This window comes from Streptomyces mutabilis, assembly GCF_014649815.1.
Classification (GTDB): domain Bacteria; phylum Actinomycetota; class Actinomycetes; order Streptomycetales; family Streptomycetaceae; genus Streptomyces; species Streptomyces mutabilis.
On the sequence record NZ_BMTT01000018.1, the window covers coordinates 1 to 55,555 of the forward strand.

A 55,555-nucleotide genomic window follows, 5' to 3' on the forward strand; every position below is an offset into this window, starting at 1 on the left:
CAACATCCTCGCGTCTCCAGAACCTTGACAACCCGCCCCAACCCCCAAACTTCACGGCCTTGGGGCTAGTCCAACGGGCAGGGAATGTCGGCCGGTTCGGCTCTTCACACAGCGTTCGACGCACCGTACGAGTGTGCGTCGAACGCTGCTACAGTTCCGGATTCCGGCCCGGCGCACGGCTGTTCGACGCCGGGGAAGCCGCTGCGAGGAGAGTCCGCCCGTGGGGACAGTCGTCGACGACGCCGCCTCCGTGGAGTTCCACGCCTTCTTCGAGCGCCACTACGCGGAACTCGCCCGGCTGGCCCACCTGCTGACGGGCGAGCCGGACGCCGCCGACGACCTCGCGGCGGACGCCCTGCTGGCCCTGTGGCACCGCTGGGACCGGGTCCGCGCGGCCGACCATCCGGCCGCCTACGCGCGCGGGGTCATCGCCAACCTCGCCCGCACCCGGGTCCGCACCGCCGTGCGCGAGCGCAGGCGGATCGCCCTGTTCTGGTCGCAGCGCGAGGAGCGGACGGAGAACCCGGACGTCGCGGGCGTGGTGGACGTGCGGGAGGCGCTGCGCCGGCTGCCGTTCCGCAAGCGGGCGTGCGTGGTGCTGCGGCACGCGTTCGACCTCTCGGAGAGGGACACGGCGCTCGCCCTGGGCGTCTCGGTGGGTACGGTGAAGAGCCAGACGTCGAAGGGAATGGCCGAACTGCAGCGGTTGCTCGGCACGCAGACGGCCGCGCGGCAGGTGCACGCGGCGGTCGCGCGCAGCGGTGAGGCCGCGGGAAGGAACCGATGACCGGCCGGCGGGACGTGGACGAGGAGCTGCGGGTCCGGCTGCACGAGGCGGCCGGTGCGCACCAGCCCGACCGGGCGCGCATCCTGGCCCGGGTGGAGCGCGGCATGGCGGGCGAGGAGCGCCCGCATCAGCACCGGGCGACGCGTCCGCCCGTGCTCGGCTGGGCGCGGGTGGCCGGGGCGACGGCCGCGGTGGCGGGGGTTCTCGCGGTCGGCGGGTACGCGGTCGCGTCCGCGGTCAAGGACGACGCTCCCCCGCAGCGTTCGGTGGCCACCTCGCCGACCCCCGCACCGTCGCCGCGGGACACGACGAGCCGGGCGCCGGCCCCTCCGGCCGACGCGACCCCGGGCACCACCGCGCCCGGGTCGAAGGCCCCGGACTCCCCCGCGTCCCCCCGGCCGCCGGCGGCGACCTCGACGGCGACCGGAACCGCCCGTCCGCCCGCGTCCGCCGCCGTGGAGGACGGTCCACTCTGGTCCGACGGTTCGGTGGACCCGTACAGCAACGACTTCTGGGCGCAGAGCAACGTCACCCTCAAGACCGGTGAGCCCCTCACCGCGCTCACCGTCGAACTGCGGGTGGCGCAGACCGGCGGGGTCGCCTCGACCGGCGCCTGGCGCTCGCTGCCCGAAGGGGACTTCACCTTCACCGTCGACGAGCGGGACGGCTTCCTGGTGTACCGGTGGACGCTGAAGGAGGGCCGCACGGTACCGGCGGGCGAGTGGATGTTCGCCGGCCAGTACGACCACGAGAGCGGCGGCCGGGACGCGCACGGCGACCGCTACACCGCGACGGCCACCGCCGGGTCCGGAAAGCTTTCGGTGGGGGGCGGCTTCGCACCCCGCGACGGCGGTTCGTGACGGCGGCCCGTCGGCGGTCGTGAAGAATCCCTGAAGTCACGGCAACCCTTTCTCCACCGGTGGCGACCAGGAAGCGCAAAGTTCCTCTCCCCACGCAAGGAAATGGGCATGACTGCACGAGCTGAACAGCGCGTCCGCCACCGCCGCCGGGTCACCAAGCGCCGGGCGGTGATCGCCGGGACCGCTGCCTTCGGCCTCACCGGGGCCGCGATCGTCACCACGACGATGCTGTCCACCGCGGGTGCCGCGTCGTCCTGGCCCGAGGGCACCGGCAGCAAGCCCGTCTCGTCGACGATCCCGGTCAAGGGGACCTACGACGGCGGGATGAAGAAGTTCTACGGCACCGGCGAGCTGGGCGGCGACGGCCAGGACGAGGGCCAGGACCCGGTCTTCGAGCTGGCGGACGGCGCCACGCTGAAGAACGTCATCATCGGCACCCCGGCCGCCGACGGCGTCCACTGCAAGGGCTCCTGCACGCTGCAGAACGTGTGGTGGCTGGACGTCGGCGAGGACGCCGCCAGCTTCAAGGGCACCTCGGCCTCCGCGGTCTACACGGTGCACGGCGGCGGCGCGAGGAACGCCGACGACAAGGTGCTCCAGTTCAACGGCGCGGGCAAGCTCGTCGTCTCGAAGTTCCAGGTCGAGAACTTCGGCAAGCTGGTGCGCTCCTGCGGCAACTGCAAGAAGCAGTACAAGCGCACCATCATCATCAACGACGTGGACATCACCGCACCCGGCAAGTCGATCGTCGGCGTCAACCAGAACTACGGCGACACGGCGGCCCTGCGCAACGTCCGCATCCACGGTGACGGCAAGAAGAAGATCGAGACCTGCGCCCGCTACGAGGGCAACAGCAGCGGCAAGGAGCCGAAGAAGCTGTCCCCGGTCGGCCCGTACGGCAAGACCTGCGACTTCACCGCTTCGGACATCGCCTACAAGTAGCCCGACCTACCGGTAGCCCGTCCGAGCCTTCAGGACCACCGGCCCACCCCCCGGGCCGGTGCGCGCCGCCCGAGCCCCCACTCGGCCGGCCCTTCGAACGCCCCCGCCCGGTGACGACCGGCGGGGGCGTTCCCCTGTGCGGAACCGAAACTTTCGAGCTCTGCCGTCCCGTTGACGCCCCACTCCCCACTGGTGACACTCCGAGAGCACGCCACCCAACAGAATCCCCCAGACTCCCACAGGAAGTGTCATGCGCCGTCCCACCGCCCGTCGCACGCTCCTGGTCCCGTTCCTCGCCCTCCTCCTCGCCCTGCTCGCCGCCCCGCCGGGCACCGCACACCCGGGAGCACCGCCCGTGCCGAAGTCCCCGTACGCCGGATACCTCTTCGCCTACTTCACCGGCGAGGGCACCGCCGACGGCGAACAGATCCGCTACGCCCTCAGCCGCGGCAATGACGCCCTGCACTGGCGCGAACTCAACGCGGGCAAGCCGGTCCTGACGTCCACGATCGGCGAGCAGGGCCTGCGCGACCCGTTCGTGATCCGCTCCCCCGAGGGCGACAGGTTCTACATGATCGCCACCGACCTGCGCATGTACCGGAACAGCAGCGGCAGCTGGGACGAGGTCCAGCGGCACGGCAGCAAGTCGATCATGGTGTGGGAGTCCACCGACCTGGTCCACTGGACCGACCAGCGCCTGGTGAAGGTCTCCCCGGACAACGCGGGCAACACCTGGGCGCCCGAGGCCTACTGGGACGACGAGCTCGACGCGTACGTGGTCTTCTGGGCGTCGAAGCTCTACGCCGACGACGACCCGGACCACACCGGCTCGACGTACAACAAGATGCTGTACGCGACCACGAAGGACTTCCGCACCTTCAGCGAGCCGAAGGTCTGGAACGACCCGGGCTACTCGGTCATCGACTCCACGGTCGTCGAGCACGAGGGCACGTACTACCGCTACACCAAGGACGAGCGCGACCCGTCCTCCGGCTCGCCGTGCTCGAAGTTCATCACCGGCGAGAAGGCGGCTTCGCTGACCGACACCTCGTACGACTTCGTCTCCGACTGCATCGGCCGGGGCGCGATGGAGCGCGGCGAGGGGCCGACGGTCTTCAAGTCCAACACCGAGGAGAAGTGGTACCTGTTCGTCGACGAGTACGGCGGCCGGGGCTACCTCCCCTTCGAGACCGCCGACCTCGACTCCGGCAAGTGGACGCCGTCGACCGACTACCAGCTGCCCGCCAGCCCCCGGCACGGCACGGTGATCCCGGTGACGCAGGCGGAGTACGACCGGCTGCTGGCCGCCTACCCCGCGAGCCCCGCCTCGATCGTGGACGCCACGGCACGCGGGCAGAAGGGGTACGCGGTCGTCAGCGAGGAGACCGGCAAGGTCGTCCTGCCGATGGAGCCGCGCACGAACCTGCGCAACCTCGCCCCGAAGCTGTGGGTCGGCGCGGAGGCGACGCTCAGCCCGAGGTCGGGCACGCGCCGCGACTTCCGCAGGCCGCAGACGTACACGGTGACGGCCGCCGACGGCACGAAGCGCACCTGGACGGTGGAGGCGGTACCCACCCGCAGCCCGGTCCTGCCCGGCCTGTACGCGGACCCGGACGTGCGGTACATGGACGGCCGGTACTGGATCTACCCGACGACGGACGGCTTCCCCGGCTGGAGCGGCACGCGGTTCAAGGCGTTCTCCTCCAAGGACCTGGTCCACTGGAAGGATCACGGCGTCGTCCTCGACCTGGGGCCGGACGTGAGCTGGGCCGACAAGAACGCCTGGGCGCCGGCGATCGCAGAGCGCGACGGAAAGTACTACTTCTACTTCAGCGCGGAGCAGCAGATCGGCGTCGCGGTGGCCGACTCCCCGGCCGGCCCCTTCGAGGACGCGCTCGGCGAACCGCTGGTCCCGAAGGGGCGGTTCGAAGGCCAGATGATCGACCCGGCCGTCTTCACGGACGACGACGGCACGTCGTACCTGTACTGGGGCAACGGGCACGGCTACGTCGCCCCGCTCGACGACGACATGGTGTCGTTCGACGCGTCGCGGGTGAAGGACATCACCCCGGAGAACTTCCGTGAGGGCTCGTTCGTGGTGAAGCGCGACGGGACCTACTACTTCATGTGGTCCGAGGACGACACCCGCAGCGAGAACTACCACGTGGCCTACGCGACCGGTCCGAGCCCGCTCGGCCCGTGGACGAAGCGGGGCACGATCCTGTCCAAGCGCCCGGAGTACGGCATCCTCGGCACCGGCCACCACTCCGTGGTCAACGCCCCCGGCACCGACGACTGGTACATCGTCTACCACCGGTTCGCCCTGAACGGCCCGGGCAGGCCCGGCGGGGACGGCACGCACCGGGAGACCACGATCGACCGGCTGCGCTTCGCGGCGGACGGCACGGTCGAGCCGGTGGTGCCGACCCTCGGGTCGGTCAGGCCGGTGCGGCGGTGACCGACTCCAGCCAGGCGAAGGCCTCGTCCTGCATGTGCCGCCCGAAGGCGTGCCCCACGTCCGGCCAGGTCTCGGTGCGCAGCCGGTCGGCGGCGCCGCGGGATTGCCAGACGGCGCGCAGCCGGGCGTAGGCGGTGCGGACGCCCTCGGCAGTGAACAGGGGGTCCTGTGCACCGCCGAGGAACAGCATCGGCTTGGGTGCGGCGATGCTCGCCACGTCGGGCAGGTCGAGGTGGCGGGCGAGCCCGGGGTGCAGCATGTGGAACGCGGACTGTCCCCGCAGGGTGTTGTTGCCGGGCACCAGCATGCCCTTCAGGCCGGTCATCCAGCACACGCTCACCGCGGCGGCGACGTCGTCACTGAGGGCGGCGGTCTGCCAGGCGCGGTAGCCGCCCATGGAGAAGCCGGCCGCCGCGACCCGGCGGGCGTCCACGCGGTCGAGGCCGGCCAGGAAGCCGGCGGCGCGCTGGTCCTCGCGGGCCAGCAGCCCGGCCAGCGAACTGCCGAGGTGGAGGAGGTTGCTCGCGAGGGCCTGCTGCCGCTCGTAGGTGAGCGGTTCGCGGTCGCCCCAGCCCAGCGCGTCGGCGCAGAACACCACGTAGCCGCGCCGGGCCAGCTCGTCTCCGGGGAAGCGCCCGCCGAAGTGCCGGTCCGCCCAGTCGACGGCGGCGGCGAGCCGGGTGTCGTCGTACCAGGGCCGGACCAGTTTCTCCTTGCCGATGTCGAAGCGGGAGCCGTGGTCGTGCAGGAGCAGCACGGCCGGGAAGGGCCCGGCGCCGTGCGGGGTGAGCAGGGCGCCGCGGACCCGTCCGTAGCGGGTGAGGGAGAGGGTGACCAGCTCCCGCGTGTACTCCTCGCCGTCGTCGCGGTCGGTGAACTCGGGGGCGTAGTGGGTGTCGTCCTGGCCGTCGACGAGGAGATGTGCCTCCACGGTGGCGCGGGCGGTGCGCCGCCACGCCTCGAAGTCCCGGACCGGCGAGGTGCCCCAGGCGAGCGGGAAGGTCAGCTCGTCCTTGAGCGCCGGGTGGAAGCCGGGCAGGGCGTCGGGTGGGTCACCGGCGGCGGGCATACGGCCGCCAGTCGCCGAGGTACGACTCCCGGGTGTGCGCGGCGGCCTCCGCGCGGGTGAGCTGCGGCCGGTTCTCCGGCACGGTGACCGCCGCGCCGGGACCGGTGTTGCGGTACTCGCGGAACCGCTGGTCCTGCCACGGGTGGGCGTCGCGCATGTTGGCGTACGGCGCGACGGCGTCGACGCCCGCGCCGAGGTGGGCCTCGCGCACGGTGAGCATGGGGCGGGCGGTGGTGTCGGAGCTGGGCACCCAGGGCCGGGCCAGCTTGTAGTAGCCGTCGGGGGCCTCGCTGGTGATCCGGCCGCGCGTCACCAGGTAGCCGCGCGGGTTGGCGCCCGCGGTGGACGGCGCGAAGACGAAGCCGTAGGGGGCGCCGGCCAGGTCGGTGCGGACCAGGGTGCGGAAGTGGCAGTCCTCGTACACGGCGGTGGCCCGGCCGAAGACGAAGTCGACGTCGCCCTCGACGTAGCAGTGCGCGTAGTACTGGCGGGCGAAGTGGCCGAGGTCGCGGGTGTCGGCGTAGAGGGTGTCCTGGTGGCCGAGGAACCGGCAGTGGTGGAAGGCGCTGCGGTCGCCCTGGACCTTGATGGCGACGGCCTGGGTGCCGGTCCAGCCGGGGTGGTCGGCGCGCAGCCAGTCGTTGGCGAAGGTGATCCGGTGGGCGGTGAAGCCGTCGGCCCGCACGGTGGTGGTGGCCGACCCGCTGGTGCCGTAGTTGCCGGAGCCGTCCGGTTTGGGGGTGCCGGCCGCGTTGTCGTACACGATGACGACGTCGCGGGGGTCCCGGGAGGCGCCGATCCAGGTGGCGTCGGTGCGGTCGGCGTCCACGGACACCGTCTCTCGGTAGGTGCCGGGGGCGAGGACCAGCGTCCAGCCACTGCCCTCGGCGGCGGTCGCGGCGGCCTGGACGGAGGTGAAGTCACCGCGGCCGTGGGGGTCGACGTACAGGGTCTTCGGGGTGCGGCGGTCGGCGGGTGAGCCGTACGGGCCGAAGGGACGGGGGCGGGGGCGGGTGCCGGCGGTGGCGGGGCCGGCCGCCAGGCCGAGGGCGGCACCCGCGCCGGCGGTGGTCAGGAGGAAACCTCTGCGGGACAGGGCGGGTCGGTGCATGCCGGTGCTCTCCTTCGGGGGCCGGGAGGGAGGGCCGGGGCGGTGCGGGCGCCCCGGCCCGGTTCTTGGACGGGCGTCAGCGCAGGCGGCCGGCGCCCGCGCCGTGGTCGACGACGAAGGGGACGGCCCAGGCGGGGAGGACCTTGGTGCGCAGGGTGGGCGTCCAGCCCGCGCCCGACCGGAGGGTCTCGTCCGGGATCTCGGCGTTGTGCACGGCGATCAGGTCGACCAAGCGGCCGTTGACCCGGTTGTGCGCGGCGGTGACCGGCGCCTCGCTCCACTTCTTGAGGACCTTCGCGGGGCTGACGCCGTCCGGCAGGGTGAAGGCGTTGTGCTCGGCGACGAGCTGGGACTCCTTGCCCACGCCGAAGCTGTAGGCGTAGTCCTCGCCGGCCGCGAAATGGTTGTTGTAGACGTCGACCTGGCCGAACCGCACCCGGGGCGCGCGCTCCACGAGGTCCTTGAACAGGTTGTGGTGGAAGGTCGTCTTCAAGTGGCCGCGGTCGATGACGGCCGTCGACTCGCTGTCGCTGTTGCCGATCAGGATCGTCTTGTCGTGCTCGGTGAAGACGTTCCAGGATGCGGTGACGTAGTCGGCGCCCTTGACGATGTCGAGCTGGCCGTCGTGCTGCTGGTACAGCATGCCGAAGTAGGCGGGCGCCTCGCTGTCGGGGTGCTCGCCGTCGGTGAAGGTGTTGTGGTCCAGCCACACGTGGGTGGAGCCGTGTACGACGGCGCTGTCGTACTCGGAGTTCCAGTTGCCCTTGTCGCCGTCGGTGGGGTCCCACTGCGGGAAGCAGTCCACGGGGCTCTCGAAGGTCAGGTTGCGGACGATGACGTTGTCCACGCCCTTGATCTGGAGGCTGGCGCCCTTGAGCCCGGCGTTCCGGCCGACGCCGATGATGGTGGTGTTGGCGGGGACGTTCGCCTTGATCGCCTCGTCCTGCTGTGCGGCGGAGGCGCGGCGCAGGCCCTCGGGGCTGTCGTCGGGCTCGTCGCTCAGGTCGGTCTCGGTGCCCCAGCTCTCCGGGGAGTACTTCTCCAGGTACGCGTCGAAGTCGTAGCCGGGCACGGCGAAGGCTTCGCAGCCCTCGGAGACGGCGTCGATCGTGCCCCGCACCTTGACGATCCTCGGCGCGGTGCCCTCCACCGCGAGGGCGGCCTTGAACTCGTCCCAGGTGGAGACGGTGAACACGCGCTCCTTGCCGGCGTCCGCCCCGCCGGTGGTGCCGGTGCCGTGGGAGGCCCAGCCGTCGCCGGCCGGCAGGGTCTGCCGGGCGGTGTCGCGGGGATGGTGGTGGCCGGGGCGGGCCTGCGCGGTGGCGGCGGTGAGACTCAGTACGAGGACGGTGCAGCCGACGAGCGCGGCGGTTCTCTTGGTGGCATGGCCATGCCATCTCGATGTGCTCATGGTGCGGCTCTCCTTTTCCGGAAGTGTCGAGGTGCTACGCGGTGGCCGGCGCGGGCCACTCGATCCAGGACTCGGGGATCTCCTCGTCCAGCCGGCGCACGTCCCGGTGCGCCAGCACCCGCGTGCGCAGCAGTTCCCGCGCGACGAGCCGGGCGACCGCGATCGCGCCGGGCGGGTTGAAGTGGGTGTTGTCCTGCTCGGTGGCGGTCCAGTTGAAGTACGCCTTGGTGCCCTCGACGCCGAGCCGCTGCCACAGCGCGAGCGACAGCGTCTGCACGTCGAGCAGCGCCACGCCCTCCTGCCGCGCGAGCGCCCGCATCGCCGCCGGGTACTCCCCGTGGCTCGGCCGCGCGTCGCCCGCCGCGTCGAACCGCCGCCGCTCGACGGGCGTGGCCAGCACCGGCCGCGCCCCGCGGGCCCGGGCCCCGTCGACGTACAGCCGCAGATGGTCCTGGTACGTCGTCCAGGGCTCGGTGTAGCGGGTGGGGTCCTCCTCCTTCTCGTCGTTGTGCGCGAACTGGACGAGCAGGAAGTCGCCGGGCCGGATCGCGTCGAGGACGACGTCCAGCCGTCCCTCGTCGACGAAGCTCTTGGAACTCCGCCCGTTCACGGCGTGGTTGGCGACCCGGAGGTCCTTGCGGAGGAAGAAGGGCAACGCCATGCCCCACCCGGTCTCGGGCGCGGCGTCGGCGTACTTCTGCGCGGCGGTGGAATCACCGGCGATGTAGAGGGTGCGAGGGCGGTGCCCTCCGGCACGGGCGGTACCGGCACCGGCGACCGCCAGAGGAACGGCCGAGACGGCGGCTGCGGTGACTTGTCTTCGACTGAGAACCACGCTGGGTACCTTTCACAAGGGGGAAGTGACTCACCTGAGGGGCGCGGGGAACTGCGCGCCCGGCCCGGGACGGCCCGCAGCCCGAGAAGCACGGACCGCCCCACGGCGAAACCCGGTGGGAACTAACCCATCTGCTCGGTCCACTCGGCCTGCGCCTCGTTCAGCTTCTCGGCCAGCCCGTCCAGGAAGTCCTTCGCGCTCATCTCACCGAGCAGCACCTTCTGGAACCCCGACTCGCTCTCCGACTTGGACAGCGTGTTCCAGTCCGGCAGGTAGTACGGCAGCTGGACGATGGTCGTGGACCCGTCGTTCAGCGCCTCCGCCGCCAGCTTCGTCGGCTCGGCCTTCTGGATCCACGCGTCCTCGGCGGCCTCCGTGTTCGACGGCACCTGCCCGGCCGACTCGTTGAACTTCGAGTTCTGCTCGTGCGACGTGGCGAACTCGATGAACTTCCAGGCGGCCTCCTTGTTCTTGGAGCTCTTGAAGATGCCGAGCCCGTCGACCGGGTTGGACACCTGGACCCGCTTGCCGGTGGCGCCGACCGGCTGCGGGATGCCGCGGAACTTGTCGACGCCGAGCGCCTTCACGTGGTCCTGGAAGGAGCCCAGGTTGTGGTTGAGCATGCCGATGGTTCCCGAGTCGTACTGGGCGACCATCTTGGCGAAGTCGTTGTTGACGTCCGCGGCCGGCGTGACCTTCTTGTAGAGGGCCGCGTACTTCTCCAGCGCCTCGACGTTCTTCGGGTCGTTGACGGTCGTCGTCTTCTTGTCCTCGCTCCAGAACGAGGTGATGCCGGACTGCCCGTACATGGCGTCGAGCGCCTGCGCGATCGATCCCGACCCGCCGCGAATGGTGTAGCCGAACTCGTTCTTGTCCTCGTCGGTCAGCTTCTCGGCGGCTTCGTAGAACTTGTCCCACGTCGTCGGCGCGTCCAGCCCCGCCTTGTCGAACAGGTCGGTGCGGTAGTAGAGGACGCCGTTGTTGGCGGAGGTCGGCACCGAGTACAGCGTGCCGTCGCCACCGCCGGCCGCCTTCAGGGACTCGACCATGTCCTCGTTGAGCTTGCCGCTCAGGGAGGACTCGGTGAGCCGGTCGTCCAGCGGCTCCAGGGCGCCCTGGGCCGAGAAGCCGGCCAGCATCGCCGCGCCGACACCGCCGACGTCCGGCAGGCCGCCGCCCTGGATGGCGGTGTCGACCTTGGACTGGTACTCGGTGGCGGCGATCCCGACGTACTCCACGTCGATTTCCGGGTTCGCCTTCTCGAAGTCGGTGATGATCTCCTTCCAGACAGCCGTACGGATACCGCCGTTGTTGTCCCAGAAGACGATCTTGCCCTTGCCGCTGCCTTCGGCGCCCTTGTCGCCACCCGCTCCGCTGCCGTCGTCACCGCAGGCGGTGGCGGTCAGCGCGAGCACGGCCCCCAGAGCGACGGCGGCGGAGGTCCGGCGCCTGCCTGTGCTTCTGCTGCTGCGATTGCTGATCTTCATTGGTCGGCTCTCTTCTTCTGGATCCAACAAGCGGTGGAACGGAGCGGTGAACGGGCTGAACACGTGGGGGATCAATGGGTGGTTCATCGGGTGCAGTGGGTGGTTCAGTACCGGCTTCAGTGGGCGCCGAGTCGCTTCTGCGGCCCGGCGAATCGCTTGACCAGTGCCGGGACGGCGGCCGCCGGGTCGAGCCGGTAGTCGTAGAACTCGTCCGGCTCGAAGGCGTCGCCCCACGCGTCGTGCCGGCCGGTCGTGCCCTTCAGGATCGATCCGCGCTGCACCAGCTCCGCGGTGGCGTCCGCCTGGTAGGGGTGCTGGACGCCGTCGTAGTAGCTGTTCTCGATGACCATCCGCGTCGCGCCGCGCGCCCAGTTCCCGTACGTCCACCGCGGGTCGCCGGCGTCGACCTGGGCGGAGAGGTAGTTGTTGTACAGGTGGGCGTAGGCGCAGTTGTCGGCGGACGGGTTGCGCTGCTTGGTGCCGGTGAACCAGTTGTGGTCGATGGTGATCTGGGTGCGGACGTTGTCCGTCCAGCCGATGCCGAGGGCCTTGTTGTGGTTCTCGAACCGGTTGTAGGAGACGGTGATGTACTCGCTGTCCTTGCGGATGTCGAGCAGGCCGTCGCCCATGTGCGTGAGGCGGTTGTGGTCGATCCAGACGTGGTGGACGGAGTCCATCTGGATGGCGTCGAAGTCGCTGGTCTTGCCGTCCCAGTCACCCTCGACGTAGCTGTCGCGGATGGTCAGGTTGCGGATGATCACGTTGTGCGTGCCGGGGTTCAGGTGCAGCTCGCCGTGGACGATCTCGCCGGTGTCGCCGACGCCGATGATCGTCTTGTCGGAGGCGACCACGATGTCCGAACCGAAGGGTGCCACGGCGATCGAGCCCGCCACCCGGATGACGTACGGCTCCTTCGCCGCCGCGTACTTCGCCAGCGCCGCCTGGTCGGTGACGGTGACGACCCGGCCGCCCGCGCCGCCGGTGGTTCCGCCGGCGAGGGAGGCGAAGCCGTGGGCCCGGTCGCTGTGTCGGGGCGGCGGTCCCGTCTCCTCGGCCGGGGCGGCCTGGGCCTCCCCGACCGTCCCGAGGGCCAGGGCGGCCACCAGGCCGAGTACGGCGGCCAACGCCCTGCCGGTCCTCGGCGAGCGCTTGCTACGGAGGTGCGTCATTGCGGCTCTCCCAACAGGCGTACGGATGAGGTCGGTGGTTACCGGGGTCCGTTCCGGAACCGGGTGAACGTGGCGGCGCCGGCGTGTCCCTCGCCGGCGGGCGCGAGCGCGAACAGGCCGAGCAGGGCGCCGACCCAGCGCCAGGGGGTGGCGGCGAAGACCTGGCCGGTGGGGCGGGGGCCGTCGCCGAGGTCGTAGGAGAACCGGCAGCGGGCGCCGGGCGCGGTCTCGATCCGCAGCCGTACCCGTCCCCCGGGTGCGACGCGCGGGTGGTCCGCGTCCCGCTCGGTCTCGGCCACCGTCTCGGCGAACCGGTGCACCAGGTGCACGGTCCCGTCCGCTCCCCGCTGGAGCCCGATCCAGCGGTAGGCGTCGCCGAGCACCGCCAGCCCGGCCCGCGCGCCCGGCTCCTCGCTGTCCAGGCGCAGGTCGACCTCGACGACGGAGGGGATGCCGGGCAGCCGCTGGGTGAGCACGTTCGGCAGCCTGCGCAGGTCGTGCGCGTCGGCCGAGCGGACGCATGCGAGGCGCAGTCCGTCCCCGGAGTGCTGGGTGGCCCAGCCGTCGCGGGGGTTGGCCGTCCAGGACCACTGGCGGCCGAACCGTCCGCCGGGGAAGTCGTCGTCGGTCGCGGGCGCGGCCGGCGGCTGCGGGGGCAGGGCGGGACGCGCGTGCTCGGTGACCGGGGCGCCGTCGTCGCCCAGGACCGGCCAGCCGTCCGTCCCCCACCTCATCGGCTGGAGGTGGACCACCCTGCCGTACGCGCCGCGCTGCTGGAAGTGCAGGAACCAGTCCTCGCCGGACGGCGTGCGCACCCAGCCGCCCTGGTGGGGGCCGTTGACGTCGGTGTCCTTCTGCTCCAGGACGACCCTCTCCTCGTACGGTCCGAAGAAGTCGCGGGAGCGGAAGGCACCCTGCCAGCCGGTCTCCACTCCCCCGGCGGGCGCCAGGATCCAGAACCAGCCGTCGTGCCGGTAGAGCTTGGGGCCCTCCAGGGTGAACCAGCCGGGGATGCGGTCGGCGTCGACGATCACCTTGCCCTCGTCGAGGAGGCCGGTGCCGTCGGGGTGCATGCGGTGACCGGTGAGGCGGTTCTTGATGCCCGAACGGGAGCGTGCCCAGGCGTGCACCAGGTAGGCGTCCCCGGTCTCCTCGTCCCACAGGGGGCAGGCGTCGATCAGGCCCTTGCCCGCCTTCACCAAGTGCGGCGCGGTCCACGGGCCGCGGATCTCGGGGGCGTTGACCTGGAAGATCCCGTGGTCGGGGTCGCCCCAGAAGATCCAGAAGCGGCCCGCGTGGTGACGCAGGGACGGGGCCCAGACGCCGCAGTCGTGGCGGGGCGCGGCGAACCGGTCGGCGGGCTCCAGGCGGGGCAGGGCGTGCCCGACCAGCGACCAGTTGACCAGGTCGCGGGAGTGCAGGAGCGGCAGGCCGGGGACGCGGCCGAAGCTGGAGGCGGTCAGGTAGAAGTCGTCGCCGACGCGGACGACGTCCGGGTCGGACCAGTCGGCGTTCAGGACGGGGTTGGTGTACGTGTCCGCGGTTTCGGGGGTCACGGACTCACCGCCTTCCGTACGAGGGTCGCGGCGTCGTCGGGGCCGAGGCGGCCGTCGGCGACGACGGTGACGATCCGGCGGACGAGGGTGTCACCGGGGGCGATCGCCGGCCGTTCGTCGTACGCGAGGGACGAGCCGACGCCCGGGTACTCCTCGGTACGCACGAACCACGGGTCGCGCCGGGTCCGGTCCGTGGCCCCGGCGAAGACCAGCGACCAGGTGTCGCCGGTCAGGGCGAGCCAGTCGGCGCGAGCGCCGTGCACCTCCCGCTCGCCCTCGCGGTCGGCGGTGAAGACCCTGGGTGCCGCGCTCTCCTTGCGGGCGCGCCAGAAGAAGCCGCCGTAGGCCGCGCCGGGGCGCCCGTTGGTGGCGGGGCTGCCGATGGTGAGGGGGTCCGGGGTGACGTTGGTGAGGGAGAAGGTGAAGTCCAGCGCCCAGGCGGCCTCGGTGAGTCCGGTGGCGGCGACGGTGCGGCGCTCGCGCAGCAGCTCGGTGCCGGCCGCGACCCAGCGCAGCTCCTCGACGAAGCCGTCCGGGTCACGGAGCTGAAAGGCGGTGTGCCGCTGGGCGCCGTGGTTGTCGAGCTCGGTCGGTCCCCGGTCGCGTACGTAGGTGCGCCCGCCCCAGAAGTTGTGCCCCTCGACGTCGGGAACGGCGACACCGACGCCGAGGTGATGGTGGTGGTCGGCGGGACTGAACTCGGTCACGGCCGTGCCGGCCAGGGTGGTGACGGGGTGCAGGCAGGGGCGCGGGGAGAGCCGGACGGGCAGCTCGGGCCGGATGACGTAGCGGCCGACGGGGCGGCCCGCCACGCGCAGCACCAGGGAGTCGTGGCCGGTCATCGGGTGCTCACCTCGCTCAGCGGGTGCTCCGTGCGCGGCGCCCAGGGGGCGCCCAGCTCGGAGTAGAGGGAGAGGGTGTCGGCGGCGGCGGCCACGAGTCCGTCGATGCCCGGGACCACCCGGCGGTTCTCGCCGTGGACGCGGCGCCAGGCGGCGTCGGGCAGCGGCTCCGGGTCGGGGGCCCGGCGGATCGCCTCCACGACCCGCATGAAGGCGCCCGTCTCGTCCGGCGGCACCAGGAGGGCGGCGCCGGTGGTCAGGTGGTCGACCAGGTTCTCCAGCAGGTCGGTGCGGCCGTACTCGAACTCCTCGGGGCCGTGGCCGCCGCGCTGGAGCAGGACGCGGTCCTGCTTGTACCAGAAGGTGACGCGGCCGCCGCTGCCGTGCACCAGCACGTACGGCTCGTGCGCCCGCTCCGCGCACAGGGTCGCGGCTACGGTGACGCGGTGGCCGCGCGCGGTGCCGACCCGTACGCAGGAGGTGTCGTCGGCCTCGATGTCGTTGGCGTGGCACAGCTCGGTCTCGATGCCGGTGACGTCCTCGGCGCGGGAACTGTCGCCCAGGGCGAGCGCGGTGGCGACGGCGTGCGCGAGCGGGTTGGTCAGCGCCCCGTCGATCACGTCGGCGCCGTCCATCCGCCGCCGGCCCGCCCAGGGCGACCGGCGGAAGTAGGATTCGTCGCGCACCCACGCCCCGCCCCCGCCGATGCCGACCACCTCGCCGATCGCGCCCTCGGCGAGGAGCGCGCGGATCGCCGGCACGGCGTGCGAGCCCAGCGACTGGAACCCGACCTGGCAGGCGACGCCGGCCTCGGCGACCCCGTCCGCCATGCGCCGGAATTCCGCGTACGACGGTGCCGGGGGCTTCTCCAGCAGGAGGTGCACGCCCTTGCGGGCGGCGGTCAGCGCGAGGTCGGTGTGGGTGGGGATCGGCGTGCAGATCACGGCGATCCGGGCGCCGGTGGAGTCGAGCAGGGCGCCGAAGTCGGCGGACTGCTCGGGGACCTCCCCACCGGCCTCTTCCTCGGTCAGCGGGGTCAGCTCGCAGACGCCGGCCAGCCTGACCAGCCCTGCCCGTTCCAGGCGGCGGATGTTGGCGACGTGCCAGCGGCCGTGACCGCGGGCGCCGGCGAGGACGACGGGAACCGGGCTCATCCCTTCACCGCCCCCGCGCTGAAGCCGGTGATCAGCCACTTCTGGATGAAGGCGAAGACGAGGACGACGGGCACGGCGGCGATGATGCCGCCGGCGGCGAGTGCGCCGAGGTCGACGCTGTCCGCGCTCATCAGGGTGTTGAGGCCGACCGGGATGGTCTGCTTGTCCTGGTTGTTGAGGAACATCAGGGCGAACAGGAAGTGGTTCCAGGAGTGCACGAAGGCGAAGGAGCCGACGGCGATCAGGCCGGGCCGCAGCAGCGGCAGGACGACGACCAGGAAGGCCCGCATCCGTCCGCAGCCGTCGACCCAGGCGGCTTCCTCCAGGGAGTACGGCACGTTCTTGATGAAGTTGCTGATCAGGATCATCGACAGCGGCAGCTGGAAGACCGTCTCGGCGATGATGACGCTGCCCAGCGAGTTGATCATCTGGAGTTCGGCGAAGATCTCGAAGAGCGGGACCAGCAGCAGGGCGCCGGGCACGAACTGGGAGCAGAGCAGGGCCAGCATGAAGGCCCGCTTGATCTTGAAGTCGAACCGGGCGAGGGCATACCCGCCGGCCAGGGCGACGAGGGTGGTCATCACCAGTGTCGCGAGGCCGACGTACACGCTGTTCTCGAAGAAGGTGCCGAAGCTACGGTCCGTCCAGACCTTCTCGAAGTGGTCGAAGGTCATCGGCCAGGGCACGAGCGAGGTCGAGCCGGACGGGCGGAGCGCGAAGAGCAGGATCCAGTAGAACGGGACCAGGGTGAAGACGAGGTAGACGCCGAGCGGCAGGTAGATCTGCCAGCGCGGGACCTCGTCCCAGGCCGGGTGGCGCTTCTTCGCCGGCCGCGGCGGTTCGTGGTCGGCCCGCGCGGGCGCGGGGGCGGGCGCGGCGGCCTCCTTGGTGATCACTTGTTCTCGCCTCCGAACTTGCTCAGCCGCAGGTAGACGATCGAGCAGAAGAGCAGGATCACGAACGCGACCGTGGTGAGGGCCGACGCGTAGCCGAAGTCGTGGGCGTCGACGCTGGTGTTGGCGATGTAGAGGGGCAGGGTCGTGGTGACCCCCGCGGGTCCGCCGCCGGTCAGGGTGTAGAGCAGGTCCACGTTGTTGAACTCCCACACGGCGCGCAGCAGCGTGGACAGGATGATGGCGTCCTTCAGGTGCGGCAGCGTGATGTGCCAGAACTGCTTGAAGCGGCTCGCTCCGTCGACCTCGGCCGCCTCGTACAGGTCCTTCGAGACGGATTGGAGGTCGGCGAGGATGAGGATCGCGAAGAAGGGCACGCCGCGCCACAGGTCCGCGACGACGGCCGCGGAGAACACGGTCGAGGTGTCCGACAGCCAACTGGTGCCGTAGTCGCCGATGCCCAGGTCGGCGAGGTAACGGGTGATGCCGGTCTGGGAGTTGTAGAGCAGCACCCAGATCGCGGAGGTCAGTACGCCGGAGACGGCCCAGGGGGAGAAGACCAGGGCGCGCCCGATGCCCCGGCCGACGAAGGTCTGGTTGACGATGAGTGCCAGTGCCAGGCCGAAGAGCAACTGCAGGCCGACCTCGACGAAGACCCACTTGGCGCTGAAGACGAGGGTGTCCCAGAAGATGGGGTCGTCGGTGAAGATCCTGACGAAGTTGTCGAAGCCCGCGAAGCCGTTCCGCCACGGCTTGGTGGGGTTGTAGTCCTGCAGGCTGTAGTAGAAGACACTGATCACCGGGTAGGCGATGAAGCCCAGCATCAGCAGGGCGGCCGGTGCGATCAGCAGGTAGGGGAGCCTGCGCGGTGTGGCGGAGGCACGGCGCCGCCGGGGTGGCGCGGGCGGTTTCGCCACGGCTGCGGCTTGGGCCATGACAGTTCTCCGTTCTGGTACGTCGTGCGTGGGTCGTGCAGGAAGCGCTTTCTCGGCGTGCAGGGGTGTGCGGGGGTGTTCGTGTCGTACGGGGTTCAGCCGGCGTACGGGTCCTGCACCTTGCCGGGGCGGGCCAGGAACTCGAAGTCGCAGCCGGTGTCGGCCTGGGTGATCTGTTCGTTGTAGAGGGCGCCGTAGCCGCGTTCGTAGCGGGCGGGCGGCGGCGTCCAGGCGGCCCTGCGGCGCTCCAGCTCCTCGTCGTCCACGTTGAGCTGGAGGGAGCGCGCCTCCACGTCCAGGGTGATCGAGTCGCCGGTGCGGACGAGGGCGAGCGGTCCGCCGACGTACGATTCGGGCGCCACGTGCAGCACGCACGCGCCGTAACTCGTGCCGCTCATACGGGCGTCGGAGATCCGGAGCATGTCGCGCACGCCCTGCTTGAGCAGGTGGTCGGGGATGGGCAGCATGCCGTACTCGGGCATGCCCGGTCCGCCCTTGGGTCCGGAGTTGCGAAGGACGAGCACACTGTCGGCGGTGATGCCGAGGGCCGGGTCGTTGATGGTGCGCTGCATGGTCCGGTAGTCGTCGAAGACGACCGCGGGACCGGTGTGCTTGAGCAGGTGCGGCTCGGCGGCGATGTGCTTGATGACGGCGCCGTCGGGGCAGAGGTTGCCGCGCAGGACGGCGACCCCGCCCTCGGCCGCGACCGGGTTGCCGCGGGGCCGGATGACGTCGTCGTGGTGCACCTGGGCACCCGCGATCTGCTCCCGCATCGTGTCGTGCGCGACGGTGGGCCGGTCCAGGTGGAGCAGGTCGGGGATGCGGGAGAGGAAACCGGGCAGGCCGCCGGCGAAGTGGAAGTCCTCCATCAGGTAGGTCTGTCCGCCGGGGCGGACGTTGGCCAGTACCGGGACGGTGCGGGCGATGCGGTCGAAGTCGTCGAGGGTGAGGGTGACGCCCGCGCGGCCCGCCATGGCGATCAGGTGGATCACGGCGTTGGTGGAGCCGCCGAGGCCGAGCACGGTGGTGACGGCGTCCTCGAAGGCGTCGGCCGTGAGGATGTCGCTCAGTCTGCGGTCCCGGTGGACGAGTTCGACGACGCGCAGTCCGGCGGAGGCGGCCATCCGGTCGTGGCCGGAGTCGACGGCCGGGATGCTGGAGGCGCCCGGGACGGTGACGCCCAGGGCTTCGGCGGCGGCGGTCAGCGTGGAGGCGGTGCCCATCGTCATGCAGTGTCCGGGTGAGCGGGCCAGCCCGCTCTCCAGTTCCTGCATCTCGCAGTCGCCGATGAGGCCGGCCCGCTTGTCGTCCCAGTACTTCCACATGTCGGTGCCGGAGCCGAGGGTCTCGCCGCGCCAGTGGCCGGGGAGCATGGGGCCGGCGGGCACGAAGACGGCGGGCAGGTCGACGCTGGCGGCGCCCATGAGCAGGGCGGGGGTGGACTTGTCGCAGCCGCCCATCAGCACCGCGCCGTCCACCGGGTAGGAGCGCAGCAGTTCCTCGGTCTCCATGGCGAGCAGGTTGCGGTAGAGCATCGGGGTCGGCTTCTGGAAGGTCTCGCTGAGCGTGGAGACCGGGAATTCGAGGGGGAAGCCGCCCGCCTGCCAGACGCCCCGCTTGACGGCCTGGGCGCGGTCGCGCAGGTGGACGTGGCAGGGGTTGATGTCGGACCAGGTGTTGAGGATGGCGATGACGGGCTTGCCGAGGTGCTCCTCGGGCAGGTAGCCGAGCTGGCGGGTCCGGGCGCGGTGGCTGAAGGAGCGCAGTCCGTCGGTGCCGTACCACTGGTGGCTGCGGAGCTGCTCGGGGGGCTTCCGTCCGGTCATATCGACCACCCCGCGGCGATGGCGGCGACCTCGGCGCGCTCGTCCTCGGGCAGCGGCTTGCTCGGCGGGCGGACCTCGCGACGGCACAGGCCCAGCGAGGCCAGGGCCTCCTTGACCACGGTGACGTTGTTGGCGGAGCCGTTGGCGGCGCGCAGTTCCTCGAAGCGGCGGATCTGCTCCCAGACCTTCATCGCGGCCGGGAAGTCACCCGACCGGAGCGCCTCGATCATGTTGAGCGAGACGGCCGGGGCGACGTTGACCAGGCCCGAGGTGAAGCCGGTGGCGCCCGCGGAGAAGTACGACGGCGCGTACGGCTCGGCCAGCCCGGCGACCCACACGAAGCGGTCGAGGCCGGCGTCGCGGGCGAAGGCGGCGAAGCGGGCGGCGTCAGGGACGGCGTACTTGACGCCGATGACGTTGGGGCAGGCGTCGGCGAGCTGGGCGAGGCGGGCGCCGGGCAGCTGGGGATTGCGCAGGTAGGGCACGACGCCCAGCTCGGGCACGGCCTCGGCGATGGCGCGGTGGTAGTCGACCCAGCCGCCCTGGGAGACGTAGGGGTGGACCGGCTGGTGGACCATCACCATGGAGGCGCCGAGGTCACGTGCGTGCCGGGCGGAGGCGACGGCGGTCGGCACGTCGTGGCCGACGCCGACGAGGATCGCGGCGCGGTCGCCGGCCTCCTCGGCCGTCAGCTCGGTGACGAGGGTGCGCTCGGCCGGGGACAGGGCGTAGAACTCGCCGGTGTTGCCGTTGGGGGTGAGGGTCGTGATGCCACCGTCGAGGAGACGACGCAGCAGGGCCCGGTAGGTGGCGGGGTCGACGGAGCCGTCCTCGGCGAACGGGGTCACCGGGATCGCGACCACGTCGGCCAGGGCCGCCCGCTGGGTCTCGAACGTCGCTGTCATGCCTGACCGTCCTCTTCCTGGGCCTGGGCTCCCGTTTCGGGGAAGGCCCGCTCGACGAAGGACGCGATGTGCGCGTGCAGGGCGCGGGCGGCGCCGTCCGCGTCACCGGCGAGGGCGAGGCGCAGGATCTCCTGGTGCTCGCCGGCCTCCCGTTCCCAGGATGGGTCGGCGGCCCAGGCGACGGCGGAGACGAGGGCCGCCTGGTCACGGACCTCGTCCAGCATCCGGCCGAGCAGCGGGTTGCCGCAGGGCACGTACAGGGCGCGGTGGAACTCCCGGTTGGCGAGGGACCGTTCGGCGGTGTCCGTGGCCTGGTCGGCCCGGGTCAGCGCGTCACTGGCGGCGTCCAGGGAGGCTCCGCGGCGCACGGCGCGCTTGAGGGCCTCGGGTTCCAGGAGCAGCCGCACGTCGTAGACCTCGCGCGCCATGTCCGCGTCCACCATGCGCACCGTCGCGCCCTTGTACTGGCTCATCACGACCAGTCCGGTACCGGCCAGCGTCTTGAGCGCCTCGCGCACCGGTGTCTTGGACACCCCGAACTGTGCGGCGAGGTCGGTCTCGACCAGGGCCTGGCCGGGGGTGAGCCGGCCGGTGAGGATGCGGCGTTTGATCTCCTCCAGCACGTACTGCGTGCGGGAGGGGATCGGCGTGGGCACAGAGGTCATGCGCGCCTCTCGGAATCTCGCGTCGGATGCGCGGATCTCACGCCGCTGATCACATGCAACGGTCACATGTACCTGATCTCGCGTACCTGATCTCGCGTATCGCGTCTCATATATGACGTACGGAGTACGACGCGTTGAAGGTAAGAGGGGCGCGGAGCCACGTCAATGCTTCTGACAAAGGAAGTTGAGGTTGCCGGGGCGCGAAGGCCGGGCGCGGAGGCCGTCGCGCCCGTCGAACCCGGCCGTCAGGCGGGCCGTGTCCAGCGTGGGTCGCGCCCGCTGAGTCCGACCGCCCGGTCCAGCAGCGGGGCATCGGCGGGCACGGGTACGACGGGGCCGAACGTGCCCGCGTCCCGGTCGCTCTCCTCCGCGGAGGCGGCGAGCAGCCCGTACGACGCCTGGAGGGCGGCCGGGTCGGGGGCGTACTCCTGGCCGGTGGCGCGGGCCAGGTCCCAGCCGTGGACGACCAGTTCGTCGGCGACCACGGCGCCGGCCACCTCGCCGGGCAGGTCGATGCCGCCCGCGCGGGTCATGCCGGTCCAGGCGTCCGGGTCGCGCCAGGCCTCGGCGAGTTCACCGAGCACCTTCGGCAGCTCCTCGCGCCAGTCGGGGCCGATGTCGGGCACGCTCGCCTCGGGGCTGGTGTCGGTGGTGACGCCCAGGTCCTTGCGCGCGGCGTCGCGGAAGGCGACGGCGAGGCCGGTGAGGTGGCCGAGCAGGTTGCGGACGGCCAGGTCCGGGCACGGGGTCGGGTCCGCGAGCCGGGCGTCGCTCACGCCCTCGGCGAGGCGCGCCAGGACCCGGGTCTGCGGTCCGAGGTCGAGCGTGGGGGTGGTGGTGTCGTGGGTCATCGATCGCTCCTCGGGAGGCAGGGCCGCTCTGTCGGGAGGTAGACCGATCACGGCGGCAAAACTCATCGGCCCCCGAGGCTGCGCACAGGGCACCTGCCCGATGCCGGTCGCTGTGTCTCAGGGCGACGATGAACTGGCATGACGCCAAGAAGGACGGACACGAGGAAGACGGGACGCGGAACCTGGCCCCTGGCCCGCGTCCTGCGCGAGCGCAACGCGGGCCTGTATCTCGCCGGGGTGGTGGTGTCCGGTTTCGGCACCTCGGCGCTGTGGCTGGCGGCCGGTGTCTGGGTGAAGGACCTCACCGGCTCGGACGGACTCGCGGCGCTGTGCATGCTCGCGATGTGGGCGCCGACGCTGGTGGGCCCGGCGCTGGGCACGACCGCCGACCGCGTCCGCCGCAAGCCGCTGCCGATCGCCGCGAACCTGCTGCCGGCCGCACTCCTGCCCGCCCTCTGCGCCGTCGACTCGCCGGACGCGCTGTGGCTGCTGTTCGCGGTGCTGTTCGGGTACGGCGTGGCCGGTCGTGCAGGACGCGGCCGAGTCGGCGCTCGTGGCCGCCGCCGTCGATCCGCGCCTGCTCGGCGACTTCATCGGACTGCGCACGACCGCCAACGGGGTATGAAGCTCGTGGCACCCCTCGCCGGAGCGGGTCTCTACACGGCGTACGGCGGTCCGAGCGTGGCAGCGCTGGACGCGGCGGCGTTCGTGGTGGCCACGGGGCTGTACGCGGCCCTGCGGGTGCGGGAGGCCCCGCCGGAGCGGCCCGCGGTGAACCGGCGGCGGCAGACGGCCGAGGGCGTCCGGTACCTGTGGGCGCACCCGCGACTGCGCCCGCTGGTCCTCGCGGGCGGGGTGACGATGCTGTGCGCGGGCGTCGGCGGCGCCACGCTGTACGCCGTGGTCGACGCCCTCGGCCGCTCCCCCGCCTACGCCGGTGTGCTCCACGCCGTCCAGGGCGCCGGTTCGGTGGTGGTCGGGGTCGTGTCCGCCCCGCCCTGCGCCGCCTGGGCGCACGACGGTTCGGGGCGGCCTGGATCGCCCTGTTCGCGGTCGCGGTGGCGGCGCGGGGAATCCCTTCCGAAGCGCTCGCCTGGGTGTCCGGTGCGGCGATCGGCCTGGGCCTGCCGACGGTCCTGATCGCCGCCCTGACCGCCGTGCAGCGCGAGACGCCGGGGCCACTGCTGGGGCGGGTCAGCGCCACCGCCGACACCCTGGTCCTCGCGCCGAACGTCCTCGGCCTGGCCGTCGGCGCGGCGCTCGTCGAGACGGTCGGCCTGCGGCTGATGCTGCCGACGCTGGGCGCGGTCCTGCTGATGACGGCGGCGGCACTGGCCCGGCGCCCGGTGGCCGGAACCCTCTCGGACACGTGCGCGGAACGCCCCTGAACGGGGCGGCGGGGGATCCGCGCGACCGGCCCCTGCCGACCCGCACCGGACGGTCCCCGGCCTCGCGGACTCCCACCCCTGACCGGGAACGTGCGCCGAACGCCCCGAACGGGGCCCGGGGAACCGCGCGACCAGCCCCCACCGGCCCGCACCCGAAACTCCGCCCCGCCCCTGGCTCACCCCACGCGCAGCCCCGCCCGCACCGCCTCCAGATCCCCGTCCGACGCCAGCCCGGCGTGGTACAGCCGCAGCTCCGTGGCGCCCAGTTCCCGCGCCCGCGCGGCGTCCGCGACGAGCGTGTCCGGGCGGCCGCCCATGCCGGAGACCACGGTGAGGTTGGCGGCGAGGACGGCCCCGTCGCTTTCCTGCTCGGCGAACGGTGTCAGCAGGCCCGCGCCGCCCGTGCAGGGCACGACCACGCCGTCCGCGACGGAGAGGACGTGCGCGGGGTCGACGCCGGCGTTGGCACCGCAGTGGTACGAGACCGGGTCGGCGTGCAGCAGTACCTGGAAGCCCTCGGGAGCGGCGGCGCGCACGGCCTCGACCGCCGCCTCCTGGAGGGTGCGGGCCCGTTCGTCCCGCCAGGCCCGGGTGGCGTTCGCGGGTGCTTCGCCGAGCAGCTTCTCCACGCCCGCCCAGCCCCCGTCCGACGGCGCCGTACCCCGCCACACCGGCTCCAGCGCGGCGCGCGCGGCGGCGGCCAGCTCGTCGGGGTCGAGGCCCTGTGTGCCGTAGCCCTCCCGGCAGTGCGGGCAGAAGCACAGCGACATCAGGTACTGCCCGGCGTCCCCGAGGGCGACCCCGCCGGTCTTGTCGTGTGCGTGCAGGTGGGCGAGCCCGTACCAGCCGAGGGACTCCAGTTCCGTGCCGCGCGCCCCGGGTCGTACCGCGGACTCGGCCGCCAGGTCGGTGAGGTACGCGCGGGTGGCGGGCTGCGCGATGCAGGGTGCCCAGGGGTAGCGGTCGCCGTAGGCGTTGACGACGGAGGTGTGCGGGTGCTCGGCGCCCAGGCGGGAGTTGTGGGCGAGGACGACCCAGGTGTGCACCTCCAGGCCCGCGTCCGCGAGCGCGGCGGCGGCCTCGCCGTAGGCGTCGCCGGGCGCCCAGTCGCCGGCCTCGTACGGGCGCAGGTCCCGGCCCTCCCAGCGGGCGGGGTCCGGCGCGTAGAGGACGGCGGCGTACTCGGCCGTGACGACGCGGTGGCGCGGGTGGCGGGGGGTGAGGGCGCGGGTGGAGTGGTAGGCGGCGGCGAGCGTCACCTGTTCCACGCCGAGGCCCGCGACGAACACGGCGGCTTCCGGGGCGCCGTTGACGTCCCAGGGGTAGACGAATGCCGACGCCCTCACTTGTCACGCTCCTCGTCCAGCAGCGCCTGGCCCCGCTCGATCAGCTGGGCGAGCTGCTTCACGTGCTCCTCGGCCGGCTCCTGCAACGGCGTCCGCACCTCCCCCACGTCCAGGCCGCGCAGCCGTACGCCCGCCTTGACCAGGGCGACGGCGTACCCGCGGCCCTGGGCGCGCAGTTCGACGAACGGCCGGAAGAAGCCGTCCAGCAGACGGTGCACGGTGGCCGTGTCGTCCTCGCGCAACGCACGGTGGAAGGCGAGGGCGATCTCGGGGGCGAAGCAGAACACGGCGGACGAGTAGAGGGTGACGCCGAGCGCGCGGTAGGCGAGCTGGGTCTGCTCGGCGGTCGGCAGCCCGTTGAAGTAGAGGAAGTCACCGTCCGGGACCTCGGTGCGCACGGCGCTGACGATCCGCTGCACCAGGTCGAGGTCGCCCAGGCCGTCCTTGAGGCCGACGATCCCGTCCGTGCGGGCCAGTTCGACCACCGTCTCCGGGGTGAACACGGCGTTGTCGCGTTGGTAGACGACGACGGGCAGGGCGGTCGCGGCGGCCACCTCCCGGTAGTGCCGCAGCAGCCCCTCCTGCCCGGCGACGACCAGGTACGGCGGCATGGCGAGCAGCCCGTCGGCCCCGGCTTCCTCGGCGATGCGGGCGTAGCGCACGGCGAGGGCGGTGCCGTAGCCCGCGCCCGCGAGGACCGGCACCCGCCCCGCGGTCTCCTCCACGGCCGTCCGGACGCAGGCCTCGAACTCCTCGGGCGTCAGTGCGTGGAACTCGCCGGTGCCGCAGCAGGCGAACACGGCGGCGGCGCCGGCGTCCACCCCTCGGCGCACATGCGTGCGGTAGGCGTCGAGGTCGACCTCGCCACCGGGGGCATAGGCCGTGACGGGGAAGAACAGCGGCCCGCTGGGGACGGTGAGCCGGGCGGCGAGAGGGGCTGAGGTCACGGGCGCTCCCCATTCCTGATGACGGTCGGCATCATATTCGTGATCTGCGTCTATATTTCTGAACGCGACCACGCTAAGCCGACTCATGAACACCGTCAAGCAGGCGACCTCTTGACGGCTGACCACCGGTTCCTTAGCGTGTCCACGCATATGAACGCCAGGCGCCCAGGCGTACGGCTGCCGGTTCAGGAGACCAACAGGAGACCTAGGAGTCCCGAGGATGCCCGCTCCCCGCACCGTCCTGCTCACCGGCGCCGCCGGCGGCCTCGGCACCCTGATGCGGGAACTGCTTCCCGCGCACGGCTACACGCTGCGCCTGCTCGACCTGCGCCCGATCGAGGGCGAGCCGGACGCGATCGTCGCCGACCTCGCCGACCGGGCGGCCGTGCGCGAGGCCGTACGGGGCGTCGACGCGATCATCCACCTCGCGGGCATCTCCCTGGAAGCCCCCTTCGAGAAGATCCTCAAGGCCAACATCGAGGGCACCTACAACGTCTACGAGGCCGCCCGCGAGGAGGGCGTCCGGCGCATCGTCTTCGCCTCCTCCAACCACGCCGTCGGCTACACCCCGCGCCCCCGGGGCGACGACCCGCTCATCCCGATCGACACCCCGCGTCGCCCGGACACCTTCTACGGCCTGTCCAAGTCCTTCGGCGAGGACCTCGCCCAGTTCTACTGGGACAAGCACGGAATCGAGACCGTCTCCGTCCGCATCGGCTCCTGCTTCCCCGAGCCGACCAGCGTGCGCATGCTCTCGGTGTGGATGAGCCCGGCCGACGGCGCCCGCCTTTTCGACGCCGCCCTGACCGCCGAGAACGTCGGGCACACCGTCGTGCACGGCTCGTCCGCCAACACACGCCTGTGGTGGGACCTCACCTCCGCGCGGGCGCTCGGCTACGAACCACAGGACGACTCCGAGCCGTACGCCGCCAAGCTGATCGCCGAGCAGGGCGAACTCGACCCGGACAACCCGGCGCACGCCTGCCTGGGCGGCCACTTCGTGACCGACCCCCCGATCTGGCCGTACTGACCGGAACCGGTCGGCCAACGGGGCGGGCGGGCACCGAACGGGCCCGCCCGCCTCGGCATGCGGGCATCCGCGCTGCCCGTTCTCACCCCCCGGATCACTGCCTGCCAGGTCCGAGACGGGCACCCGGTGACCTGAACGGGCACAAACGGGCAGCATCGGTTCCGCAACAGACCTGGTCAGTGCCGCGCGACCGCTGTAGAACTTCCCCCATGGGTCCCACGGGCCCGAACGGGCAAGGGTGCGCGACCAGGCGGTGAGGCAGGTGTTCGGCATGGCCACGAGGACGGCGGAGGAACGTCAGCGGGAGATCGTGCGGATCGCCCGCGACACCGGCTCCGTCGACGTCACCGCGCTCGCCGCCGACCTGGGCGTCGCCAAGGAGACCGTGCGCCGGGACCTGCGCGCTCTGGAGGACCACGGCCTGGTCCGCCGTACCCACGGCGGCGCCTACCCCGTGGAGAGCGCCGGGTTCGAGACGACGCTCGCCTTCCGCGCCACCAGTCACGTGCCCGAGAAGCGCCGGGTCGCCGCGGCGGCGGCCGAACTGCTCGGCGACGCCGAGACGGTCTTCGTCGACGAGGGCTTCACCCCCCAGCTCATCGCCGAGGCCCTCCCCCGGGACCGGCCGCTGACCGTGGTCACCGCGTCCCTGCCGGTCGCCGGCGCGCTCGCCGAGGCCGGTGACACCTCCGTCCTCCTGCTCGGCGGCCGGGTCCGCTCGGGCACGCTCGCCACCGTCGACCACTGGACGACGAAGATGCTGGCCGGCTTCGTCATCGACCTGGCGTACATCGGCGCCAACGGCATCTCCCGCGAACACGGCCTCACCACCCCAGACCCGGCCGTCAGCGAGGTCAAGGCCCAGGCCATCCGCGCCGCCCGGCGCACCGTCCTGGCGGGCACGCACACCAAGTTCGGAGCGGTCAGCTTCTGCCGGTTCGCGGAGGTCGGCGCCTTGGAGGCGATCGTCACCAGCACCCTGCTCCCCACGGCCGAGGCCCACCGCTACTCACTGCTGGGACCGCAGGTCATCCGCGTCTGACAAACCGACTCACGTCCCCGGAGGGCACCCCATACCCTCCGCTGCCCCATACCTCCCCATATGTTCAGGAGCGATCCATGCGAACCCAGAGCCGACGGAGGCCGCGAGCCACGCTCGCCATGGCCGCCGCAGGGACGCTGCTCGCCCCGCTGCTCTCCGGCTGCTGGGTCGGGGCGGGCGGGGCCGGCTCCGGCGGCGACGCCATCAACGTCCTGATGGTCAACAACCCCCAGATGGTGGAGCTGCAGAAGCTCACTGCGGACCACTTCACCAAGGACACCGGCATCAAGGTGAACTTCACCGTCCTGCCGGAGAACGACGTCCGCGACAAGATCAGCCAGGACTTCGCCAACCAGGCCGGCCAGTACGACGTCGCCACCCTCTCCAACTACGAGATACCGATCTACGCCCGCAACGACTGGCTGCACGAGATGAACTCCTACGTCGCGAAGGACCCGGCGTACGACCAGCAGGACATCCTGGAGCCGATGCGCGAGTCCCTCACCGGCGACGACGGCAAGCTCTACGGCCAGCCCTTCTACGGCGAGTCGTCCTTCCTGATGTACCGAAAGGACATCTTCGAGAAGGAGGGCCTGACCATGCCCGAGCACCCCACCTGGACCCAGGTGGCGGAGCTCGCCGCCGAACTCGACGGCGCCGAGCCGGACATGAAGGGCATCTGCCTGCGCGGCCTGCCCGGCTGGGGCGAGCTGATGGCGCCGCTGACGACGGTCGTGAACACCTTCGGCGGCACCTGGTTCGACGAGGACTGGAACGCCCGGCTCGACTCCCCCGAGTGGGAGAAGGCGACGAAGTTCTACGTCGGCCTCGTCCGCGAGCACGGCCAGTCCGGCGCCGCCCAGTCCGGCTTCGCCGAGTGCCTGAACAACATGACCCAGGGCAACGTCGCCATGTGGTACGACGCCACCTCCGCGGCAGGCCCCCTTGAGTCCGCGAACTCCCCCGTCAAGGGCAAGATGGGCTACGCCCCCGCCCCCGTGGAGAAGACCGACTCCGCCGGCTGGCTCTACACCTGGGCCTGGGGCATCCAGAAGGCCTCCCGCAACGCCGACAAGGCATGGGAGTTCGTCTCCTGGGCGTCCAGCGAGGAGTACGAGCAGCTGGTCGGCGACGAGATCGGCTGGTCCGACGTCCCGGCCGGCAAGCGTGCCTCGACGTACGAGAACCCGGACTACGTCAAGGAGGCCGCCGCCTTCCAGGAGATGACCCGGGAGGCCATCGAGGGCGCCAAGCCGAACGACCCCGGCGTGCAGCCGCGCCCGGCGCCCGGCATCCAGTTCGTCGGCATTCCCGAGTTCACCGACCTCGGCACCAAGGTCTCCCAGGAGATCAGCGCGGCCATCGCCGGACGACAGTCCGTCGAACAGGCCCTGAAGAAGTCCCAGCAGCTCGCCGAGCAGATCTCCGAGGAGTACGAGGGACGATGACCGCCACCACAACGGCCCCCTCGGCCGCACCCGACCGCGTACCCGCCCCCGTCCGCCCGCCGTCGCCCCGGCTGAAGGCGTGGGCCACCCGGGCCCCGCTCCTCCCCGCTCTGATCTTCATGATCGCGGTCACCCAGCTGCCCTTCGTGGCGACCTTGGTGATCTCCTTCTTCGACTGGAACTCCCTTTACCCGGACGCCCGTTCCTTCGCCGGCTTCGGCAACTACGGCGACGTCCTGACCGACCCGGCCCTGCGCAAGTCGGTGTGGACGACGATCCTGCTGACGGTCGTGGTGGTCCTGGCCAGTCTGGTCCTGGGCCTGGCCCTCGCCCTGCTGCTGGACCGGCAGTTCAAGGGCCGGGGCGTGGTCCGCACCCTGCTGATCGCGCCGTTCCTGGTGGTCCCGGTCGCGGCGGCCCTGCTCTGGAAGCACGTCCTCTACAACCCGGAGTACGGCCTGTTCAACGGCCTGCTGCACTACGTCGGCGGCCCGCAGCCCGACTGGATCTCGAACACCCCGCTGCTCGCGGTCGAGGCGGCGCTGGTGTGGCAGTGGACGCCGTTCATGATGCTGATCCTGCTGGCCGGGCTGCAGAGCCGGGACAAGCAGCAGATCGAGGCCGCCCGGGTGGACGGCGCGAGCGACTGGCAGATCTTCGTCCACCTGACCCTGCCCCACCTGCGCCGTTACCTCGAACTGGGCGCCCTGCTCGGCTCGATCTACATCGTGCAGAACTTCGACGCGGTCTTCACGATCACGTCCGGCGGCCTGGGCACGGCCAACCTGCCCTACACCGTCTACCAGAGCTTCTACCAGGCCCACGAGAACGGCCTCGCCTCGGCCGCGGGCGTCCTGGTCGTCATCGGCTCGATCATCATCGCCACCTTCGCCCTGCGTGTGGTGTCGTCCCTGTTCCGCGAGGAGGTCGGCCGCGCATGAGCGCCACCGCCGTACGACCCGCCGCCACCGGCACCACCGGTGACAAGCCCGTGCGAGTCCGCCGCAAGGCGGGCGCCGGCCTGGGCCTGGTGGCCTGGCTGGCCGGGATCGTCTTCTTCCTGCCCATCGCCTGGATGGCCCTGACCTCCTTCCACTCGGAGGAGGACGCCGCCACCAACCCGCCGTCCTTCGCGGCCTCCCTCACCCTGGACGGTTACCGCGAGTTCTTCGGCGCGGACGGCGGCGCGAGCCCTTGGCCTGCGCTGATCAACTCGGCGGTCGCGTCGGTCGCCTCGACCCTCTTCGTCCTGGCGCTGGCCCTGCCCGCCGCGTACGCCCTCTCCATCCGCCCGGTGAAGAAGTGGACGGACGTCCTCTTCTTCTTCCTCTCCACCAAGATGCTGCCGGTGGTGGCGGGCCTGCTCCCGATCTACCTGTTCGCCAAGAACACGGACATGCTGGACAACATCTGGCTGCTCGTCATCCTCTACACCTCGATGAACCTGCCGATCGCGGTCTGGATGATGCAGTCCTTCCTGGCCGAGGTGCCGGTCGCGATCATCGAGGCCGCCCGGGTGGACGGCGCGAAGCTCCCGACGATCCTGACCCGCGTGGTCGCCCCGATCGCCCTGCCCGGCATCGCCGCCACCTCCCTGATCTGCTTCATCTTCAGCTGGAACGAACTGCTCTTCGCCCGGGTGCTGACGGGCGTGGTCGCCGAGACCGCCCCCGTCTTCCTGACCGGCTTCATCACCAGCCAGGGCCTCTTCCTGGCCAAGGTGTGCGCCGCGTCGCTCGTCATCTCCCTGCCGGTGCTCGCCGCGGGGTTCGCCGCCCAGGACAAACTGGTCCAGGGCCTGTCGTTGGGAGCCGTGAAATGAAGGCCGCCGTCATCGAGTCCGTGGGCCGCGCCGTCGTCACCGAGGTCCCGGACCCGACGCCAGGGCCGCGCGAGGTCGTCGTCGAGGTCGCCGCCTGCGGCCTGTGCGGTACCGACCTGCACATCCTCCAGGGCGAGTTCGCGCCCAAGCTCCCGATCGTGCCGGGCCACGAGTTCGCCGGCTCGGTGGTCGGCGTGGGCGCCCAGGTCACCGAGGTGGCGGTCGGCGACCGGGTCGCCGTCGACCCCTCTCTCTACTGCTACGAGTGCCGCTACTGCCGCACCGGCCACAACAACCTCTGCGAACGCTGGGCCGCCATCGGCGTCACCACGGCGGGCGGCGCGGCGCAGTACGCGGTGGCACCGGTCGCGAACTGCGTGAAGCTCCCGGAGCACGTCCGCACCCAGGACGCGGCCCTGATCGAGCCCCTGTCCTGCGCGGTCCGCGGCTACGACGTCCTCCAGTCCCGCCTCGGCGCCCACGTCCTGATCTACGGCTCCGGCACGATGGGCCTGATGATGCTGGAGCTGGCCAAGCGCACCGGCGCCGCCAGCGTGGACGTGGTGGACCTCAACCCGGCCCGCCTGGAGACCGCCCGCGGCCTCGGCGTCTCGGGCTCGGCCGCGACACCCGACGAGCTGGACCGCCCCCAGGGCTGGGACCTCGTCATCGACGCGACCGGCAACGCGGCGGCCATCCAAGACGGACTGGACCGCGTCGCCAAGGCCGGTACGTTCCTCCAGTTCGGGGTGGCCGACTACGCGACCCGGGTGCAGATCGACCCGTACCGCATCTACAACCAGGAGATCACCATCACCGGATCGATGGCGGTCCTGCACAGCTACGAGCGCGCGGCGGAGCTGTTCGCGGGCGGCGTCCTCGACCCGGACGTCTTCATCAGCGACCGCATCCCGCTGGACCGCTATCCCGAGGCGCTGGAGCAGTTCGCCTCGGGTGTCGGCAGGAAGATCGTCGTCACGCCCTCCTAGTCGTCACGCCCCTCCTGGCCGACGGCGGGCCGGCTCAGCACTCGCCGTCGTCCGGGGCCGGGTCACCGTTCAGGACGTGGGCGGTGGCCAGTTCCCGGTAGGCCGGGCTGGTGGCGAGGAGTTCGTCGTGCCGGCCGCAGGCCACCGTGCGGCCGTCCTCGAGGACGACGATCCGGTCGGCGTACCGCACGGTGGCGAGGCGGTGCGCGATGACGAGCACCGCGCAGTCCCGGCTGACGGCGCTCAGTGTCCGGATCAGCGCCGCCTCGTTGACGGCGTCGAGGTGCGAGGTGTGCTCGTCGAGGAGGAGCAGCCGCGGACGGGCGAGCAGGGCCCGGGCCAGGGCCACGCGCTGGCGTTCCCCCGCGGACAGGGTGCCGCCGCGGTCGCCCAGTCTGCCGTCCAGGCCCCCCGGCAGCCGCCGCACCACGTGGTCCAGCCGGGTCAGGCGTACGACGCGGAGGATCTCGTCGTCGGGGGCTCCGGGGGACGCATAGGTGATGTTCTCCCGCAGCGTGCCCTCCAGGACGTGTGTGTTCTGGTCCACGAGGGCGATGCCCGCGCGGCTCTCCCGGCGGCTCAGCTCCGCGGTCGGGCGGCCGTCGAACCGGATGGTCCCGGCGTCGGGTTCGTACAGGCGCGCGACCAGGGCGAAGAGCGTGCTCTTGCCGGCTCCGGATCGGCCGACGAGTGCCACCAGTCCGCGCCTCGGCACGGTGAGGTTCGCCCCGCGCAGCACCGTCCTGTCCGGGACGTAGCCGAAGCGGACGTCGGTCAGCTCCAGCGCGGGGGCCGGGGAGCGCGGGGCGGCCGGCGGTGCGCCGGGGGCCGTGCGGCCGGACTGCTCCGGAGGTTCCTGGAGTCGCGGGGCTTCCGGCGGTTCCTGCGGAAGGGCCAGGGCTTCGTCGATCCTCAGACAGGCGCCCGCGCCGCGCTGGATCAGGCCGATGGCGCGGAACACCGAGGACAGCGGCATGACCAGGTACGACGCGTACAACAGGAAGGCGACGAGATCGCCGAGGGAGTCGGCGCCCCCGCTGCCGACCCGCATGCCGCCGACGACCAGGACGAGCAGGAAGGAACCCTGGACCGCGAGTTCGACGGCGCTGCTCATGACCGCGGCCAGCTTCGCCGCCCGCACGCCCGACCGGTAGGCCGAGTCCACCCGTTCGCCGATGCGTCGCGCCTCGCGTTCCTCGGCCCGGTACACCCGTACCACCGGCAGGGCGCCCAGGGCGCGTTCCAGTTCGGCGGCGACGGCGCCCACGGAGGCCTGCATGTGCTGCGACGCCACCCGCATGCCCTTCAGGAGCGTGGTGACGACGACCGCGGCGAGGGCGACCGTCGCCACGACGAGGAGCAGCAGCAGAGGGTCCAGCCACAGCATCAGCAGCAGCGCCCCGGCCGAGACGAGGCAGCCGGTGAGCAGGTCGACCAGTGCCTGGGACACGACGTCCCGCAGCAGGGTGGTGTCGGCGGTGACCCGGGAGACCAGGTCGCCGCCGCGGCGCCGGTCCGCCTCGCGCATCTCCAGCCGCAGCAGCCGCGAGACGAGTCCGTGACGCACCACGCGGATCACACCCTCGCCCATGCGGTCCAGCAGGAACCGGCCCGTCGCTCCCGCGGCTGCCTCCGCGGCGAAGAGTCCGCACAGCAGCAGCAGGAGCGGCCACAGCAGTTCACCGTGGGCGCTGGAGTCCACGACGTGTTTGGCGACGAGCGGCTGGGCGAGTCCGAGCGCCGACGCGACCAGGGTCAGCGCGGTCGCCACCGTGATGCTGCGCCGGTGGCCGGACGTCAGGCGGAACAGGGAGGCGACCGAGCCTCGCGTCGTCCGGCCCGCGGGCGGCACGCGGGGGGCCGGTCCGCGGTCGCCGAGGCCGGTGCCGGTGCCGGGTGGGGCGTCGTCCGCGACGGCCGTTTCGCTCACGTCCGCGTCCGCCGCGCCGGGGCCACCGTGACCAGCCGCGCGAAGTAGTCGTCCGGGGCGCCCTCCCCCACCGGACGGCCGTCGGCCTCGATCCAGGCGTGGGCGGAGAAGGGCGGCACCTTGCGCACCCCCGTGCACCACGTGGGCCAGGCCCCGTGGAGGCGGCACAGCAGGGCGGCCCCCAGCGAGCGCGGCAGGCAGCCACGCGGCCCGGCGCAGCGCAGGCTCACCGCGCACAGCGCGTCCCGGGCCGCCGCGGCCTGTGCGGCGGTGGCGGGCCGCGCGCCCCGGCGCACCCGCTCCAGTACGGCGCGGATGTGCCGGGGCGGCAGGAAGGACAGGGCCAGCGCGGGGACGAGGACGAGACGGGCGGCCAGCCGCCGGGCGAGGGGGACTCCGGTGGGCCGGTCCAGGGCGCTGGGCGTGGTCATGAGACCAGCCCGGCGGCCCGGAGGTCGCGCAGCAGCGCCCTCACGTCCTGCTCGGCGCGGTCGCGGTCGATCTCGAACCGCGCGACCAGCGCCGCGACGGCGGCCGCCTCGTCCCCGCCGTCCATGAGGGTGCGCACCACCAGCTCACCCGTGGGGTTGAGTTCCCAGTACTCACCGGTGCGTTGGTCGAGGAGCACGGTTCCGTACTGGGTCTGCGCGGTGGAGACGTCGGTGTCGAATCGGAGCGTCATGGGAGCGGCACCTTTCTGCTGTCTCGCGTCATCCGACGGTGGATCCGGGGAGTGGGGCGCGGTCGCGGGAGCGCAGCCACACCTCGCACGCGATGGTCGAGTAGAGGATCGCGTCGCGCAGGCCCGGCGCGGACGGCCGCTGCGCGAGCCGGCGCAGTTCCCCGCCGTCCACCAGGCCGAGGCCCTCCAGCCGGGAGCCGGTCCACAGGGCCAACAGGTCGCCCCGGTGGCGGCGCAGCCCGTCGGACGCGTCCATCGACGCCTCGGCCTTGTTGGCACGCCGCAGGCACTCCTCCGGGACGACACCGCGCATCGCCTCGGTGAGCAGCGGTTTGTACCGCCACGGCGTGACGCGTTCGTCGGGCCGCACCGCGAGGCACGCCTCGATGACGCGGTCGTCCAGGTACGGCGACGCCATCGGGAGTCCCGCCCGGGCCGCCATCCGCTCCCACTGCCGGATGATGCGCGTGCAGGTGCGGATCAGCTCCAGGTCGGTGTGCAGGCCGCGGTCCGGGTGCAGCGGCTCGGCCCGGGCGGCGGAGTCCAGCAGGGCCCGGCGGGCCAGCCGTTCCGTTTCGGCGGTCATCCAGGGGAACAGACGGGGGGACATCCCCCATCCGAGGCTGCCGGTCACCGAGGACTCCGGCATCGGATCGCGCAGCCGCCGGACGGAGTCCGCCAGCCAGCGCGGGTAGGCGCGGGAGTCGGCGAGGGCACTCGCCGTGCCGCCGAGGGGCCAGTTCCACAGGGCCCTGAAACCCCGCAACTGGCGCAGCGCGAACAGCGGGCGGGTCCGCAGCAGTCCGTGGTAGTACGCCTCCGAGCACCATGCGACGTGGTCGCCGCCGATCCCGGTGAGGTGCACCCGGCTGCCGCGCTCGGCGAGCCACGGCAGGTGCTGCAGGACGCGTGAGCGGTCCATCACCCCGATGGTCGGCTCGTCGAGCAGGTCGTCGATGCCGAGCAGGTCCGAGTAGACCAGGGCCGAGGCGTCCGCGTCCCAGACGACGTGATCGACCTCCGGGAGGTGCTCCGCCGCCTTCGCGGCCCAGGCCAGGTCGGTGTCCGCGGGGTCCCGTCCGGGCCAGGTCGCCGCCACCACGGACGCGGTGGAGCGGGCGGCCAGGAAGCAGACGGAGGTGGAGTCCAGTCCGCCGGACAGGTCGCAGCTGACCACGCCGCCCGCCCGGGTCCGGACGTCGACGGCCGCGGCCAGTGCCTCGCGGACGGCCGGGGCGCCCTGCGCGAGGGTACGGGTGGGCTCGGGGGGCCGCCACCAGCGTGCGGTGCTGACCCTTTGTCCGTCCGCGGAGACGAGCAGGGCGTCCTCCGGGGAGACCGAGTCCACTCCCTGCCAGACGGAGGACTCGTACAGGGGATGCGGCACCGGCCACAGGAGCCGGACCGCCAGCCGGCCGGTGTCCGGGCTGGTCCCCAGGGCCTCGGCGAGCAGGTCCGCGCTCGTCGCGGCGACGTGGACGCCGCCGATCCGCGCGTGGAAGACCAGGCGCAGCCCGGAGGCGGTGCCCTGCACCCGAAGCCGTCCGCGGTGGGTGGCCACCAGGTGGAAGCTGCCGGGCAGGGAGCGGGCCAGGGCGTCGAGTTCGGTGAGGTCGCGCAGGTGGGCGGCCCGGCGTTCGAGCTGCTGCTCGTCGGCCGGGCACCAACCGAGGGCGGCGAGGGCCGTGGTGCCCGCCCGGGCCGTGGTGATCTCCGTGCCGGACCACCGGCCGACGAGCCAGGGCCGCCCCGAGGCGTGGGGCAGGACGCGGGTTCCGGGGCGGCGGAAGAAGCGGGCCGCGACGGCCGCCTCCTCGCAGTCGGGGAGGACCGCGAAGTGGGCGTCGCCGCGACCCGGTTCCGCACTCTCGTGCATCTCGGACATGTAGTCGCGCTACGTGCCGGCCGTCAGTTCTTGCTGAGGATCAGTCGGTCGTTGCCGTTGCGCTGCAGCAGCCCGGTCTTCTCGCGGAACGACCCGAGCCGGACGAGCGTCGGGGCCTCGTACGCCTTCTTCATGCCATCACCTCGATGTGAGCGGTGCCGTCGGCCATCCGCGCGGCCGGCGGCGGGGACACCAGATAGCGGGGCGGCACGCGGCACAGGCAAGACACCGGAGATAAGTCGTATCACCCGACTTCGTTCCGGACGGCACGCGCCCCGTCGGCGGCCCCACCGGAACCGAGAGGGGTTGCGTGGGGAGGCGAACGGACGGCACACGCCCTCTGACCTGCCCGGCACGGCCGGCGTACCGGAGAGGCGGTCGACCAGGACCCGGCACGCGGAGTAAGGGGGCGCCGACCGGCGTACAGCGCACCGGGCACGCAACCGCCGGGACCGGACCCGTCCCGGGCCGCGGTGTGCGTGTGCCGACCGGACGAGCACCGCCGACCCGATTGGCCCCTGGGTAAGGGAACGGTAAAACGCCCTCGCTCGTTCACCCGGCATGACAGCTATGACCCCCGGCTCGAACATCCCCCTCTCCGCCGCCCGCGTGACGGTGGACGTCGCCGCGCCCGTGCGGCTCGACGTATCGGGCCTGCTGCTCACCGCCGACGGCAAGGTGCGCTCCGACGACGACTTCATCTTCTACAACCAGCCCACCGGCCAGGGCGTGACCTACCGCTCCGGCGGCGGCACCGCCCCGGACGCGATCGTGGTCGACACGGCCGCCGTCCCGCCGGGCATCGAGAAGATCGTCGTCACCGCCAGCCCGGACGCGGCCGGGCAGACCTTCCAGGGCATCGAACCCACGGCCACCATCCGCAACGCGGACGACAACTCCGTCCTCGCCACCTTCACCCCGCCGCAGCTGGGCACCGAGACCGCCCTGGTGATCGTGGAGGTCTACCTGCGCAACGGCGCCTGGAAGGCCCGCGCGGTCGGCCAGGGTTACGCGAACGGCCTGGCCGGCATCGCCACCGACTTCGGCGTCACGGTGGAGGAGCCGGCCGCCCCCGTCCAGCCCGCACCCCCGGCGCGGTCGCAGGCGGCCACTCCCCCGCCCCCGCCCGCCGCCGCGCCGACCATGCCCGCCGCTCCCCCCGCGGCGCCGGCCGCCCCGCCGGCCCCCGCCCCGGGCGCCGGGAAGATCAACCTCGACAAGGGCCGGGTCAGCCTCCAGAAGAACCAGACCGTCTCCCTCGTCAAGGGCGGCCGTCCGGTGCTGTCGCAGGTCAAGATGGGGCTCGGCTGGGAGCCCGCGTACCGCGGCAAGGACATCGACCTGGACGCGTCGGTCATCGCCTACGGCCCGCAGCGCAACCACATCGACAGCTGCTACTTCGGCAAGCTGTCCATCGTCGGCGGCGCCATCAAGCACTCCGGGGACAACCTCACCGGTGAGGGCGGCGGCGACGACGAGGTGATCACCGTGGACCTCGGCCGGCTCCCCCAGGAGGTCAGCGGACTGGTCTTCACGGTCAACTCATTCTCCGGGCAGAAGTTCACGGAGGTCGCCAAGGCGTATTGCCGCCTCATCGACGCCGCGTCCGGAGAGGAGCTGGTCCGCTTCGACCTCACCAGCGCCGAGCCGCAGACCGGCGTGATGATGGCGAAGCTGATCCGCCAGTTCTCCGGCGAGTGGGAGATGACCGCCATGGGCGAGTTCGTCAAGTCCCGCACGGTACGGGGCATGGTGAAGCCGGCGGCGAAGGCCCTGTAGGCAACCGGCTCGGTGGGGCGCTCCCGGCACAGGGTGCCGCCCCACCGGCACGGCCTATCCCCGCAACCCGTCCCACACCAGCGACAGATACCGGCGGACGGACCTCCCGACGTCCCCGCCCTCCTCGTGCGTCGCACCGGCCGCCGTCGCCACCCCGTGCACCAGCCGCAGCACCTCGATCGGCTCGACGTCCCGCCGCAGCGCCCCGGCCTCCCGCGCCGCCCGCACCAGACGCTCCGCCGCTCCCCGCAGGCAGTCACCGCACGCCGTGTCCACCGCCGAGCCGCCGGCCGTGACGGCGGTACCCAGCAACGCCTTCATCCCGCGCACCTCGATCATTCCGGCGGCGAGCTCGTTCAGCCACGCCCGCAACGCCTCACCCGGCGCCCGCTCGGCCGCTATGACGTCCGCCCGGGCCGCGATCGCCTCGATCCGGTCGAGGTAGACGGCCTCCAGCAGCGCCTGCCGCGTCGGGAAATGCCGGTACAGCGTGCCGGTCCCGACCCCCGCGCGCTTGGCGATGTCGTCCAGGGAGGCACCTTCCCCGTACTCGGCGAAGGCCGCCGCCGCGACCTCCAACAGTCGCTCACGGTTGCGACGGGCATCCGCGCGCATGGGCCTGACCTGCGCCATCCCACTACTCCTGAACACCGGGGTCCTACGCCGAACCCTACCGCGCGCCCGCGCGCCGCCGCCCGGCCCGCACGAACGCCGCGACCCGGTGGACCGCCTCCTTCGAGACGTAGCGGAGCCGCTTGCGCCGCCGGGCAGTACGACTAGAACAGCGCGCTGTAGGCGTTCAGCGCCGGCTGCCCGCCCAAGTGGGCGTAGAGGACGGTGGCGTCGCGGCCGATCTCGCCCCGGGCCACCAGGTCGACCAGCGCCGCCATCGACTTCCCCTCGTAGACCGGGTCGGTGACCATGCCCTCGGTCCGGGCGGCGAGCCGCATCGCCGCGAGCGTGGCGTCGTCGGGGACGCCGTAGGTGCCCGCGTGGTACCGCTCCTCCAGTTCGACGTCCGCCCGGGTCAGTTCCGCCGTCACGCCGATGAGCTGCCCCGTGCGGTGCGCGATCCGGGCGATCTGCTCCCTGGTGCGGGCGGGTTCGGCGGACGCGTCGACGCCGATCACCCGCCGGGTCCGGCCGCCCGCCTCCTCCAGCGCGCGGAACCCGGCGACCATGCCGGCCTGGGTCGAGCCGGTCACCGAGCAGACGACGACGGTGTCGAAGAAGACGCCCAGTTCCCTTTCCTGCTCGGCGACCTCGTACGCCCAGCCGGCGAAGCCCAGCCCGCCGAGCGGGTGGTCGGAGGCGCCGGCGGGGATGGCGTAGGGCTTGCCGCCCGCGTCCTCGACCTCCTTGAGCGCCCGTTCCCAGCTCTCCTTGAAGCCGATCCCGAACCCGGCCCGCACCAGCCGCACATCGGCCCCGGCCAGCCGGGAGATCAGGATGTTGCCGACCTTGTCGTAAACCGCGTCGGGCCAGTCCACCCAGCTCTCCTGCACCAGCACGCACTTGAGCCCGGCCCGCGCGGCGACGGCCGCGACCTGGCGCGTGTGGTTGGACTGCACGCCGCCGATGGAGACGAGCGTGTCGCAGCCCCGGGCGAGGGCGTCGGCGACCAGGTACTCCAGTTTGCGTGTCTTGTTCCCGCCGTAGGCGATCCCGGAGTTCAGGTCCTCCCGCTTCGCCCAGAGGGCGGCCCCGCCGAGGTGTTCGGTGAGCCGTTCGAGCCGGTGCACGGGCGAAGGGCCGAGGAGCAGCGGGTAACGCTCGTACGAGGAAAGGGACATGCGCCCTCCAGGTCGGTCCGGTTGAGTCGGTTCCGGTCCGGACAGGTCCGGATCAGTCGAGGTCGGTGCGGATCAGTCGATGTCGGCGAGCTCTTCGAGGCCCCGCCAGATGTCCGCCGTCACCCGCAGGGCCGTCTCCGTGTCGCCGGTCGCGCAGGCGTCGATGAGGCGGTCGTGCAGTCCGGCCGAACGGCAGCTGCCGCCCTCGCCGAAACGGCGGCGCTCCAGGCGGCGGATGAGCGGGGTGTAGCGGGCGACGGTGGCAGCGGCGGCCCGGTTGGCGGCGGCGCGGACGAGGACGTGGTGCAGGTCGTCGTCGGCGCGGAGGGCACCGTCGACGTCGCCCGCGCGGACGGCCGCGGCGAAGCGCTCGTTGGCCGCGCGCATCGTGTCGAGGTCCGCGTCCGTCAGCCGGGCGACGGCGATCCGCGTGACCAGTTCGTGCACGGCGCCGACGACGGCCGCGGCGTCCCGCACGTCCTCGGCCAGGACCGGGGTGACCCGGGTGTGACTCTGCGGCTTGCTCTCCAGCAGGCCCTCGTCCACGAGCCGGGAGAACGCCTCGCGCACCGGCGCCCGGGACAGCCCCAGCCGCTCGGCCAGGTCGGCGTCGCGGACGATCGCGCCCGGCTCGAGCTCTCCGGCGACGATGGCGTCGCGGATCGCCGCGTGGGCGCGGTCGCGCAGCAGGGTGCGGGGTACGGGTCGGATGGCCTCCACGACTGAAATGTTAGATATCAAACGCGCGGGACGGCAAGGGTGCGGCCCGCATCCACGCGTCGGGAGGCGGGTCGCGGCGGACGTGGGGGACGGTACGTCCGGGTGCCAGTGACCGTACGTAAATCGCACGGACTCACCAGCTCGGGTGACCTACAGTCAGTGACGCCTCTGCCGCTTCCAGGGTCCCGTGATGGCGAGCAGGATGCCGGGGTCCTGGATATTGGCGTAGAGGGTCTTCCCGTCGGGGGAGAAGGTGACGCCGGCGAACTCGCTGTACTCGGGTTCCTCTTCGGAGCCCACGTTCAGGTCGTTGCGCGCGATGGGGTACGTACGCCCGCTGTCGGTGGCGCCGAACAGGTGCTGAACGCCGTCGCCGTCCTCGGCGATGACGATGCCGCCGTACGGGGACACGGTGATGTTGTCGGGGCCGTCGAAGGCGCCGTCCGCCGACGGGTCGGGGTTGACGCCGAGAAGGACCTTGAGGGTGAGGGTGCGGCGGCCCGGGTCGTAGAACCAGACCTGGCCGTCGTGCGGGCGGCCGGGGCTCTCGTCACGGGCGAAGGAGGAGACGATGTAGGCGCCGCCGTCGGCCCACCACATGCCCTCCAGCTTGCGGGCCCGGGTGATCCGGGCGTCGGTGAACTGCTTGCGCACGGAGGTGTTCCGCGCGTCGCGGTCGGGGACGTCGACCCAGTCGACGCCGTAGACCGTGCCGGTCTTCGTCGCGCGGGAGAGGTCGTCGACGAACTTGCCGCCGGAGTCGAAGCACTTGAAGGCCTGGAGGACACCGGCGTCGTCCGCGAGGGTGCGCAGCCGGCCGCGGCCGTGGCGGAAGCCCTGCGGCGGGACCCAGCGGTAGAAGAGGCCGTTGGGGCCGGAGGCGTCCTCGGTGAGGTAGAGGTGGCCGCGCTTGGGGTCGACGACGACGGCCTCGTGGGCGTAGCGGCCCAGCGCCTTGATCGGCTCGGGGTCCCGGTTGGCGCGGCGGTCCTCGGGGTCGACCTCGAAGACGTAGCCGTGGTCCTTGGTCATCCCCTCCTCGCCGGCCTTGTCCTCGGTCTCCTCGCAGGTCAGCCAGGTGCCCCACGGGGTGCTGCCGCCCGCGCAGTTCTGGGCGGTGCCGGCGATGCCCACCCATTCGGCGACGTGTCCGCCGCGGCGGACCTCGACGACCGTGCAGCCGCCGGCGGCGGCCGGGTCGTAGACGAGTCCCTCGGCGAGGGGGACGGGGTGGTCCCAGCCGTCGCGGTGGCCGCCGAGTTCGTGGTTGTTGACGAGGAGGGTGGTGCCGCGGGGGCCGTCGAAGGTGGCGGTGCCGTCGTGGTTGGACGGGGTGTACTCGCCCGACTCCAGCCTGGTCCGGCCGCTGTAGGTGAGGATCTCGTACCGGAAGCCGGCGGGCAGCGCGAGGATGCCGTCCGGGTCGGGGAGCAGAGGACCGTAGCCGACCCCACCGTGGTCGTGCCCGTGATCGTGGTCTCTGCCGTGCTCCTCCCCCGCCCTCTCGGTGTCCGTGGACGCGAGGGCGTTCGGGGCGGTGGCGAGGGCGCCGACGCTGCCCGCCAGCGCGATTCCGGCGCCGGTGAGCGCGGATCGGCCGGCGAAGTCCCTGCGGGTGAGCGACATGGTGTCTCCTGTGACGGTGGACGTGCCTGGAGGGTGGCGGACCTCGTTCCGCGTCACGGTCGCGCCCACGTCTGAACGGCGGTTGAACTGGGCGCGACCTCTCCCTGCCGGGTTGCGTGAATCCGCACGCCGGCGCGGGCACGCGCGCCTCCCCGTCGCTTGAACGACGAAGCCCCCGAGGGCGGCACGGGCGGGCGGGGAGACGCCCCGCGGTGCCCGTTCGCACCACCCGACCCGGCCGGGTGCCGTGCCGTGCCGTGCCGGATCCGCCGGAGCCGGCCCGAGCGTCCCGAGGCCGCTGTCAGCCCCCGTGCTGCGACCGCGCCTTGAACGCCGCCTTCCGCGCTTCCTTGGCGACCTTCTTGTCGGGGTGCAGCCGGCCCATGGCCTCCAGGACGTCCGGCGTGGCCGGGTGTTCGACCCGCCAGGCCGTGTCGAAGAACCCGCTGTGCTGCTGGGCCAGCCCTTCCACCAGGGCACGCAGTTCCTCGGAGTTGCCCTCGGCCGCGAGCTGCGCGGCCACGGTGTCGATGGTCAGCCAGAAGACCATCTCCTGCGGCGGTACCGGTACGTCCCGCGCGCCGTGCTCGGTCAGCCAGACCCGGGCGAGGCCGCCCAGTTCGGGGTCGTCCAGGACCTCCCGCAGCGCGGGCTCCGCCTCGGCGCCGACCAGGGACAGCGCCTGCTGGCAGCGCAGGCGGCGCAGGGGCGCGCCGGTGTCCGAGCCGCGGGCCGCCGCCAGGAGCTCGCGGGCGGCGTCGAGCGCGCCGCGTCCGGCCAGCCACAGCTCGGTCTCGGCGTGGGCCGCGGCCGGCGGGAAGGGGGCCGTGCCGTCGAGCAGCGCGTCGGCGCCCTTGTCGGCGAGGTCGCCGACGGCGGGTACGTCGAAGCCGGCCTCCAGGAGCCGCGTGCGCAGCCCGTACAGCCCGAGGGGGGTCAGGCGCACCATGCCGTAGCGGGCGACGTCGGCCTCGTCGACGGGCGCCGCCGGCTCCTCGTCCGCGTCGGCCATCAGGGCCTCGTCCACCGGCCGGTAGGCGACGAGCCCGACGGGTTCCAGCATCCGGAACTGGTCGTCCAGCCGCATCATCGCGTCGGAGACCTGCTCCAGCACGTCGTTGGTGGGCTCGCCCATGTCGCCGGGCACGATCACGGACGCGGCCAGCGCGGGCAATGGCACGGAGGCGTCGCCGGCCCCGTCCTCGCCGACGGTGAGCAGGTAGAGGTTGCCGAGCACCCCGTCCAGGAACTCCGCCTCGGCCTCCGGGTCCCAGTCCAGGGACGACAGGTCGACCGTGCCGCCCTCGGCCATCGCGTCGACCAGGTCGTCGAGGTCGGGCACGCTCGCGTCCGCGAGCACCGTCTCCAGCGCGGTGAGCCACACCCCGAGCACGTCCTGCGGGGAGCCGCCGGTGAGCAGGGCGAGGTCATCGCCCACCGCGACGGTGCCCGTCTCCTCGTCGGTGATCTCGACGAGCCCGGTGTCCACGGCGATCCGCCAGGCCTCGCTCGCGTGAGCCGCGGCGTCGTCGCCGGTCAGCCCTAGTTCACCGGCCGCCGCGGACAGCTGCTCCTCGACGAGCCCGCCGCCGGCGTCCACGCGGGTCTCCGGGCCGGCCCAGCGGGCCAGCCGGGCCGCCCGGGCGAGCAGCGGCGTGGACAGCGCGTCGCGAGCCAGCTCCGCTTCGGGGCGCAACCGTGCGGGCGGCAGGGTGGAGCGGTCTGACATCGGCTGTTTTCTCCTCGCGCGCCTTGACGGCCGTGGGGCCGCGTCCGGGCGGCCGCTTCTCGGCCGCGTCTCGACGGCCGTACGGCCATCCGGACGCCATACGGCTCAGCCGCTCAGCCTAGACGGGTTTGGCAGCATGCCGCCCGGTTCACCTCCCCGACGGGTGCCGTACATGGCCGAAACCTTGACAACCGGCCCGAGCAGGCAGGAGATTGACGCGCGTAGAAAGTGGGGGACAAGTGTTCGCCCAGGTCTGTTTCACTCAGGTCCGCAGGCGCCCTGCGCTCCCTCGCGTCCCATGCCCCACCCTCGTCCCGGCGCTCTGTCACGTCCCCGGAGGGATCCCGTTGGCCAGCAAGTCCTCCGCGCGCCTCGCCGCGCTCACCGTCGCCGCCGTCTGCTCGGTGACGTCCACCGTAGTCCTCACCTCCCCCGCACACGCCGACTCCGTGCGCGTCCACGACATCCAGGGCAGCACCCGGCTGTCGCCGTACGCGGGCAAGCAGGTCACCGACGTGGCCGGAATCGTCACCGGGGTCCGCGGCTACGGCTCCTCCAGAGGCTTCTGGATCCAGGATCCGCGGCCGGACGCCGACCCGGCCACCAGCGAGGGCGTCTTCGTCTTCACCGGCTCCACCCCGAAGGGCGTCGCCGTCGGTGACGCGGTCACCGTGTCCGGCACGGTCTCGGAGTACGTGCCGGGCGGCACCTCCTCCGGGAACCAGTCGCTGACCGAGATCACCCGCCCGACCTTCACGGTCGTCTCCAGCGGCAACGCCGTCCCGGCCGCGACGACCGTCTCCGCCCGGTCCGTGCCGCGGGCGTACGCCCCCGAGGGCGACGAAGCCGCGAACGGCTCGGTCAACGGCCTCACGCTGCGGCCGGAGAAGTACGCCCTGGACCTCTACGAGTCCCTGGAGGGCATGAACGTCAGCGTCGCCGACGCCCGCGTCGTCGGCGCCTCGGACCCGTACACCGAGCTGTGGGTCACGGTGAAGCCCTGGGAGAACGCCAACCGCCGCGGCGGCACGGTGTACGGCTCGTACGACTCCCAGAACACCGGCCGCCTCCAGATCCAGTCCCTGGGCAAGCCGGCCGACTTCCCCGACGCCAACGTGGGCGACACCCTCGCCGGCACCACGGCGGGCCCGCTGGACTACAACCAGTACGGCGGCTACACGATGGTCGCGAGCGAGATCGGCACCCTGGAGAGCGGGGGCCTGGAGCGGGAGTCGACGCGCCGGCAGAGCGGCCGCGAGTTGGCGGTGGCGACGTACAACGTCGAGAACCTCGACCCGTCCGACGGCACCTTCGCCGCGCACGCCGAGGCGATCGTGCACAACCTCGCGTCACCCGACATCGTGTCCCTGGAGGAGATCCAGGACAACAACGGCGCCACGAACGACGGCACGGTGGCCGCCGACGCGACGGTCGGCAAGCTGATCGACGCGATCATCGCGGCCGGCGGCCCGCGCTACGACTGGCGCGGCATCGACCCGGTCGACGGCGAGGACGGCGGCCAGCCCGGCGGCAACATCCGCCAGGCGTTCCTGTTCGACCCGGAGCGGGTCTCCTTCACCGACCGCGGGGCCGGCGACGCGACCACCGCGACCGGCGTGACGAAGGTGCGCGGCAAGGCGGCGCTCACCCACTCCCCCGGCCGCGTCGACCCGGTGAACGCCGCCTGGGCGAACAGCCGCAAGCCGCTGGCCGGCGAATTCGTCTTCCGCGGCCGGACGGTCGTGGTCGTCGCCAACCACTTCAACTCCAAGGGCGGCGACCAGGGGCTGACGGCGCAGTACCAGCCGCCGTCGCGCGGCTCGGAGACCCAGCGCCACGCGCAGGCGAAGGTCGTCAACAACTTCGTCAAGGACGTCCTGGCCACCCAGAAGAACGCGGACGTCGTCGTCCTCGGCGACATCAACGACTTCGAGTTCTCGACGACCACCCGCCTCCTGGAGGACGACGGCGTCCTGTGGTCGGCGGTCAAGTCGCTTCCGAAGAGCGAGCGCTACTCGTACGTCTACCAGGGCAACAGCCAGGTCCTGGACCAAATCCTGGTCAGCCCGTCGATCCGGTGGGGCGGGCGCCTGTCGTACGACAGCGTGCACGTCAACGCCGAGTTCCACGACCAGATCAGCGACCACGACCCGCAGGTGCTGCGGTTCCGTCCGTAACCGGCGCTCGGTGGGGGCGGGTTCAGCGGGGCACGAGGCCGAGGGCGTGGTCGTAGCGGCTGACCCCGCCGCCGCTGGTCATGCCCGGCCAGTTCTGCACCCGCTTCCACAGGTTTGATCCCGAGCCGATGCCGTCGCCCGGTGCGGCGAGGGCGTCGATATGGGCCTGGGCGCTCTCCCACTCGGCGTAGTTGAGGACGCGGGTGCCGTCCGTGCTGAGGTGGAAGTAGGCGGAGACGGCTCCGGGATGCTGCTCCGGCTCGCTCTCCAGGGCCTCGAACACGGCGTCCACCCAGGCGCGCTGCCTGTCGGGGTCCGGGCCCTCGAACTCGACGTCGACGATGACGACGCAGCCCGGGACGGGTGCCGTGCCGTCCTTGCGGGCGAGGCTGCGGTAGTGCCGGTACCGGCCGAGCCACAGCCGTTCGATGCCCGGCACGGCGGTGTCGATCTCGTCGACGCGTTCCTGGCGGTGGGTCTTGAAGAAGGTCTCGTAGGCCTGCTCGCAGGCCCACTGCGAGTGGTGCAGCAGCGTGCTGCCGTCGTGGCCGGTGTAGACGTGGTAACCCAGCAGGTCGTCGGCGGGCCAGGGCCGGCTCTCCCAGGTACGGGCGATGGCGTCGACGGTCTGCCGCTGCCGCTCGGGGGTGCCCACCCGCCATGTGCTGAAGAAGGGTGCCTGGACGTCGGGGCGGGCCAGTTCGGGGTGGGCGTCGGTGCGGCGGGTCATGCCTGCCTCCATCGGTCGGTGGTCGTCGGATGCCTCTGCGGCGTCCGGTGCACGCACCACTCTCCGATCTCGACCAAGGTTGAGGTCAAGTGCCCGCGGTATTACACGGTTCGAGGAGAGACCCCGCGCGGGGTCTCTCCTCGAACCGTGTACCCGGCGTCCTCAGCAGCGCCCGTGATGACGGCGCCGCAGCACGCCCGCCGCCACGAGCGCGCCCGCCGCCGCACCGGCGACCAGGACCGCGCGGGGATGGTCGAGTCCCACCCGGACCACGCCGCGCGCCCGTCCCGGCACGCGCCGCTCGACGGTGTGCCCGGCCCTGCCCGCCTTGCCCTGCACCGCGTGTCCGGCCTGCCCGGCCTTCTCCTGGACGGCGTGACCGGCTTGGCCCGCCTTGTCCTGGACGGCGTGACCGGCCCGGTGCGCCTTGCCCTGCACCGTGTGGCCGGCCTGCGCGGCGGAACTGCGCAGCTGCACGGTCATGGCACCGGCCTTGTCCCTGAGGTCGGCGGCCCGGACCTTGGCACGGCCCTTCACGTCCGCCTTGCCCGCCAGCTCCTCCACGGTGTCACCGAGCTGGCTGCGGGTCCGCTCGATCTGCTGCCGCAGCTCGTCGGGACCCTTGGCCCCGCCCGCCGGCTGCGCGGTGGAGCCGGCCCGCGTGCCGTCCCCGCTCGTCGCGTCGGTCATCGATGCGCCCTTTCCCTGATCACGTCCACGTCGGTCCTGACGCTGCCGAGGGTCGCCTCGGGCTTCGGGGGCACGGCACGACGGAGCTGGGCGCGGCCCATCATGGCCAGCACGCCCGCGGTCACGAAGAGCACCGCCGTCACGATGAGCGCCGCGGCCCAGACGGGCAGCGCCAGCGAGAGCGCGGCGATGGCCGTGCCGGCCAGGGCGAACAGACCGACGTACCCGATGGCGCCCGCGGCGCCCAGCATCCCGCCGCCGCGCCCGGCGCGCTTGCCCTTCTCCGCCAGCTCCATCTTGGCGAGGGCCACTTCCTGGCGCACGAGCCGGGAGAGCTGTTCGGTGGCCTGACCGACGAGTTCGCCCACGGAGTGCTGCTCATCGCGCACCGGCCTGGTGTGCCTGGTCCCGGTCACGGTTCCGCCTCCTCTCGGTTCGGAGCACCCCGGGTACCCCCGGCGGAGCGGCGCTACCCCCGCCGGTGTCGACACAGCAACCTCTCAGCTTCTCTTACCGTTACCTCGTAGCGAATTTAAGTAGAGCTGCACGGTCGTCGCGCCGACACTACTTCCATGACGACGGACCACCGCTCCCCCGCACCTTTCGGCCGTGCCCTGTGCGCCATGGTCACGCCCTTCACCGAGTCCGGCGCCCTCGATCTCGAGGGCGCCCGGCGGCTCGCCGGGCGGCTGGTGTCGGGCGGCTGCGACGGCCTGGTGCTGTCCGGCACCACGGGCGAGTCGCCGACCACCACGGATGCCGAGAAGGCGGCACTGGTCACGGCGGTGCGTGAGGCCGTCGGCGACCGGGTGACGCTGGTCGCCGGGGTGGGCACCGCGGACACACGGCACACGGTGGAGCTGGCGCTGGCCGCGGAGAAGGCCGGCGCGGACGGCCTGCTGGTGATCGCGCCGTACTACAGCAGGCCCCCGCAGGACGCGGTGGAGGCGCACTTCCGGGAGGTCGCGGACGCCTCCGGTCTGCCCCTCGTCGTCTACGACATCCCCGGCCGCACGGGCACCCGCGTCGAACCCGACACCCTCGCCCGCCTCGCCGACCACCCGCGGATCGTCGCCGTCAAGGACTGCTCCTACAACCTGCTCGGCGCCCAGCGGGTGCTCTCCCGCACGGATCTGGCGTACTACGCGGGCTGCGACGAGCAGGTCCTCGCCCTGTACGCGGTCGGCGCGGCGGGATACGTCAGCACGGTCGCGAACGTCGTGCCGGAACTGTTCCGCGCCGTCCTCGACTCCTTCGACGCGGGCGACACCGGACGGGCCGCCCTGCTGCAACGCCGGGCACTCCCGCTCATCGAACCGATGATGGCGGCGGGCCTGCCCGGCGCGGTCACCGCTAAGGCGCTGCTGGGCGCACTGGACCTGCCCGCGGGCCCGGTCCGCGCCCCGCTGCGGGCCGCGGACCGCGCGACGACCGACGCCCTGCTGACGGCGTACGAGGAGTCGGCCGCCGGTCAGCTCCAGGTGTAGCCGTCGCCGAACAGCAGGGTGTGCTCCAGGACGTCCTCCATCGGGTCGTCGATCTGCCCGACGTGGACGTTGAGGAGACCGACGCGGGGGTCGTTGTGCGATCCGGTGGTGGTCTCGTCGGCGTGCGCCGCCCCGGCCGGGGCCCAGCACACCAGCACTGCGGCCCCCGCCCCGGCCAGCCAACGCGCCACGGTCCTCACCCGTTCGTTCGTCATACCAGGTCCTCGTTTCGTGGGATCGGCGTCTGATCGGACTCTGCGTCCACCCGTTCATCCGCCAAGCCCACCGGAGGGTCACGGCCCGTCATCCGTACGTGCGGGGCGCGCGGAGGCACGGGGCGGTGAACGCGTTGGCGGTACGCCACCCGCCCGCCTCGACGACCTCCTGACCGAGCCCAACGGCGCGGCCGACCAGGCCCGCGTCACAGCGCTGCTGAATAGGTACCGGGCCCTGAAACGCTGAACGCCCTCCCGGCGCACCGCGTACGGGCGCGTCGGGAGGGCGGGTCGGCTCCAGTGGCCCCGGTCGATCAGTTGTGGCTGTGCAGGACCTCGTTCAGGCCGCCCCACACCGCGTTGTTCGGGCGGGCCTCGACGGTGCCCGTGACCGAGTTGCGGCGGAAGAGGATGTTGGAGGCGCCGGAGAGCTCGCGGGCCTTGACGACCTGACCGTCGGGCATCGTCACGCGGGTGCCGGCCGTGACGTAGAGGCCGGCCTCGACGACGCACTCGTCGCCCAGCGCGATGCCGACGCCCGCCTCGGCGCCGACCAGGCAGCGCTCGCCGATGGTGATGCGGACGTTGCCGCCGCCGGAGAGGGTGCCCATGGTGGAGGCGCCGCCGCCGATGTCGGAGCCGTCGCCGACGACGACACCCGCGGAGATGCGGCCCTCGACCATCGAGGTGCCGAGCGTGCCGGCGTTGAAGTTCACGAAGCCCTCGTGCATGACGGTGGTGCCCTCGGCCAGGTGGGCGCCGAGGCGGACGCGGTCGGCGTCGGCGATGCGCACGCCCTTGGGGGCGACGTAGTCCGTCATGCGCGGGAACTTGTCGACCGAGGTCACCTGAAGGTGCAGGCCCTCGGCGCGGGCGTTGAGGCGGACCTTCTCGATGTCGTCGACGGCGACCGGCCCCAGCGAGGTCCAGGCGACGTTGGCGAGGTGGGCGAAGATGCCCTCCAGGCTCTGGCCGTGCGGCTTGACCAGGCGGTGGGAGAGCAGGTGCAGGCGCAGGTAGACGTCGTGCGTGTCGACCGGCTTCTCGTCCAGCGAGGAGATGACCGTGCGGACCGCGACCACCTCGACGCCGCGGCGGGCGTCGGGACCGACCGCCGCGGTGGCGCCGCCGCCGAGTAGTTCGGCGGCCTGCTCGGCGGTGAGGCGCTCGGTGCCGGACGGGCCCGGCTCGGCGACGAGTCCGGGGGCGGGGAACCAGGTGTCGAGAACGGTGCCGTCGGCGGCGATCGTGGCAAGGCCGGCGGCCACGGCGCCGGTGGTGCGGGAAGCAGTCGTGTCGGTCATGAGGGCAACCTAACCGGCGGGGGCGTCCAGGTGCGAACCGGCCATCCGGCATCTCACGTGCCGGTCGCCTACCTCCACGGCTACGGACAGTCGCACCCACGCGGCCGCGGGCAGTCGTGCCCGCGTAGCTGCGGGCAGTCGTGCCTCCCCCAGTGCTGAACGGCCCGGGAGGTACCCCCAGGGGCGGCGCGGGGCGCAGCGGCACCCCGCAGCGCCGGGCCGCGACACCCACCCCCGGCGCCCACCCCCACGCCGGTTCAGCCGAGCACCCGCGTTAGCACCACCCGCGCATACCCCTCGTCGTACACCGAGTCCGTCAGCAGCACCTGCAGACAGATTCCGTCCAGCACCGCCACCAGCGCCCGCGCCGTCACCGGGTCCGTCCGCTCGGCGAGAAGCGCACCCACCTCCTCCGCCCACTCCGCGGCCACCGGCCGCAGCGCAGGCCTTCGCAGGGCAGCCAGATACAGCTCGTACTCCAGCTCCACCCCCGTACGGTCGCCGCCCAGCCACTCCCCGAGGGCCCGGGCCAGTTCGTCCGCGAGATCCGCATCGGGATCGGCCAGCGCCGGGTGCCCGGCGACCACCTTGGCGAAGCCCTCGTTGGCCTGCCGCAGGGCGGCGACGAGCAGTTCGTCCAGGGTGGCGAAGTGGTACGTCGTCGAGCCGAGCGGGACGTCCGCCTCGGCGGCGACCGTGCGGTGGCTGAGGCCCGCGATGCCCTGCCGTCCGACGACCCGGATCGCCGCGTCGATGATGCGCTGCCGTCGCTCGGGGTCGTGCCGGCGCGGCATCAGTGCGCGCCACCCAGGTTGAGGACGACGACACCGACGATGATCAGGGCGATGCCGGCGGCCTTGGTGACGGTCATGCCCTCGCCCATGAACAGCACGCCGATCGCGGCGATGGCTGCGGTGCCCACGCCGGCCCAGATGGCGTACGCCGTGCCGACGGCGAGGACCTTCAGGGTCTGGGCGAGCAGTGCGAACGAGAGCACGTAGGCGAGTGCCGTCAGCAGGGAGGGGCCCAGCCTGCTGAAACCCTCGCTGTACTTCATGGCGGTGGTCCCGGCGACCTCGGCGGCGATGGCTCCGGCCAGGAGCAGATATCCCATGTGTACGAGCGTACATAGAGAAGGTCCCCGCGTACGCGGGAACGGCGACGCCCGTCGGGCGTCGCCGTTCTCGCAAGGGGGGTGTCTCAGACGTTGAACCCGAGCGCGCGCAGCTGCTCGCGTCCGTCGTCCGTGATCTTGTCCGGGCCCCACGGCGGCATCCAGACCCAGTTGATCCGCAGCTCGTTGACGAGGCCGTCCGTGGCGGACTTGGCCTGGTCCTCGATCACGTCCGTCAGCGGACAGGCCGCCGAGGTCAGGGTCATGTCGACGGTCGCGATGTTGGCGTCGTCGACGTGGATGCCGTAGATCAGGCCGAGGTTGACGACGTCGATGCCCAGCTCGGGGTCCACGACGTCCATCAGGGCCTCGCGGAGCTCCTCCTCCGAGGCCGGCTTCATTTCCACGGTCTCGCTCATGCCGTCGTCTCCTTCTCGGCGTCGGCGCCTTCCAGCGCCTGGGCCGTCGCGTCCTTCCAGGCCATCCAGCTCAGCAGGGCGCACTTGACCCGGGCCGGGTACTTCGAGACCCCGGCGAACGCGACCGCGTCCTCCAGGACCTCCTCCATCGCGTCGTCGGGCTCGATCCTGCCCTTGGACTGCATCAGCTCCAGGAAGGTCTCCTGGATCTGCTGTGCCCGGGCCAGGTCCTTGCCGACCAGCAGCTCGTTCAGCACGGAGGCACTCGCCTGGCTGATCGAACAGCCCTGGCCCTCGTAGCTGACGTCGCTGATCGTCGTGCCGTCGTACTTCACGCGGAGCGTGATCTCGTCACCGCATGTCGGGTTGACGTGGTGGACCTCGGCGTCGCCATCCCGCAAGCCCCGCCCGTGCGGGTTCTTGTAGTGGTCCAGGATGACTTCCTGGTACATGGAGTCCAGCTTCATGCTTTTCGCTCGTCCCGTCAGCCGAAGAAGTTCCGTACGTGCTCCAGGCCGTCGACCAGTGCGTCGATCTCGGCCGGCGTGGAGTACAGATAGAACGACGCTCGCGTGGTCGCAGGAATTCCGTACCGCAGGCAGACGGGACGGGCGCAGTGGTGGCCGACCCGGACCGCGATGCCCTCCTCGTCGAGGACCTGCCCCACGTCGTGCGGGTGGATGTCGCCGAGCGCGAAGCTGATCGCCGCGCCGCGCTCCTCGGCCGTGGTGGGGCCGATGATACGCAGGTCCGGCACCTCCAGCAGCCGCTTGACCGCGTACTCGGTCAGCGCGTGCTCGTGGGCGAGGATCTTGTCCATGCCGATCGAGTTGAGGTAGTCGATCGCCGCGCCCAGACCCACGGCCTGGGCGATCGGCGGCGTACCCGCCTCGAACTTGTGGGGCGCCGGGGCGTACGTGGAGGAGTGCATCGAGACGGTCTCGATCATCTCGCCGCCACCGAGGAACGGGGGCAGGTCCTCCAGCAGCTCCTGGCGGCCCCACAGGACGCCGATGCCGGTCGGGCCGCACATCTTGTGGCCGGTGAAGGCCACGAAGTCGGCCTGGAGCGCCTGGACGTCCAGCGGCATGTGCGGCGCGGCCTGGGAGGCGTCGATGCACACGAGCGCGCCGACCTCCTGGGCGCGGCGCACGATCGCCTCGACCGGGTTCTGGGTGCCCAGGATGTTGGAGACCAGCACGAAGGAGACGATCTTCGTCTTCTCGGTGATGACCTCGTCGATGTTGGACAGGTCCAGGCGGCCGTCGTCGGTCAGGCCGAACCAGCGGAGCTTCGCGCCGGTGCGCTGCGCGAGCAGCTGCCACGGCACGATGTTGGAGTGGTGCTCCATCTCCGTGATGACGATCTCGGTCTCGTGGTCCACGCGGTAGGGCTCGTCGGCCCAGCCCAGCATGTTGGCCACGAGGTTGAGGGACTCCGAGGCGTTCTTGGTGAAGATCACCTCGTCGCGGGACGGCGCGTTGATGAACTCCGCGACCTTGTCCCGCGCTCCCTCGTACAGCGCCGTGGCCTCCTCGGCGAGGACGTGCACGCCACGGTGGACGTTGGCGTTGTGCTGCTCGTAGTACTCGTCGAGCACGTCGATGACCTGGCGCGGGGTCTGCGAGGTCGCGGCGTTGTCGAGGTAGACGAGCTTCTTACCGTCGTGGAGCACGCGGTCCAGGATCGGGAAGTCCTTGCGGATCGCCTCGGTGTCGAGGAGGCCCGGCAGCTGTGTCACGCGGATACGCCACCCTTCGTGTATGCCTCGTAGCCCTCGGCCTCCAGCTTGTCGGCCAGCTCGGGGCCGCCGGACTCGGCGATGCGGCCGGCCGCGAAGACGTGGACGTGGTCGGGCTTGATGTAGCGCAGGATGCGCGTGTAGTGCGTGATCAGCAGGGTGCCGACCTCACCGGTCTCGCGGACCCGGTTGACGCCCTCGGAGACGACGCGCAGGGCGTCGACGTCGAGGCCGGAGTCGGTCTCGTCGAGGATCGCCATCTTCGGCTTGAGCAGCTCCAGCTGGAGGATCTCGTGGCGCTTCTTCTCACCGCCGGAGAAGCCCTCGTTGACGTTGCGCTCGGCGAAGGCGGGGTCCATGTTGAGGCGCTGCATGGCCTCCTTGACCTCCTTCACCCAGGTGCGCAGCTTGGGGGCCTCGCCGCGCACGGCGGTGGCGGAGGTGCGCAGGAAGTTGGAGACGGAGACGCCGGGGACCTCGACCGGGTACTGCATGGCGAGGAAGAGGCCGGCGCGGGCACGCTCGTCGACGGACATCTCCAGGACGTCCTCGCCGTCGAGGGTGACGGTGCCGCTGGTGATCGTGTACTTGGGGTGACCCGCGAGGGAGTAGGCGAGAGTCGACTTGCCGGAGCCGTTGGGGCCCATGATGGCGTGCGTCTCGCCCTGCTTCACGGTGAGGTCGACGCCCTTGAGGATCTCCTTCGTGGCGTTGTCGGCCTCGACGGTGACGTGCAGGTCTCGGATTTCAAGCGTTGCCATGGGTGCCTCAGGACTCCTGGGTGAGGGAGACGAGCACGTCGTCCCCTTCGATCTTTACGGGGTATACGGGGACGGGGCGCGTCGCCGGCAGACTGTCGGGCTTGCCCGAGCGGAGGTCGAAGCGCGAGCCGTGCAGCCAGCACTCGATGTGGCAGTCGTCGACCTCGCCCTCGGAGAGGGAGACGTTCGCGTGCGAGCAGATGTCGTGGACCGCGAAGACCTCGCCCTCCGTGCGCACGACGGAGATCGGCGTGCCGTCGAGTTCCACCCGCTTCGGGGTGTCCTCCTCCAGCTCGCCCGCTCCACAGACGCGTACGAAGGTCATGCGACCGACGCCTCCAGCTCTTCTTCGATCTTGGTGAGCAGGCGCTCCTCGATGTCCGGGACGCCGATCTGCTGGACCAGTTCGGCGAAGAAGCCGCGGACCACCAGGCGGCGGGCGTCGATCTCGGGGATGCCGCGCGCCATCAGGTAGAAAAGCTGCTCGTCGTCGAAGCGGCCGGTCGCGGAGGCGTGACCCGCGCCGACGATCTCGCCGGTCTCGATCTCCAGGTTCGGCACGGAGTCGACCCGCGCGCCGTCCGTGAGGACGAGGTTGCGGTTCATCTCGTAGGTGTCGGTGCCCTCGGCCTTGGCCTCGATGAGCACGTCGCCGATCCAGACGGCGTGCGCGTCGTCGCCCTGGAGCGCGCCCTTGTAGACGACGTTGGACTTGCAGTGCGGGACGTTGTGGTCGACCAGGAGGCGGTGCTCCTGGTGCTGGCCCCGGTCGGTGAAGTACAGGCCGAACAGCTCGGCCTCGCCGCCGGGACCGGCGTACTGCACGCGCGGATGCAGGCGGACCACGTCGCCGCCGAAGGTCACGACGACCGACTTGAAGGAGGCATCGCGGCCGATCAGGGTGTTGTGCTGGCCGACGTGCACGGCCTTGGCGTCCCAGTCCTGGACGGCGACGACGGTCAGCTTGGCACCGTCGCCGAGGACGTACTCGACGTTCGCGGCGAG

52 protein-coding genes and 2 pseudogenes (1 of these 54 cut by a window edge) are annotated in these 55,555 nt (G+C 72.0%); 14 read left to right on the forward strand and 40 right to left on the reverse strand.

The genetic code is table 11. The features are described 5' to 3' along the window. Positions 1–220: 220 nt before the first annotated feature. The 4 genes from IE142_RS28055 (at position 221) to IE142_RS28070 (ending at position 5,047) form a co-directional block, all read left to right on the forward strand. Positions 221–787 carry a SigE family RNA polymerase sigma factor gene (locus tag IE142_RS28055; RefSeq protein WP_191888336.1) on the forward strand — a complete coding sequence of 189 codons (567 nt, stop codon included), beginning with the start codon at positions 221–223 and terminating at the stop codon, positions 785–787. Then, on the forward strand, positions 784–1,647 hold the full coding sequence (locus tag IE142_RS28060; RefSeq protein WP_191888337.1) for a hypothetical protein: 864 nt from the start codon (positions 784–786) through the stop codon (positions 1,645–1,647). The genes IE142_RS28055 and IE142_RS28060 overlap by 4 nt, the downstream gene beginning before the upstream one ends. Before the next feature lie 108 nt (positions 1,648–1,755). Then, on the forward strand, positions 1,756–2,589 hold the full coding sequence (locus tag IE142_RS28065) for a pectate lyase (protein WP_191888338.1): 834 nt from the start codon (positions 1,756–1,758) through the stop codon (positions 2,587–2,589). Between the two features lie 250 nt (positions 2,590–2,839). After that, positions 2,840–5,047, forward strand: a complete 2,208-nt coding sequence (locus IE142_RS28070) for a glycoside hydrolase family 43 protein (RefSeq protein ID WP_191888339.1) — start codon at positions 2,840–2,842, stop codon at positions 5,045–5,047. Here the strand turns inward: IE142_RS28070 and IE142_RS28075 are convergent. The 15 genes and pseudogenes from IE142_RS28075 to IE142_RS28145 form a co-directional block, all read right to left on the reverse strand. Further along, positions 5,028–6,116, reverse strand: coding sequence for a dienelactone hydrolase family protein (locus IE142_RS28075; RefSeq protein WP_191888340.1), 1,089 nt, complete (start codon positions 6,114–6,116; stop codon positions 5,028–5,030). The two genes, IE142_RS28070 and IE142_RS28075, sit on opposite strands and share 20 nt — an antisense overlap. Beyond that, complete coding sequence (locus IE142_RS28080; RefSeq protein ID WP_191888341.1) at positions 6,100–7,227, reverse strand: pectinesterase family protein; 1,128 nt, start codon at positions 7,225–7,227, stop codon at positions 6,100–6,102. Before IE142_RS28080 ends, IE142_RS28075 begins: the two co-directional genes overlap by 17 nt. A gap of 76 nt (positions 7,228–7,303) precedes the next feature. Then, positions 7,304–8,638 (reverse strand): pectate lyase family protein, encoded by a 1,335-nt coding sequence (locus IE142_RS28085; RefSeq protein WP_191888342.1) that lies wholly within the window; start codon positions 8,636–8,638, stop codon positions 7,304–7,306. Between the two features lie 34 nt (positions 8,639–8,672). Next, positions 8,673–9,473 (reverse strand): rhamnogalacturonan acetylesterase, encoded by an 801-nt coding sequence (locus IE142_RS28090; protein ID WP_191888343.1) that lies wholly within the window; start codon positions 9,471–9,473, stop codon positions 8,673–8,675. 122 nt (positions 9,474–9,595) lie between these two features. Then, positions 9,596–10,960, reverse strand: a complete 1,365-nt coding sequence (locus IE142_RS28095; RefSeq protein ID WP_191888344.1) for an ABC transporter substrate-binding protein — start codon at positions 10,958–10,960, stop codon at positions 9,596–9,598. 125 nt (positions 10,961–11,085) lie between these two features. Continuing rightward, positions 11,086–12,129: pseudogene (locus IE142_RS28100) on the reverse strand (pectate lyase family protein); the annotation flags it as partial. Positions 12,130–12,167: 38 nt separating this feature from the next. Beyond that, positions 12,168–13,685 carry a glycoside hydrolase family 43 protein gene (locus IE142_RS28105; protein ID WP_191888346.1) on the reverse strand — a complete coding sequence of 506 codons (1,518 nt, stop codon included), beginning with the start codon at positions 13,683–13,685 and terminating at the stop codon, positions 12,168–12,170. Continuing rightward, entirely contained in the window at positions 13,682–14,527 is an 846-nt protein-coding gene (locus IE142_RS28110) for a DUF6807 domain-containing protein (protein ID WP_191888347.1), read from the reverse strand. Before IE142_RS28110 ends, IE142_RS28105 begins: the two co-directional genes overlap by 4 nt. Then, complete coding sequence (locus IE142_RS28115; RefSeq protein ID WP_191888348.1) at positions 14,524–15,681, reverse strand: Gfo/Idh/MocA family protein; 1,158 nt, start codon at positions 15,679–15,681, stop codon at positions 14,524–14,526. The genes IE142_RS28110 and IE142_RS28115 overlap by 4 nt, the downstream gene beginning before the upstream one ends. Continuing rightward, positions 15,678–16,577 carry a carbohydrate ABC transporter permease gene (locus IE142_RS28120; RefSeq protein WP_043374385.1) on the reverse strand — a complete coding sequence of 300 codons (900 nt, stop codon included), beginning with the start codon at positions 16,575–16,577 and terminating at the stop codon, positions 15,678–15,680. The genes IE142_RS28115 and IE142_RS28120 overlap by 4 nt, the downstream gene beginning before the upstream one ends. After that, a complete protein-coding gene (locus tag IE142_RS28125) occupies positions 16,574–17,509 on the reverse strand; it encodes a carbohydrate ABC transporter permease (protein ID WP_043374383.1) in 936 nt (311 codons plus the stop codon). Before IE142_RS28125 ends, IE142_RS28120 begins: the two co-directional genes overlap by 4 nt. A 95-nt stretch (positions 17,510–17,604) precedes the next feature. Further along, the gene (araD, locus tag IE142_RS28130) at positions 17,605–19,335 is read right to left on the reverse strand and encodes an L-arabinonate dehydratase (RefSeq protein WP_191888349.1); all 1,731 of its coding nucleotides are present in this window, start codon (positions 19,333–19,335) and stop codon (positions 17,605–17,607) included. After that, entirely contained in the window at positions 19,332–20,240 is a 909-nt protein-coding gene (locus tag IE142_RS28135) for a dihydrodipicolinate synthase family protein (RefSeq protein ID WP_191888350.1), read from the reverse strand. Before IE142_RS28135 ends, araD begins: the two co-directional genes overlap by 4 nt. Next, positions 20,237–20,905 carry a GntR family transcriptional regulator gene (locus IE142_RS28140; RefSeq protein WP_043374375.1) on the reverse strand — a complete coding sequence of 223 codons (669 nt, stop codon included), beginning with the start codon at positions 20,903–20,905 and terminating at the stop codon, positions 20,237–20,239. Before IE142_RS28140 ends, IE142_RS28135 begins: the two co-directional genes overlap by 4 nt. A gap of 245 nt (positions 20,906–21,150) precedes the next feature. Beyond that, a complete protein-coding gene (locus IE142_RS28145) occupies positions 21,151–21,756 on the reverse strand; it encodes a TIGR03086 family metal-binding protein (RefSeq protein ID WP_191888351.1) in 606 nt (201 codons plus the stop codon). A gap of 138 nt (positions 21,757–21,894) precedes the next feature. Here IE142_RS28145 and IE142_RS28150 point away from each other — a divergent pair. After that, positions 21,895–23,144, forward strand: a pseudogene (locus tag IE142_RS28150) (MFS transporter). A 176-nt stretch (positions 23,145–23,320) separates the two neighbouring features. Here the strand turns inward: IE142_RS28150 and IE142_RS28155 are convergent. Both IE142_RS28155 and IE142_RS28160 read right to left on the reverse strand, forming a co-directional pair. Continuing rightward, positions 23,321–24,490, reverse strand: a complete 1,170-nt coding sequence (locus tag IE142_RS28155; protein WP_191888352.1) for a hypothetical protein — start codon at positions 24,488–24,490, stop codon at positions 23,321–23,323. After that, positions 24,487–25,437, reverse strand: coding sequence for a 5-dehydro-4-deoxyglucarate dehydratase (locus IE142_RS28160; protein WP_191888353.1), 951 nt, complete (start codon positions 25,435–25,437; stop codon positions 24,487–24,489). Before IE142_RS28160 ends, IE142_RS28155 begins: the two co-directional genes overlap by 4 nt. Before the next feature lie 220 nt (positions 25,438–25,657). On the opposite strand from IE142_RS28160, the gene IE142_RS28165 reads away from it, so the two are divergent. The 6 genes from IE142_RS28165 (at position 25,658) to IE142_RS28190 (ending at position 31,768) form a co-directional block, all read left to right on the forward strand. Then, a complete protein-coding gene (locus IE142_RS28165; RefSeq protein ID WP_191888354.1) occupies positions 25,658–26,467 on the forward strand; it encodes an NAD-dependent epimerase/dehydratase family protein in 810 nt (269 codons plus the stop codon). Positions 26,468–26,738: 271 nt separating this feature from the next. Further along, positions 26,739–27,509, forward strand: a complete 771-nt coding sequence (locus tag IE142_RS28170; RefSeq protein WP_043377202.1) for a DeoR/GlpR family DNA-binding transcription regulator — start codon at positions 26,739–26,741, stop codon at positions 27,507–27,509. A gap of 77 nt (positions 27,510–27,586) precedes the next feature. Next, positions 27,587–28,957 carry an ABC transporter substrate-binding protein gene (locus tag IE142_RS28175; RefSeq protein ID WP_191888355.1) on the forward strand — a complete coding sequence of 457 codons (1,371 nt, stop codon included), beginning with the start codon at positions 27,587–27,589 and terminating at the stop codon, positions 28,955–28,957. Then, entirely contained in the window at positions 28,954–29,898 is a 945-nt protein-coding gene (locus IE142_RS28180) for a carbohydrate ABC transporter permease (RefSeq protein WP_191888356.1), read from the forward strand. Before IE142_RS28175 ends, IE142_RS28180 begins: the two co-directional genes overlap by 4 nt. Then, positions 29,895–30,779: a carbohydrate ABC transporter permease gene (locus IE142_RS28185; RefSeq protein WP_191888357.1), complete on the forward strand. Its 885-nt coding sequence runs from the start codon at positions 29,895–29,897 to the stop codon at positions 30,777–30,779. The genes IE142_RS28180 and IE142_RS28185 overlap by 4 nt, the downstream gene beginning before the upstream one ends. After that, positions 30,776–31,768, forward strand: coding sequence for a zinc-dependent alcohol dehydrogenase family protein (locus IE142_RS28190; protein ID WP_043374357.1), 993 nt, complete (start codon positions 30,776–30,778; stop codon positions 31,766–31,768). Before IE142_RS28185 ends, IE142_RS28190 begins: the two co-directional genes overlap by 4 nt. Positions 31,769–31,802: 34 nt before the next feature. Here the strand turns inward: IE142_RS28190 and IE142_RS28195 are convergent, their stop codons facing one another. From IE142_RS28195 to IE142_RS28215, 5 genes are all read right to left on the reverse strand, one after another. Beyond that, complete coding sequence (locus IE142_RS28195) at positions 31,803–33,620, reverse strand: ABC transporter ATP-binding protein (protein WP_191888426.1); 1,818 nt, start codon at positions 33,618–33,620, stop codon at positions 31,803–31,805. A gap of 74 nt (positions 33,621–33,694) precedes the next feature. Beyond that, positions 33,695–34,129, reverse strand: a complete 435-nt coding sequence (locus IE142_RS28200) for a lasso peptide biosynthesis B2 protein (protein ID WP_191888358.1) — start codon at positions 34,127–34,129, stop codon at positions 33,695–33,697. After that, positions 34,126–34,380, reverse strand: coding sequence for a lasso peptide biosynthesis PqqD family chaperone (locus IE142_RS28205; RefSeq protein ID WP_043374353.1), 255 nt, complete (start codon positions 34,378–34,380; stop codon positions 34,126–34,128). The genes IE142_RS28200 and IE142_RS28205 overlap by 4 nt, the downstream gene beginning before the upstream one ends. 28 nt (positions 34,381–34,408) lie before the next feature. Further along, positions 34,409–36,265, reverse strand: a complete 1,857-nt coding sequence (locus IE142_RS28210) for a lasso peptide isopeptide bond-forming cyclase (RefSeq protein ID WP_191888359.1) — start codon at positions 36,263–36,265, stop codon at positions 34,409–34,411. A gap of 23 nt (positions 36,266–36,288) precedes the next feature. After that, the gene (locus IE142_RS28215) at positions 36,289–36,399 is read right to left on the reverse strand and encodes a keywimysin-related RiPP (RefSeq protein ID WP_107063896.1); all 111 of its coding nucleotides are present in this window, start codon (positions 36,397–36,399) and stop codon (positions 36,289–36,291) included. A gap of 436 nt (positions 36,400–36,835) precedes the next feature. Here IE142_RS28215 and IE142_RS28220 point away from each other — a divergent pair, with 436 nt between their 5' ends. After that, a complete protein-coding gene (locus IE142_RS28220; RefSeq protein ID WP_191888427.1) occupies positions 36,836–38,044 on the forward strand; it encodes a TerD family protein in 1,209 nt (402 codons plus the stop codon). Positions 38,045–38,098: 54 nt separating this feature from the next. Here the strand turns inward: IE142_RS28220 and IE142_RS28225 are convergent, their stop codons facing one another. The 5 genes from IE142_RS28225 to IE142_RS28245 all read right to left on the reverse strand — a co-directional run bounded on the left by IE142_RS28225 (position 38,099) and on the right by IE142_RS28245 (position 43,912). Continuing rightward, a complete protein-coding gene (locus IE142_RS28225) occupies positions 38,099–38,677 on the reverse strand; it encodes a TetR/AcrR family transcriptional regulator (protein WP_191888360.1) in 579 nt (192 codons plus the stop codon). A 143-nt stretch (positions 38,678–38,820) separates the two neighbouring features. After that, a complete protein-coding gene (locus tag IE142_RS28230; protein ID WP_191888361.1) occupies positions 38,821–39,837 on the reverse strand; it encodes a 1-aminocyclopropane-1-carboxylate deaminase in 1,017 nt (338 codons plus the stop codon). Positions 39,838–39,909: 72 nt separating this feature from the next. Next, positions 39,910–40,557, reverse strand: coding sequence for a GntR family transcriptional regulator (locus tag IE142_RS28235; RefSeq protein WP_191888362.1), 648 nt, complete (start codon positions 40,555–40,557; stop codon positions 39,910–39,912). Positions 40,558–40,713: 156 nt separating this feature from the next. Continuing rightward, positions 40,714–42,183, reverse strand: coding sequence for an alkaline phosphatase PhoX (locus IE142_RS28240; RefSeq protein WP_191888363.1), 1,470 nt, complete (start codon positions 42,181–42,183; stop codon positions 40,714–40,716). A 301-nt stretch (positions 42,184–42,484) separates the two neighbouring features. Further along, positions 42,485–43,912, reverse strand: coding sequence for a hypothetical protein (locus IE142_RS28245; RefSeq protein ID WP_191888364.1), 1,428 nt, complete (start codon positions 43,910–43,912; stop codon positions 42,485–42,487). Positions 43,913–44,259: 347 nt separating this feature from the next. Between IE142_RS28245 and IE142_RS28250 the strand changes: the two genes are divergently transcribed. Continuing rightward, complete coding sequence (locus IE142_RS28250) at positions 44,260–46,089, forward strand: DUF8508 domain-containing protein (RefSeq protein ID WP_191888365.1); 1,830 nt, start codon at positions 44,260–44,262, stop codon at positions 46,087–46,089. Positions 46,090–46,111: 22 nt separating this feature from the next. On the opposite strand, the gene IE142_RS28255 is transcribed toward IE142_RS28250, so the two are convergent. From IE142_RS28255 to IE142_RS28265, 3 genes are all read right to left on the reverse strand, one after another. Beyond that, positions 46,112–46,819 carry an antibiotic biosynthesis monooxygenase gene (locus IE142_RS28255; RefSeq protein WP_191888366.1) on the reverse strand — a complete coding sequence of 236 codons (708 nt, stop codon included), beginning with the start codon at positions 46,817–46,819 and terminating at the stop codon, positions 46,112–46,114. A gap of 162 nt (positions 46,820–46,981) precedes the next feature. After that, the gene (locus tag IE142_RS28260; protein ID WP_191888367.1) at positions 46,982–47,509 is read right to left on the reverse strand and encodes a DUF3618 domain-containing protein; all 528 of its coding nucleotides are present in this window, start codon (positions 47,507–47,509) and stop codon (positions 46,982–46,984) included. Then, the gene (locus IE142_RS28265; protein ID WP_191888368.1) at positions 47,506–47,925 is read right to left on the reverse strand and encodes a phage holin family protein; all 420 of its coding nucleotides are present in this window, start codon (positions 47,923–47,925) and stop codon (positions 47,506–47,508) included. Before IE142_RS28265 ends, IE142_RS28260 begins: the two co-directional genes overlap by 4 nt. A 156-nt stretch (positions 47,926–48,081) precedes the next feature. Between IE142_RS28265 and dapA the strand changes: the two genes are divergently transcribed. Then, positions 48,082–48,996 carry a 4-hydroxy-tetrahydrodipicolinate synthase gene (gene dapA, locus IE142_RS28270; protein ID WP_191888369.1) on the forward strand — a complete coding sequence of 305 codons (915 nt, stop codon included), beginning with the start codon at positions 48,082–48,084 and terminating at the stop codon, positions 48,994–48,996. Here dapA and IE142_RS28275 read toward each other — a convergent pair. From IE142_RS28275 to sufD, 10 genes are all read right to left on the reverse strand, one after another. Further along, positions 48,981–49,211 (reverse strand): hypothetical protein, encoded by a 231-nt coding sequence (locus IE142_RS28275; RefSeq protein WP_191888370.1) that lies wholly within the window; start codon positions 49,209–49,211, stop codon positions 48,981–48,983. The genes dapA and IE142_RS28275 overlap by 16 nt on opposite strands. A 314-nt stretch (positions 49,212–49,525) precedes the next feature. Beyond that, a complete protein-coding gene (gene dapD / locus IE142_RS28280; RefSeq protein ID WP_191888371.1) occupies positions 49,526–50,515 on the reverse strand; it encodes a 2,3,4,5-tetrahydropyridine-2,6-dicarboxylate N-succinyltransferase in 990 nt (329 codons plus the stop codon). A gap of 257 nt (positions 50,516–50,772) precedes the next feature. After that, positions 50,773–51,309 carry a TetR/AcrR family transcriptional regulator gene (locus tag IE142_RS28285; RefSeq protein WP_191888372.1) on the reverse strand — a complete coding sequence of 179 codons (537 nt, stop codon included), beginning with the start codon at positions 51,307–51,309 and terminating at the stop codon, positions 50,773–50,775. Continuing rightward, positions 51,309–51,629: a DMT family transporter gene (locus IE142_RS28290; RefSeq protein WP_100047434.1), complete on the reverse strand. Its 321-nt coding sequence runs from the start codon at positions 51,627–51,629 to the stop codon at positions 51,309–51,311. The genes IE142_RS28285 and IE142_RS28290 overlap by 1 nt, the downstream gene beginning before the upstream one ends. Before the next feature lie 86 nt (positions 51,630–51,715). Further along, positions 51,716–52,048 carry a metal-sulfur cluster assembly factor gene (locus tag IE142_RS28295; protein ID WP_009187969.1) on the reverse strand — a complete coding sequence of 111 codons (333 nt, stop codon included), beginning with the start codon at positions 52,046–52,048 and terminating at the stop codon, positions 51,716–51,718. Next, positions 52,045–52,515 (reverse strand): Fe-S cluster assembly sulfur transfer protein SufU, encoded by a 471-nt coding sequence (gene sufU, locus IE142_RS28300; RefSeq protein WP_043374314.1) that lies wholly within the window; start codon positions 52,513–52,515, stop codon positions 52,045–52,047. The genes IE142_RS28295 and sufU overlap by 4 nt, the downstream gene beginning before the upstream one ends. Positions 52,516–52,532: 17 nt before the next feature. Continuing rightward, complete coding sequence (locus IE142_RS28305) at positions 52,533–53,789, reverse strand: cysteine desulfurase (protein WP_191888373.1); 1,257 nt, start codon at positions 53,787–53,789, stop codon at positions 52,533–52,535. Then, on the reverse strand, positions 53,786–54,550 hold the full coding sequence (gene sufC, locus IE142_RS28310; protein WP_043374310.1) for a Fe-S cluster assembly ATPase SufC: 765 nt from the start codon (positions 54,548–54,550) through the stop codon (positions 53,786–53,788). The genes IE142_RS28305 and sufC overlap by 4 nt, the downstream gene beginning before the upstream one ends. A 7-nt stretch (positions 54,551–54,557) precedes the next feature. Beyond that, positions 54,558–54,875, reverse strand: a complete 318-nt coding sequence (locus IE142_RS28315; protein ID WP_043374309.1) for a non-heme iron oxygenase ferredoxin subunit — start codon at positions 54,873–54,875, stop codon at positions 54,558–54,560. Beyond that, positions 54,872–55,555: the 3' portion of a Fe-S cluster assembly protein SufD gene (sufD, locus tag IE142_RS28320; protein ID WP_043374307.1), read on the reverse strand. Its footprint extends 507 nt past the window's final position; only the last 684 of its 1,191 coding nucleotides appear in the window; its start codon lies beyond the right edge, outside the window; it ends in the stop codon at positions 54,872–54,874. The genes IE142_RS28315 and sufD overlap by 4 nt, the downstream gene beginning before the upstream one ends.

Bases quoted from the DNA above. Each gene is read 5' to 3' on its own strand.
- IE142_RS28255 (WP_191888366.1), bottom strand. From the start codon at position 46,819: ATGACCCGCCGCACCGACGCCCACCCCGAACTGGCCCGCCCCGACGTC.
- IE142_RS28065 (WP_191888338.1), top strand. From the start codon at position 1,756: ATGACTGCACGAGCTGAACAGCGCGTCCGCCACCGCCGCCGGGTCACC.
- IE142_RS28115 (WP_191888348.1), bottom strand. From the start codon at position 15,681: ATGAGCCCGGTTCCCGTCGTCCTCGCCGGCGCCCGCGGTCACGGCCGC.
- IE142_RS28075 (WP_191888340.1), bottom strand. From the start codon at position 6,116: ATGCCCGCCGCCGGTGACCCACCCGACGCCCTGCCCGGCTTCCACCCG.
- IE142_RS28170 (WP_043377202.1), top strand. From the start codon at position 26,739: ATGGCCACGAGGACGGCGGAGGAACGTCAGCGGGAGATCGTGCGGATC.
- IE142_RS28260 (WP_191888367.1), bottom strand. From the start codon at position 47,509: ATGACCGACGCGACGAGCGGGGACGGCACGCGGGCCGGCTCCACCGCG.
- IE142_RS28145 (WP_191888351.1), bottom strand. From the start codon at position 21,756: ATGACCCACGACACCACCACCCCCACGCTCGACCTCGGACCGCAGACC.
- IE142_RS28085 (WP_191888342.1), bottom strand. From the start codon at position 8,638: ATGAGCACATCGAGATGGCATGGCCATGCCACCAAGAGAACCGCCGCG.
- IE142_RS28275 (WP_191888370.1), bottom strand. From the start codon at position 49,211: ATGACGAACGAACGGGTGAGGACCGTGGCGCGTTGGCTGGCCGGGGCG.
- IE142_RS28140 (WP_043374375.1), bottom strand. From the start codon at position 20,905: ATGACCTCTGTGCCCACGCCGATCCCCTCCCGCACGCAGTACGTGCTG.
- IE142_RS28135 (WP_191888350.1), bottom strand. From the start codon at position 20,240: ATGACAGCGACGTTCGAGACCCAGCGGGCGGCCCTGGCCGACGTGGTC.
- IE142_RS28070 (WP_191888339.1), top strand. From the start codon at position 2,840: ATGCGCCGTCCCACCGCCCGTCGCACGCTCCTGGTCCCGTTCCTCGCC.
- IE142_RS28060 (WP_191888337.1), top strand. From the start codon at position 784: ATGACCGGCCGGCGGGACGTGGACGAGGAGCTGCGGGTCCGGCTGCAC.
- IE142_RS28110 (WP_191888347.1), bottom strand. From the start codon at position 14,527: ATGACCGGCCACGACTCCCTGGTGCTGCGCGTGGCGGGCCGCCCCGTC.
- IE142_RS28215 (WP_107063896.1), bottom strand. From the start codon at position 36,399: ATGAAGAAGGCGTACGAGGCCCCGACGCTCGTCCGGCTCGGGTCGTTC.
- IE142_RS28125 (WP_043374383.1), bottom strand. From the start codon at position 17,509: ATGGCCCAAGCCGCAGCCGTGGCGAAACCGCCCGCGCCACCCCGGCGG.
- IE142_RS28185 (WP_191888357.1), top strand. From the start codon at position 29,895: ATGAGCGCCACCGCCGTACGACCCGCCGCCACCGGCACCACCGGTGAC.
- IE142_RS28165 (WP_191888354.1), top strand. From the start codon at position 25,658: ATGCCCGCTCCCCGCACCGTCCTGCTCACCGGCGCCGCCGGCGGCCTC.
- IE142_RS28285 (WP_191888372.1), bottom strand. From the start codon at position 51,309: ATGCCGCGCCGGCACGACCCCGAGCGACGGCAGCGCATCATCGACGCG.
- IE142_RS28290 (WP_100047434.1), bottom strand. From the start codon at position 51,629: ATGGGATATCTGCTCCTGGCCGGAGCCATCGCCGCCGAGGTCGCCGGG.
- IE142_RS28095 (WP_191888344.1), bottom strand. From the start codon at position 10,960: ATGAAGATCAGCAATCGCAGCAGCAGAAGCACAGGCAGGCGCCGGACC.
- IE142_RS28190 (WP_043374357.1), top strand. From the start codon at position 30,776: ATGAAGGCCGCCGTCATCGAGTCCGTGGGCCGCGCCGTCGTCACCGAG.
- IE142_RS28080 (WP_191888341.1), bottom strand. From the start codon at position 7,227: ATGCACCGACCCGCCCTGTCCCGCAGAGGTTTCCTCCTGACCACCGCC.
- IE142_RS28245 (WP_191888364.1), bottom strand. From the start codon at position 43,912: ATGTCAGACCGCTCCACCCTGCCGCCCGCACGGTTGCGCCCCGAAGCG.
- IE142_RS28175 (WP_191888355.1), top strand. From the start codon at position 27,587: ATGCGAACCCAGAGCCGACGGAGGCCGCGAGCCACGCTCGCCATGGCC.
- IE142_RS28295 (WP_009187969.1), bottom strand. From the start codon at position 52,048: ATGAGCGAGACCGTGGAAATGAAGCCGGCCTCGGAGGAGGAGCTCCGC.
- IE142_RS28220 (WP_191888427.1), top strand. From the start codon at position 36,836: ATGACCCCCGGCTCGAACATCCCCCTCTCCGCCGCCCGCGTGACGGTG.
- IE142_RS28240 (WP_191888363.1), bottom strand. From the start codon at position 42,183: ATGTCGCTCACCCGCAGGGACTTCGCCGGCCGATCCGCGCTCACCGGC.
- sufC (WP_043374310.1), bottom strand. From the start codon at position 54,550: ATGGCAACGCTTGAAATCCGAGACCTGCACGTCACCGTCGAGGCCGAC.
- araD (WP_191888349.1), bottom strand. From the start codon at position 19,335: ATGACCGGACGGAAGCCCCCCGAGCAGCTCCGCAGCCACCAGTGGTAC.
- IE142_RS28225 (WP_191888360.1), bottom strand. From the start codon at position 38,677: ATGGCGCAGGTCAGGCCCATGCGCGCGGATGCCCGTCGCAACCGTGAG.
- IE142_RS28200 (WP_191888358.1), bottom strand. From the start codon at position 34,129: ATGACCACGCCCAGCGCCCTGGACCGGCCCACCGGAGTCCCCCTCGCC.
- IE142_RS28230 (WP_191888361.1), bottom strand. From the start codon at position 39,837: ATGTCCCTTTCCTCGTACGAGCGTTACCCGCTGCTCCTCGGCCCTTCG.
- IE142_RS28210 (WP_191888359.1), bottom strand. From the start codon at position 36,265: ATGTCCGAGATGCACGAGAGTGCGGAACCGGGTCGCGGCGACGCCCAC.
- IE142_RS28180 (WP_191888356.1), top strand. From the start codon at position 28,954: ATGACCGCCACCACAACGGCCCCCTCGGCCGCACCCGACCGCGTACCC.
- IE142_RS28205 (WP_043374353.1), bottom strand. From the start codon at position 34,380: ATGACGCTCCGATTCGACACCGACGTCTCCACCGCGCAGACCCAGTAC.
- dapD (WP_191888371.1), bottom strand. From the start codon at position 50,515: ATGACCGACACGACTGCTTCCCGCACCACCGGCGCCGTGGCCGCCGGC.
- sufU (WP_043374314.1), bottom strand. From the start codon at position 52,515: ATGAAGCTGGACTCCATGTACCAGGAAGTCATCCTGGACCACTACAAG.
- IE142_RS28315 (WP_043374309.1), bottom strand. From the start codon at position 54,875: ATGACCTTCGTACGCGTCTGTGGAGCGGGCGAGCTGGAGGAGGACACC.
- dapA (WP_191888369.1), top strand. From the start codon at position 48,082: ATGACGACGGACCACCGCTCCCCCGCACCTTTCGGCCGTGCCCTGTGC.